The organism is Xanthomonas sp. F1 (assembly GCF_014199855.1).
In genome coordinates this window covers 57,672-113,656 of sequence record NZ_JACHOK010000009.1, presented here as the reverse complement: position 1 = coordinate 113,656, position 55,985 = coordinate 57,672, and the positions used below count along the sequence as shown (strand labels likewise).

At 68.7% G+C, this 55,985-nt stretch carries 51 protein-coding genes (2 of these 51 cut by a window edge); 24 read left to right on the top strand and 27 right to left on the bottom strand.

The features are described 5' to 3' along the window. Both GGR71_RS17430 and GGR71_RS17425 read right to left on the bottom strand, forming a co-directional pair. Nucleotides 1–2: a 2-nt sliver of a type II 3-dehydroquinate dehydratase gene (locus GGR71_RS17430; protein WP_160959607.1), read on the bottom strand. 448 nt of this gene lie to the left of the window's left edge; only 2 of the gene's 450 nt are visible here; its start codon straddles the left edge of the window (only 2 of its three bases are visible, at nucleotides 1–2); the stop codon falls past the left edge of the window. Between the two features lie 10 nt (nucleotides 3–12). Next, nucleotides 13–435, bottom strand: coding sequence for a hypothetical protein (locus GGR71_RS17425; protein WP_160959604.1), 423 nt, complete (start codon nucleotides 433–435; stop codon nucleotides 13–15). A gap of 269 nt (nucleotides 436–704) precedes the next feature. On the opposite strand from GGR71_RS17425, the gene GGR71_RS17420 reads away from it, so the two are divergent. After that, entirely contained in the window at nucleotides 705–2,297 is a 1,593-nt protein-coding gene (locus GGR71_RS17420) for an APC family permease (protein WP_160959601.1), read from the top strand. A 13-nt stretch (nucleotides 2,298–2,310) separates the two neighbouring features. Here the strand turns inward: GGR71_RS17420 and GGR71_RS17415 are convergent, their stop codons facing one another. Together GGR71_RS17415 and GGR71_RS17410 are read right to left on the bottom strand one after the other, a co-directional pair. Then, nucleotides 2,311–2,763, bottom strand: a complete 453-nt coding sequence (locus GGR71_RS17415; protein ID WP_237474347.1) for a hypothetical protein — start codon at nucleotides 2,761–2,763, stop codon at nucleotides 2,311–2,313. 83 nt (nucleotides 2,764–2,846) lie between these two features. Continuing rightward, entirely contained in the window at nucleotides 2,847–4,520 is a 1,674-nt protein-coding gene (locus GGR71_RS17410) for a M28 family metallopeptidase (RefSeq protein ID WP_160959598.1), read from the bottom strand. A 309-nt stretch (nucleotides 4,521–4,829) separates the two neighbouring features. Here GGR71_RS17410 and GGR71_RS17405 point away from each other — a divergent pair, with 309 nt between their 5' ends. The 4 genes from GGR71_RS17405 (at nucleotide 4,830) to GGR71_RS17390 (ending at nucleotide 12,313) form a co-directional block, all read left to right on the top strand. After that, complete coding sequence (locus GGR71_RS17405; RefSeq protein WP_160959595.1) at nucleotides 4,830–6,287, top strand: cellulase family glycosylhydrolase; 1,458 nt, start codon at nucleotides 4,830–4,832, stop codon at nucleotides 6,285–6,287. 264 nt (nucleotides 6,288–6,551) lie between these two features. Further along, a complete protein-coding gene (locus GGR71_RS17400; protein ID WP_160959592.1) occupies nucleotides 6,552–8,003 on the top strand; it encodes a glycoside hydrolase family 5 protein in 1,452 nt (483 codons plus the stop codon). 131 nt (nucleotides 8,004–8,134) lie between these two features. Then, nucleotides 8,135–11,032: a M16 family metallopeptidase gene (locus GGR71_RS17395; protein ID WP_160959590.1), complete on the top strand. Its 2,898-nt coding sequence runs from the start codon at nucleotides 8,135–8,137 to the stop codon at nucleotides 11,030–11,032. A gap of 498 nt (nucleotides 11,033–11,530) precedes the next feature. Next, nucleotides 11,531–12,313 (top strand): DUF72 domain-containing protein, encoded by a 783-nt coding sequence (locus GGR71_RS17390; protein WP_160959587.1) that lies wholly within the window; start codon nucleotides 11,531–11,533, stop codon nucleotides 12,311–12,313. Nucleotides 12,314–12,754: 441 nt separating this feature from the next. On the opposite strand, the gene GGR71_RS17385 is transcribed toward GGR71_RS17390, so the two are convergent. After that, entirely contained in the window at nucleotides 12,755–13,111 is a 357-nt protein-coding gene (locus GGR71_RS17385; RefSeq protein WP_343160809.1) for a hypothetical protein, read from the bottom strand. A gap of 332 nt (nucleotides 13,112–13,443) precedes the next feature. Here GGR71_RS17385 and GGR71_RS17380 point away from each other — a divergent pair, with 332 nt between their 5' ends. Then, entirely contained in the window at nucleotides 13,444–14,370 is a 927-nt protein-coding gene (locus GGR71_RS17380) for a GAF domain-containing protein (protein ID WP_237474346.1), read from the top strand. A gap of 317 nt (nucleotides 14,371–14,687) precedes the next feature. Next, nucleotides 14,688–16,373: an alpha,alpha-trehalase TreA gene (gene treA, locus GGR71_RS17375; protein ID WP_160959583.1), complete on the top strand. Its 1,686-nt coding sequence runs from the start codon at nucleotides 14,688–14,690 to the stop codon at nucleotides 16,371–16,373. 73 nt (nucleotides 16,374–16,446) lie between these two features. Here treA and GGR71_RS17370 read toward each other — a convergent pair whose 3' ends face one another. After that, on the bottom strand, nucleotides 16,447–17,220 hold the full coding sequence (locus tag GGR71_RS17370) for a lytic transglycosylase domain-containing protein (protein ID WP_160959580.1): 774 nt from the start codon (nucleotides 17,218–17,220) through the stop codon (nucleotides 16,447–16,449). A gap of 442 nt (nucleotides 17,221–17,662) precedes the next feature. Beyond that, nucleotides 17,663–18,601 carry a hypothetical protein gene (locus GGR71_RS17365; protein ID WP_456362638.1) on the bottom strand — a complete coding sequence of 313 codons (939 nt, stop codon included), beginning with the start codon at nucleotides 18,599–18,601 and terminating at the stop codon, nucleotides 17,663–17,665. A gap of 330 nt (nucleotides 18,602–18,931) precedes the next feature. Between GGR71_RS17365 and GGR71_RS17360 the strand changes: the two genes are divergently transcribed. Both GGR71_RS17360 and GGR71_RS17355 read left to right on the top strand, forming a co-directional pair. After that, nucleotides 18,932–19,717 (top strand): transporter substrate-binding domain-containing protein, encoded by a 786-nt coding sequence (locus GGR71_RS17360; RefSeq protein ID WP_160959576.1) that lies wholly within the window; start codon nucleotides 18,932–18,934, stop codon nucleotides 19,715–19,717. 85 nt (nucleotides 19,718–19,802) lie between these two features. After that, nucleotides 19,803–20,276, top strand: a complete 474-nt coding sequence (locus GGR71_RS17355) for a DUF4410 domain-containing protein (protein ID WP_160959573.1) — start codon at nucleotides 19,803–19,805, stop codon at nucleotides 20,274–20,276. A gap of 278 nt (nucleotides 20,277–20,554) precedes the next feature. On the opposite strand, the gene GGR71_RS17350 is transcribed toward GGR71_RS17355, so the two are convergent. Next, nucleotides 20,555–21,454 (bottom strand): AraC family transcriptional regulator, encoded by a 900-nt coding sequence (locus GGR71_RS17350; RefSeq protein ID WP_160959571.1) that lies wholly within the window; start codon nucleotides 21,452–21,454, stop codon nucleotides 20,555–20,557. Between the two features lie 301 nt (nucleotides 21,455–21,755). Here GGR71_RS17350 and GGR71_RS17345 point away from each other — a divergent pair, with 301 nt between their 5' ends. Beyond that, nucleotides 21,756–22,112, top strand: coding sequence for a hypothetical protein (locus tag GGR71_RS17345; protein ID WP_160959568.1), 357 nt, complete (start codon nucleotides 21,756–21,758; stop codon nucleotides 22,110–22,112). Nucleotides 22,113–22,318: 206 nt separating this feature from the next. Here the strand turns inward: GGR71_RS17345 and GGR71_RS17340 are convergent, their stop codons facing one another. Both GGR71_RS17340 and GGR71_RS17335 read right to left on the bottom strand, forming a co-directional pair. Further along, entirely contained in the window at nucleotides 22,319–24,244 is a 1,926-nt protein-coding gene (locus tag GGR71_RS17340) for an asparagine synthase-related protein (protein ID WP_160959565.1), read from the bottom strand. Between the two features lie 24 nt (nucleotides 24,245–24,268). Further along, nucleotides 24,269–24,424 carry a hypothetical protein gene (locus GGR71_RS17335; RefSeq protein WP_184452164.1) on the bottom strand — a complete coding sequence of 52 codons (156 nt, stop codon included), beginning with the start codon at nucleotides 24,422–24,424 and terminating at the stop codon, nucleotides 24,269–24,271. Nucleotides 24,425–24,718: 294 nt separating this feature from the next. Here GGR71_RS17335 and GGR71_RS17330 point away from each other — a divergent pair, with 294 nt between their 5' ends. The 4 genes from GGR71_RS17330 (at nucleotide 24,719) to GGR71_RS17315 (ending at nucleotide 27,619) form a co-directional block, all read left to right on the top strand. Continuing rightward, nucleotides 24,719–25,462: a class I SAM-dependent methyltransferase gene (locus GGR71_RS17330; protein ID WP_160959562.1), complete on the top strand. Its 744-nt coding sequence runs from the start codon at nucleotides 24,719–24,721 to the stop codon at nucleotides 25,460–25,462. Between the two features lie 74 nt (nucleotides 25,463–25,536). Next, nucleotides 25,537–25,818 carry a PqqD family protein gene (locus GGR71_RS17325; protein ID WP_160959559.1) on the top strand — a complete coding sequence of 94 codons (282 nt, stop codon included), beginning with the start codon at nucleotides 25,537–25,539 and terminating at the stop codon, nucleotides 25,816–25,818. 71 nt (nucleotides 25,819–25,889) lie between these two features. Continuing rightward, on the top strand, nucleotides 25,890–26,765 hold the full coding sequence (locus tag GGR71_RS17320) for an HPr kinase/phosphorylase (RefSeq protein ID WP_343160808.1): 876 nt from the start codon (nucleotides 25,890–25,892) through the stop codon (nucleotides 26,763–26,765). Continuing rightward, nucleotides 26,762–27,619, top strand: coding sequence for a sulfotransferase domain-containing protein (locus GGR71_RS17315; RefSeq protein WP_160959554.1), 858 nt, complete (start codon nucleotides 26,762–26,764; stop codon nucleotides 27,617–27,619). The genes GGR71_RS17320 and GGR71_RS17315 overlap by 4 nt, the downstream gene beginning before the upstream one ends. Here the strand turns inward: GGR71_RS17315 and GGR71_RS17310 are convergent. Genes GGR71_RS17310 through GGR71_RS17295 form a run of 4 tightly spaced genes read right to left on the bottom strand, consistent with a single transcriptional unit; the run spans nucleotide 27,602 to nucleotide 29,846 of the window. Beyond that, nucleotides 27,602–28,132, bottom strand: a complete 531-nt coding sequence (locus GGR71_RS17310) for a GNAT family N-acetyltransferase (RefSeq protein WP_237474344.1) — start codon at nucleotides 28,130–28,132, stop codon at nucleotides 27,602–27,604. The two genes, GGR71_RS17315 and GGR71_RS17310, sit on opposite strands and share 18 nt — an antisense overlap. Next, a complete protein-coding gene (locus GGR71_RS17305) occupies nucleotides 28,129–28,713 on the bottom strand; it encodes a phage tail protein (protein WP_160959552.1) in 585 nt (194 codons plus the stop codon). The genes GGR71_RS17310 and GGR71_RS17305 overlap by 4 nt, the downstream gene beginning before the upstream one ends. Before the next feature lie 24 nt (nucleotides 28,714–28,737). Then, on the bottom strand, nucleotides 28,738–29,289 hold the full coding sequence (locus GGR71_RS17300) for a phage tail protein (protein ID WP_160959549.1): 552 nt from the start codon (nucleotides 29,287–29,289) through the stop codon (nucleotides 28,738–28,740). Nucleotides 29,290–29,315: 26 nt separating this feature from the next. Further along, on the bottom strand, nucleotides 29,316–29,846 hold the full coding sequence (locus GGR71_RS17295) for a phage tail protein (protein WP_160959547.1): 531 nt from the start codon (nucleotides 29,844–29,846) through the stop codon (nucleotides 29,316–29,318). A gap of 339 nt (nucleotides 29,847–30,185) precedes the next feature. Here GGR71_RS17295 and GGR71_RS17290 point away from each other — a divergent pair, with 339 nt between their 5' ends. Further along, the gene (locus GGR71_RS17290) at nucleotides 30,186–31,364 is read left to right on the top strand and encodes a nucleotidyltransferase domain-containing protein (protein ID WP_160959545.1); all 1,179 of its coding nucleotides are present in this window, start codon (nucleotides 30,186–30,188) and stop codon (nucleotides 31,362–31,364) included. A 125-nt stretch (nucleotides 31,365–31,489) separates the two neighbouring features. Here the strand turns inward: GGR71_RS17290 and GGR71_RS17285 are convergent, their stop codons facing one another. From GGR71_RS17285 to GGR71_RS17270, 4 genes are all read right to left on the bottom strand, one after another. Then, on the bottom strand, nucleotides 31,490–32,410 hold the full coding sequence (locus GGR71_RS17285) for a CorA family divalent cation transporter (RefSeq protein WP_160959542.1): 921 nt from the start codon (nucleotides 32,408–32,410) through the stop codon (nucleotides 31,490–31,492). 199 nt (nucleotides 32,411–32,609) lie between these two features. Further along, on the bottom strand, nucleotides 32,610–33,980 hold the full coding sequence (gene cycA / locus GGR71_RS17280; RefSeq protein ID WP_010340292.1) for a D-serine/D-alanine/glycine transporter: 1,371 nt from the start codon (nucleotides 33,978–33,980) through the stop codon (nucleotides 32,610–32,612). Between the two features lie 129 nt (nucleotides 33,981–34,109). Beyond that, on the bottom strand, nucleotides 34,110–34,475 hold the full coding sequence (locus GGR71_RS17275) for a hypothetical protein (RefSeq protein WP_160959536.1): 366 nt from the start codon (nucleotides 34,473–34,475) through the stop codon (nucleotides 34,110–34,112). A 181-nt stretch (nucleotides 34,476–34,656) separates the two neighbouring features. Continuing rightward, a complete protein-coding gene (locus tag GGR71_RS17270) occupies nucleotides 34,657–35,532 on the bottom strand; it encodes a DMT family transporter (protein WP_048490599.1) in 876 nt (291 codons plus the stop codon). Nucleotides 35,533–35,825: 293 nt separating this feature from the next. Here GGR71_RS17270 and GGR71_RS17265 point away from each other — a divergent pair, with 293 nt between their 5' ends. From GGR71_RS17265 to GGR71_RS17255, 3 genes are all read left to right on the top strand, one after another. Continuing rightward, nucleotides 35,826–36,524, top strand: coding sequence for a hypothetical protein (locus GGR71_RS17265; protein ID WP_237474343.1), 699 nt, complete (start codon nucleotides 35,826–35,828; stop codon nucleotides 36,522–36,524). After that, nucleotides 36,449–37,744, top strand: coding sequence for a peptidoglycan-binding protein (locus tag GGR71_RS17260; RefSeq protein ID WP_160959533.1), 1,296 nt, complete (start codon nucleotides 36,449–36,451; stop codon nucleotides 37,742–37,744). Before GGR71_RS17265 ends, GGR71_RS17260 begins: the two co-directional genes overlap by 76 nt. Nucleotides 37,745–37,992: 248 nt before the next feature. After that, nucleotides 37,993–38,829: an SAM-dependent methyltransferase gene (locus GGR71_RS17255; protein WP_160959530.1), complete on the top strand. Its 837-nt coding sequence runs from the start codon at nucleotides 37,993–37,995 to the stop codon at nucleotides 38,827–38,829. Between the two features lie 21 nt (nucleotides 38,830–38,850). Here the strand turns inward: GGR71_RS17255 and GGR71_RS17250 are convergent, their stop codons facing one another. Beyond that, on the bottom strand, nucleotides 38,851–39,744 hold the full coding sequence (locus tag GGR71_RS17250) for a LysR substrate-binding domain-containing protein (protein WP_160959528.1): 894 nt from the start codon (nucleotides 39,742–39,744) through the stop codon (nucleotides 38,851–38,853). An 84-nt stretch (nucleotides 39,745–39,828) separates the two neighbouring features. Between GGR71_RS17250 and GGR71_RS17245 the strand changes: the two genes are divergently transcribed. Together GGR71_RS17245 and GGR71_RS17240 are read left to right on the top strand one after the other, a co-directional pair. Continuing rightward, nucleotides 39,829–40,662, top strand: a complete 834-nt coding sequence (locus GGR71_RS17245; RefSeq protein ID WP_160959525.1) for an NAD(P)H-dependent oxidoreductase — start codon at nucleotides 39,829–39,831, stop codon at nucleotides 40,660–40,662. 65 nt (nucleotides 40,663–40,727) lie between these two features. Next, nucleotides 40,728–41,819, top strand: coding sequence for a DUF1615 domain-containing protein (locus GGR71_RS17240; RefSeq protein ID WP_160959523.1), 1,092 nt, complete (start codon nucleotides 40,728–40,730; stop codon nucleotides 41,817–41,819). 27 nt (nucleotides 41,820–41,846) lie between these two features. On the opposite strand, the gene GGR71_RS17235 is transcribed toward GGR71_RS17240, so the two are convergent. The 3 genes from GGR71_RS17235 to GGR71_RS17225 form a co-directional block, all read right to left on the bottom strand. Continuing rightward, on the bottom strand, nucleotides 41,847–42,179 hold the full coding sequence (locus GGR71_RS17235; protein WP_237474342.1) for a hypothetical protein: 333 nt from the start codon (nucleotides 42,177–42,179) through the stop codon (nucleotides 41,847–41,849). Nucleotides 42,180–42,290: 111 nt separating this feature from the next. Next, the gene (locus tag GGR71_RS17230) at nucleotides 42,291–42,629 is read right to left on the bottom strand and encodes a DUF3817 domain-containing protein (protein WP_456362637.1); all 339 of its coding nucleotides are present in this window, start codon (nucleotides 42,627–42,629) and stop codon (nucleotides 42,291–42,293) included. Nucleotides 42,630–42,831: 202 nt separating this feature from the next. Continuing rightward, entirely contained in the window at nucleotides 42,832–44,919 is a 2,088-nt protein-coding gene (locus tag GGR71_RS17225) for a beta-galactosidase (RefSeq protein WP_160959520.1), read from the bottom strand. A gap of 332 nt (nucleotides 44,920–45,251) precedes the next feature. On the opposite strand from GGR71_RS17225, the gene GGR71_RS17220 reads away from it, so the two are divergent. Further along, on the top strand, nucleotides 45,252–46,469 hold the full coding sequence (locus GGR71_RS17220) for a glycoside hydrolase family 30 protein (RefSeq protein ID WP_184452162.1): 1,218 nt from the start codon (nucleotides 45,252–45,254) through the stop codon (nucleotides 46,467–46,469). Between the two features lie 149 nt (nucleotides 46,470–46,618). Here the strand turns inward: GGR71_RS17220 and GGR71_RS17215 are convergent, their stop codons facing one another. The 3 genes from GGR71_RS17215 to GGR71_RS17205 form a co-directional block, all read right to left on the bottom strand. Then, nucleotides 46,619–47,443, bottom strand: a complete 825-nt coding sequence (locus GGR71_RS17215; protein ID WP_160959517.1) for an alpha/beta fold hydrolase — start codon at nucleotides 47,441–47,443, stop codon at nucleotides 46,619–46,621. Between the two features lie 101 nt (nucleotides 47,444–47,544). Beyond that, nucleotides 47,545–48,921, bottom strand: coding sequence for a type II toxin-antitoxin system HipA family toxin YjjJ (gene yjjJ, locus GGR71_RS17210; RefSeq protein WP_160959514.1), 1,377 nt, complete (start codon nucleotides 48,919–48,921; stop codon nucleotides 47,545–47,547). Between the two features lie 292 nt (nucleotides 48,922–49,213). Continuing rightward, a complete protein-coding gene (locus GGR71_RS17205) occupies nucleotides 49,214–49,852 on the bottom strand; it encodes a DUF2076 family protein (RefSeq protein ID WP_160959511.1) in 639 nt (212 codons plus the stop codon). Between the two features lie 218 nt (nucleotides 49,853–50,070). On the opposite strand from GGR71_RS17205, the gene GGR71_RS17200 reads away from it, so the two are divergent. Then, nucleotides 50,071–51,414 carry an acetamidase/formamidase family protein gene (locus GGR71_RS17200; protein WP_160959508.1) on the top strand — a complete coding sequence of 448 codons (1,344 nt, stop codon included), beginning with the start codon at nucleotides 50,071–50,073 and terminating at the stop codon, nucleotides 51,412–51,414. 25 nt (nucleotides 51,415–51,439) lie between these two features. On the opposite strand, the gene GGR71_RS17195 is transcribed toward GGR71_RS17200, so the two are convergent. Together GGR71_RS17195 and GGR71_RS17190 are read right to left on the bottom strand one after the other, a co-directional pair. Continuing rightward, a complete protein-coding gene (locus GGR71_RS17195; RefSeq protein WP_160959506.1) occupies nucleotides 51,440–51,640 on the bottom strand; it encodes a hypothetical protein in 201 nt (66 codons plus the stop codon). 97 nt (nucleotides 51,641–51,737) lie between these two features. Beyond that, a complete protein-coding gene (locus GGR71_RS17190; RefSeq protein ID WP_160959504.1) occupies nucleotides 51,738–52,706 on the bottom strand; it encodes a polysaccharide deacetylase family protein in 969 nt (322 codons plus the stop codon). 112 nt (nucleotides 52,707–52,818) lie between these two features. Here GGR71_RS17190 and GGR71_RS17185 point away from each other — a divergent pair, with 112 nt between their 5' ends. Both GGR71_RS17185 and GGR71_RS17180 read left to right on the top strand, forming a co-directional pair. Further along, on the top strand, nucleotides 52,819–53,787 hold the full coding sequence (locus GGR71_RS17185; protein WP_160959502.1) for an alpha/beta hydrolase-fold protein: 969 nt from the start codon (nucleotides 52,819–52,821) through the stop codon (nucleotides 53,785–53,787). 450 nt (nucleotides 53,788–54,237) lie between these two features. After that, nucleotides 54,238–55,985, top strand: the 5' portion of a protein-coding gene (locus GGR71_RS17180; protein ID WP_160959750.1) for a chloride channel protein. Its footprint extends 19 nt past the window's final position; the window shows 1,748 of its 1,767 coding nt (coding positions 1–1,748); the start codon lies at nucleotides 54,238–54,240; the stop codon falls past the right edge of the window.

Here is a 55,985-nt window from a genome sequence, read left to right as displayed (position 1 = left end):
ATGGCGGCGCCCTCAGTTGGCCAGCGCCGCGCGCGCGCCGAGCCGGCGCTGCGCCACGCCCAGGGCGATCGCATAGCTGTCGGCGAGCGCACCATTGGCGATCACCGTCAGCAACGGCGCGTGCCGCGGGTGCAGCAGCGGCTCCAGCGCCTGCGCGCTGGCATCGTGCACCTCGATGTAGGGGTGGCCCAGCGCCTCCAGCGCCGCACACAGCTGCGCGCCGTGGTCGGCCAGCTCCGACGCCGGCAACTCGCCGGAATCCAGCAGCACCAGCTCAGTGTCGTCGCACGCGCCTTGCCGCAGCCGCGCCACGATCTGCGCGGCATCGGCGCAGGCCACCGGCACCACCTGCGCGGCATGGAACGCGGCCAGACACTGCGCCGCGGCGATGGCCGACGCATCGCGATGCGGGCCCTGGATCAGCAGAATCGACATGGAACACATCCAACAGGAAGGACGTGGCGCAGTCTGCGCGCGCGCCGCGTAAGCGTTCCATGGCGGAAGGGGGCCTGGGGCGTAAAGTCTGTGTAAGGCCGGAATTGGGGATTCGGGATTGGGGATTCGCAAAAGCGGAAGGCGGCGCTGCGCTTCCACCAATCCCAAATCCCGAATCCCGGCTTTTCAGCCAATCCCCATTCCCCAATCCCGATTCCCGGCTTTATGCGATCATCCGCCGTTTCCCGCCGCAGCCGCCCGGACCCGCCATGACCCAAACCGCCCTGCGCCGCGATGTCGGCCCGTTCGCCCTGATGCTGACCGGCCTCGGCTCGATCATCGGCTCCGGTTGGCTGTTCGGCGCCTGGCGCGCCGCCGGGTTGGCCGGCCCCGGCGCGATCTGGGCGTGGGTGCTGGGCGCGGCGATCGTCACCACCATCGCCCTGGCCTATGCCGAGCTGGGCGCGATGTTCCCCGAGTCCGGCGGCATGGTCCGCTACAGCCACTATTCGCATGGCTCGCTGGTCGGCTTCATCGCCGGCTGGGCCAACTGGATCGCGATCGTCTCGGTGATCCCGGTGGAGGCAGAGGCCTCGGTGCAGTACATGGCGTCCTGGCCGTGGCAGTGGGCGCAGGACCTGTACGTGCAGCAGCCCGGCGGCGCCGGCGAGCTGTCGGTGCCCGGCCTGTGCATCGCCGCGGTGCTGGTGCTGGTGTACTTCCTGCTGAACTTCTGGAGCGTGAAGCTGTTCGCGCGTTCCAACAGCCTGATCACCGTGTTCAAGCTGGTGGTGCCGGCGCTGACCGGCGTGGCGCTGATCGCCAGCGGTTTCCACAGCGAGAACTTCAGCGTCGGCCTGCACGGCGGCAGCCACACCATCGACTTCGCCGCGGTGCTCACCGCGGTGGCCACCGCCGGCATCGTGTTCAGCTTCAACGGCTTCCAGAGCCCGGTGAACCTGGCCGGCGAGGCGCGCAATCCCGGGCGCAGCATCCCGTTCGCGGTACTCGGCTCGATCGCGCTGGCCACGGTGGTCTACGTGCTGCTGCAGGTCGCCTACCTGGGCGCGGTGCCGCCGGACCTGCTGGCCAAGGCCGGCTGGCACGGCATCGACTTCCGCTCGCCGTTCGCGCAGCTGGCGATCATCGTCAACCTGCACTGGCTGGCGATGCTGCTGTACGTGGACGCCTTCGTCAGCCCCAGCGGCACCGGCATCACCTACACCGCCACCACCGCGCGGATGATCTACGGCATGGAGCGCAACGGCACCATGCCGAAGGTGCTGGGCCGGGTGCATCCGACCTGGGGCGTGCCGCGCCCGGCGATGTTCTTCAACCTGCTGGTGTCCTACCTGTTCCTGTTCTTCTTCCGCGGCTGGGGCACGCTGGCGGCGGTGATCTCGGTGGCCACCATCATTTCCTACCTCACCGGCCCGATCAGCGCCATGGCGCTGCGCAAGCATGCGCCGGAAATGCACCGCCCGCTGCGCATCGCCGCTCTGCCGGTGCTGGCCGCGGCGGCGTTCGTATTGGCCACCGAACTGCTGTACTGGGCGCGCTGGCCGCTGACCGGCGAGATCATCCTGCTGATGCTGGTGGCCCTGCCGGTGTACGCGTATTACCAGCAGCGCGACGGCTGGAAGGATTTCCGCCGGCACCTGCGCGGCGCCAGCTGGCTGATCGCCTATCTGCCGACCATCGCCCTGCTGTCGTGGGCCGGCAGCACCACCTTCGGCGGCCACGGCTATCTGTCCTACGGACCGGACCTGGTGGTGGTCGGCGTGGTCGCGCTGGGCTTCTACTTCTGGGGCGTGCGCGCCGGCTGGCGCACCCCGTCGCTGCAGCAGGCCAGCGCCGGCTGAGCCGCGGCGGCGCTCAGCCGCCGCGCAGGAATTGCAGCGCGCGCGACGGCAATAGGGCGCCGACGAAACCGGCCAACGCACACAGGCCCACCGCGATGGCGCTCTCGTGGAACGGGGCGTAACGTCTGTCGAACACGGCCAGCACCGCGGCGATGCAGACCGCCGAAGTGCCCGCCCCGATCAGGCCGAGACGCAGATGCGCGCGCCAGCCGCGCAGGCGGGGCCAGGCGCGTGCGGCGAACAGACCGGTCAGCAGTGCCGGCAAGGCGCCGAAGACGTAGGAAAACATCGCCATCAGCAGGAGCACCGGCAGCGTATCGGTGACCAGGCTCTGCCCCCAGGTCAGCGCGATCGCCACCGGCAGCCCGACCACCAGGGAGCCCAGCGGCGGGCCGACGAACAGGAAGGTCATCACCACGCCGACACCGACCAGCCAGCGCGGCAGCGGGTCGTTGCCCGCGTCCATGTCGGCCTGATCGGTCCCTTCCGCGAGCGTACCCGGCGGCGGCTCCGGAGCCGCCTGCGACGCAGGCGGCAATGCGGCATGGCTCACTTGGCGGGCGCGGCTTGGCGCTGCGCGGCGCTGGCGTCGCGGGTGGCGCGGAACTCGGAGTCGCGGCTCCAGTTCGGCCACTGCGGCGAATTGGCCAGCTCCTCGCCCAGCGTGTACAGCACCTGCATGTCGCGTGCGGCACCGGCGAAGGTCCAGTTCGGCTGCCACTCGTCGCCAGGCTGGTGGTAGCGCTTGGCGGTGTAGTCGTCCGAAGCGGCCTTGCCGGCCGCCACGCCACCATCCACCCAGTCCTGGCCGGCGGCGAAGGACAGCGCCGGCACGCCGCGCTTGGCGAAGGAGAAGTGGTCGGAGCGGAAGAAGTAGCCGGCCTCCGGCTTCGGATCGGGCGTGTAGCGCAGATCCCAACCCTTGGCCACGCGCTTGAGGTCGTCGAGCAGTTCCAGCTTGGCGGTGCCGTAGATGCCGAAATCGCGCGACGGCCCGAACGGGCTCATGCCGTCCATGTTGATCACCGCCACCGTGCGCGCCAGCGGATACAGCGGCTTGGAGGCGTAGTACTCCGAGCCGAGCAGGCCCTTCTCCTCGGCGGTGACCGCCATGAACACCACCGAGCGCTGCGGCGCCGGACCCTTGGCGAAGGCGCGGGCCAGTTCCAGCAGCGCGGCGACGCCGCTGGCGTTGTCCAGCGCGCCGTTGAAGATGCGGTCGCCCTTGGCGTCGGGCGCACCCACGCCCAGGTGATCCCAGTGCGCGGTGTAGATGAGGGTGTCGTCCGGGCGGGTCGTGCCGGGCAGCCGCGCGACCACGTTGCGCGAGGTGATCACCTCCGACTTCACCGCATAGTCGGCGTACAGGCGCTCGCCCTTCAGCTCCACCGGCTTGAAGTCGCGCGATTGCGCCTGCTTCTTCAGCGCGTCGAAATCCAGCCCGGCGCGCTTGAACAGGTTCACCGCCAGATCGCGCTGGATCCAGCCCTCCAGTTCCGGGTGCACCGTCTTGGGATCGTCGCGGACCACGTCGAACATGCTGTTGGTGTTGGAGTTGGCGACGGTGGCCCAGCCGTAGGACGCCGGTGCGGTCTCGTGCACGATCAGCACGCCGGCCGCGCCCTGCCGCGCGCCTTCCTCGAACTTGTAGGTCCAGCGGCCGTAGTAGGTCATGCCCTTGCCGTCGAACGCGCCCTTGCCGGTCTCGAAATCGGGGTCGTTGATCAGCACCACCGCGATCTTGCCCTTCAGGTCCACGCCCTTGAAGTCGTCCCAGCCACGCTCGGGCGCCTTGACGCCGTAGCCGACGAACACCAGCGGCGCACCGTCCAGGGTCACCTGGCTGCTGCCGTCGAGGGCGGCGCGCACGGCGATCTGCTGGCCCTGGGTCAGGGTCTGGCGCTGGTCGCCGCTGGCGATGGCCAGGCGCGGGGTGCCGACGATGTCGGCGCGGCGCAACGGCACCGCCTGGGTCCACAGGCGCTTGCCGTCGCGCAGGTCACCGCCCGGCTGCAGGCCGGCCGCCTGGAACTGCGCGCTGAGGTAGGCCACGGTCTTCTCCTCGCCCGCCGACCCCGGGGCGCGGCCTTCGTAGGCGTCGGAGGCCAGGGTCTTGACGTCGTTCGACAGGCGCTTGGTGTCGAAGGTCGGTGCGGACGGCGGCGCCGCCACGCAGGCGCCGGACAGCGCCATGGCCAGCAGGCTCACGATCGGTCGTTTCATGGAGTTCCCCTCGGCGGACACAAAGAACGTCGAGTGTAGCGGTGCGCAACCCGGGCCAGGGTGGGCCGAATGACCGCCATACGTGCGCTGTCGCAAAAATTTATTGTGATAAACCACTCAAATATGAAGCTGAACATGCTCTAATGCCGCGCTCGCGCATCGCGGGGCCGCGGGGATCGGTGGCCACGCCGATCCGCGCGCCCGCCCCCGCTTCCACCCGAGCCGGGCGCGGAGTGCTTCATCCCCACCATCACCTGGGCCGCTCCGACTGCGGGGCCGGCCCACTTCCGGAGACCTGCAGAGATGTCGATGTCCCCCCTCACCCGCATCACCCGTTGCGTGCTGGCCGCCGCGCTGCTGGCCGCCAGCGGCTCGGCCTGGAGTTATGCGATCAGCAAAGGCACGGTGGTGGACGACCGCGGCAACGCGGTGCAGCTGCGCGGCGTCAACTGGTTCGGCTTCGAAGGCAGCGCGCACACCGTGCACGGCCTGTGGGCGCGCAACTGGAAGGACATGATCACGCAGATGCAGGGCCTGGGCTTCAACGCCGTGCGCCTGCCGTTCTGCCCGCAGACCCTGCGCGGCGTCGCCCCGACCAGCATCGACTACGGCCGCAATCCGGACCTGCAGGGTCTGAACTCGCTGCAGGTGCTGGACAAGGTCATCAACGAGTTCAGCAGCCGCGGCATGTACGTGCTGCTGGACCACCACTCGCCCGATTGCCAGGGCATCTCCGAGCTCTGGTACACCGACTCCTACAGCGAGCAGCAGTGGCTCAGCGACCTGACGTTCGTGGCCAAGCGCTACGCGTCGGTGCCGGGCGTGATCGGCATCGATCTGAAGAACGAGCCGAACGGCCGCAACACCTGGGGCACCGGCAACCTCCAGACCGACTGGAACAAGGCGGTCGAGCGCGCCTCGGCGGCGGTGCTGAAGGTGGCGCCGAAGTGGCTGATCGTGGTCGAGGGCATCACCGACAACCCGACCTGCTCCAGCAGCTACGGCTACTGGTGGGGCGGCAACCTGGAACCGCTGACCTGCACCAAGCTCAACGTGCCGGCCAACCGCCTGCTGCTGTCCCCGCACGTGTACGGCCCCGACGTGAACTGGCAGCCCTACTTCGGCGACAGCAGCTTCCCGGCCAACATGCCGGCGATCTGGGAGCGCCAGTTCGGCCAGCTGACCCAGCGCGGCTACGCCATGATGATCGGCGAATTCGGCGGCAACGAAGGCCGCAACCAGGCGCAGGACCCGGTCCTGCAGAAGGCGCTGATCGACTACCTGATCAAGAAGAACATCCGCAGCGGCTTCTACTGGGCGTGGAACCCCAACAGCCGCGACACCGGCGGCGTGCTGGACGACGACTGGACGACCGTGCGCACCGAGAAGATGGCCGGGCTGAAGCGGCTGTGGGGCGACACCAGCGGCACCACGCCGACCCCCACTCCGACGCCGACACCGACGCCCACCCCGGAACCGACCCCGACGCCCACGCCGACCCCGGCACCGGGCAACGCCAGCTTCAGCACCAAGATCATCGTCGACAGCGACTGGAACGCCGGCTACTGCGAACGCGTGCAGGTGACCAACAGCGGCAGCGCCACCGGCAACTGGGCGGTCACCCTGTCCATCAGCGGCACCGTCAACAACCTGTGGAACGCCACCTGGACGCAGTCGGGCACCACGCTCAGCGCCAGTGGCGTGGACTGGAACAAGACCCTGGCCCCCGGCGCCACCGCCGAGTTCGGGTTCTGCGCCGCCCGCTGAAGACTGCGCCATCGCCCCGCGCACCGCGCGGGGTAACACGCCAACGGCAGCGTCCTTTGACGCTGCCGTTGGCGTTTCTGCGCTCTGCGCCACGCTCCTGCCCGTCCGCCGGCACATCGCAGCGCCTGCGCGCAATCCGTGGACAAGCCTGTCTTCTGCAACGGCAGTCACGGCCGCCACGGCGGACACTGCCGATCATCGCCGCCAAGCATCCGCCCCCCTTTGGCCGGCGCGCTCCGCGCCGGCCGCCATCGGAGCACCGCGATGAATCGATCCCTGCATTCCCACCTCACCCGCTGCCTGCTGGCCGCGGCGCTCGTGGTCGCCAGCGGCTCGGCCTGGAGCTACGCCATCCAGCAAGGCAAGGTGGTGGACGACGCCGGCAACGCCGTGCAGCTGCGTGGCGTCAACTGGTTCGGTTTCGAGACCTCGCAGCACACCGTGCACGGCCTGTGGGCGCGCAACTGGAAGGACATGATCACGCAGATGCAGGGGCTGGGCTTCAACGCCGTGCGCCTGCCGTTCTGCCCGCAGACGCTGCAGGCGGTCTCGCCCGGCAGCATCGACTACAGCCGCAACCCGGACCTGCAGGGTCTGAACTCGCTGCAGTTGCTCGACAAGGTGATCAACGAACTCAGCAGCCGCGGCATGTACGTGCTGCTCGACCACCACACCCCGGACTGCAACGCGATCTCCGAACTCTGGTACACCGGCAGCTACAGCGAGCAGCAATGGCTGAATGATCTGAGCTTCGTCGCCAAACGCTACGCGTCGGTGCCGGGCGTGATCGGCCTGGACCTGAAGAACGAGCCGCACGGCGCCGCCACCTGGGGCAGCGGCAATGCCGCCACCGACTGGAACAAAGCGGCCGAACACGCGTCGGCGGTGGTGCTGAACGCGGCGCCGAACTGGCTGATCGTGGTCGAGGGCATTTCCAACACGTCCACCTGCTCCAGCAACACCGCCCACTTCTGGGGCGAGAACCTGGAGCCGCTGGCCTGCACGCCGCTGGCCATTCCGGCCAACCGCCTGCTGCTCGCCCCGCACGTGTACGGGCCGGACGTCTACATGCAGCCCTACTTCAGCGCGTCCAACTTCCCGGCCAACATGCCGGCGATCTGGGAGCAGCACTTCGGCCAGTTCGCCCAGGCCGGCCACGCGCTGCTGCTGGGCGAGTTCGGCGGCAAGTACGGCCAGGGCAACCCGCTGGACGTGCAGTGGCAGAACGCGCTGGTCGACTACCTGATCGGCAAGGGCATCCACAGCGGCTTCTACTGGTCGTGGAACCCGAACAGCGGCGACACCGGCGGCATCCTCAACGACGACTGGAGCACGGTGCGCAACGACAAGGTGACCCTGCTGAAGAAGCTCTGGGACGGCGGCAGCAGTGGCGGTGGCAGTGGTGGGGGCGGCAACGGTGGTGGCAATGGCGGCGGCACAACGCCCACGCCGCCGCCGTCCGGCAGCAGCTTCAGCACCAAGGTGCTGGTCGACAGCGACTGGAACGCCGGGTACTGCAACCGTGTGCAGGTGACCAACACCGGCGCCAGCAGCGGCGACTGGACCGCCACCCTGTCGATCAATGGCACGGTCAACAACCTGTGGAACGCCACCTGGACCCAGTCCGGCACCACCCTCAACGCCAGCGGCGTGGACTGGAACAAGACCCTGGCCCCCGGCGCCACTGCCGAGTTCGGCTTCTGCGCCGCGCGCTGAGCGCTGCGCTGCATTCCTGATGCGCGGTACCGGCCCCCACCCGGTGCACCCCGCGGTGTGCCATCAGTCACGTTCCCGCGGCCGCCGCCGCCCCTCTATGCTGGCGCACTGTCCACACTCAGGCCCGGCCCATGCTCCGTCCCTTGTCGCTGTTGATCTCCAGCATCCTCACCCTCGGTACCGGCGCCGCCCTGGTGGCCGCGCCGTCGGCCCTGGCCGCGGCCACGCCGGGCCAGGCGACCGCGCCGGAGATCGCCTACACCCGCTTCACCCTGCCCAACGGCCTGACCGTGGTGGTGCACGAGGACCACAAGGCGCCGGTGGTGGCGGTGAGCATCTGGTACCACATCGGCTCGGGCGACGAGCCGGCCGGCAAGACCGGCTTCGCGCACCTGTTCGAGCACCTGATGTTCTCCGGCTCGGAGAACCACAAGGGCACCTACTTCCAACCGTTCGAGAAGGTCGGCGCCACCGACATGAACGGCACCACCTGGTTCGACCGCACCAACTACTTCGAGACCGTGCCGACCACCGCGCTGGACACGGCGCTGTGGATGGAATCGGACCGCATGGGCCACCTGCTCGGCGCGATCGGCCAGAAGGAACTGGACACCCAGCGCGGCGTGGTCCAGAACGAGAAGCGCCAGGGCCAGAACCGCCCCTACGGCCGCGTCGACGAGAACATCCTGGCCAACATCTTCCCGGCCAACCATCCGTACCAGCACGACACCATCGGCTCGATGGCCGACCTCGACGCGGCCTCGCTGGACGACGTCAAGCAGTGGTTCCACGACAACTACGGCGCCGCCAACACCACCCTGGTGCTGGCCGGCGACATCACCGTGGCGCAGGCCCGCGCCAAGGCCGAGCAGTACTTCGGCGACATCCCCGCCGGCCGGCCGGTACCGCGCCAGCAGCCGTGGATCACCCCGCTGGCCAAGCAGACCCGCGGCGTGCAGCACGACCACGTCGCGCAGCCGCGCATCTACCGCACCTGGGTGGCGCCGCAGCTGGGCACCGACGACGCGGTGCTGCTGGACCTGGCCACCACCGTGCTCGGCGGCGGCAAGACCAGCCGCCTGTACCAGCGCCTGGTCTACCGCGACAAGCTGGCCGACGACGTCTCCGCCGGCCTGCAGTCGTTCGCGCTGGCCAGCCAGCTGCAGATCACCGCCGACGTGAAGGAAGGCGTGGACCCGGCCAAGGTCGAGGCCGCCATCGCCGACGAACTGCAGAAGTTCCTCGCCGAAGGCCCCACCGCCGACGAACTGCAACGCGCCCAGGTCGGCTACCGCGCCGGCTTCGTGCGCGGCCTGGAGAAGGTCGGCGGCTTCGGCGGCAAGGCCACCGTGCTGGCCGAGGGCCAGGTCTACCGCAACGATCCGGGCGCCTACAAGAAGGACCTGCAGCGCGCGCAGGACGCCACCGTCGCCAGCGTGCGCAAGGCCGCCGACACCTGGTTCGGCAAGGGCGATTACCTGCTGACCGTGCTGCCGGCGCCGGAGGGCTTCGATCCGGCGGCCGAGGACAAGGCGGTCAAGCCGCTGGCGGCGGCCCCGGGCAAGCCCGCACCCAAGGTGCCGGCCAAGGCCAACTACAGCGTCGGCAAGTCGCAGGTGGACCGCACCGCCGGCGTGCCGGAGACCAGCCAGTTCCCGAGCCTGAGCTTCCCGCAGCTGCAGCGCGGCAAGCTCAAGAACGGCATCGAGGTGGTGCTGGCCGAGCGCCACACCATCCCGGTCACGCAGATCCAGCTGCTGTTCGATGCCGGTTACGCGACCGACCGCGGCAGCAAGCTCGGCACCGCCAACTTCACTGCGGCGCTGATGAACGAGAGCACCCGCAACCTGGATTCGGTGGACGTGGCGCAGCGCCGCCAGCGCCTGGGTGCGATGACCAGCGTGTCCTGCGAACTGGACAGCTGCGATGCCTCGCTCAACGCGCTCAACGACCAGTTGGCGCCGTCGCTGGACCTGTTCGCCGACATCGTGCGCAACCCGGCGTTCAAGGCCGACGACATCGAGCGCATCCGCGGCCAGTGGCTGGCCTCGATCGCGCAGGAGAAGACCCAGCCGCAGGGCCTGGCGCTGCGCACCCTGCCGCCGCTGCTGTACGGCCCGACCCATCCGTACGGCGTGCCGCTCACCGGCACCGGCACCGAGGCGGCGATCAAGAGCCTCACCGCGGGCGACCTGAGCGCGTTCCAGAACAACTGGCTGCGTCCGGACAACGTGCGCATCCTGGTGGCTGGCGATACCACCCTGGCCAAGATCATCCCGCAACTGGATGCCGCGTTCGGCGACTGGCAGGCCCCGTCCGGCAAGCGCCCGACCAAGACCCTGCCGCAGGTGGCCGCGCAGCCCAAGCCGCGCGTGTTCCTGATCAACCGCGACGACGCCCCGCAATCGCTGATCCTGGCCGGCCTGCTGGCGCCCTCGACCAAGGCGCCGAACAACCTGGCCATCGGCGTGGCCAACGGCGCCTTCGGCGGCACCTTCACCTCGCGGCTGAACATGAACCTGCGCGAGGACAAGCGCTGGGCCTACGGCGCCAACAGCTTCATGATCGACGCGATCGGCCAGCGCCCGTTCCTGTTCTTCGCCCCGGTGCAGACCGACAAGACCGCCGAATCGGCCGCCGAGATCCTCAAGGAAGCCAAGGCCGTGGTCGGCGACAAGCCGCTGACCGCCGCCGAGATCGCCAAGATCAAGGAACAGCGCGTGCGCGCCCTGCCAGGCAGCTTCGAGACCACCGGCGCGGTGCTCAGCGCGATGGAAGGCATCGTCCAGTACGGCCGCCCGGACGACTACGTGCAGACGCTGAAGTCGCGCCTGGAAGCGATCGACCAGCCGGCGGCGGAAGCGGCGATCAAGGAGATCGTGGCGCCGCAGGCGATGACCTGGGTCATCGTCGGCGACCTCAAGCAGATCGAGGCACCGGTGCGCGCGCTGAAGCTGGGCGAGGTGCAGGTGCTGGACAGCGACGGCCAGCCGGTCAAGGCAAAGGCCACGGCGGCCGCCAAGCAGTAACGCCGCACACGCCTGGCGGGACGGCCCCGCCAGGCGCGATGCGCCGGCACCAGCGTGGTCGCCGGCGCCATCACAATGCGTCGCCATCGCCATCGCCATCGCCATCGCCATCGCGCGATGCGACATGCGACATGCGACATGCAACATGCAACATGCGACGGCAGTGACCTCGCACGCTGCGCTCCGGCGCAACCGGCATGCACACGCGCGCGGGCATAGCGCGCAGCCATCGCGGCGCGCTGCATCCATCGGCCGCGCGGGCATGCGAGCGCTGCACGGACGGATGACAAGGCTGCGCGCCGCGCCTTGCGATGTCCGTAACACGGTCCGGCCCGGCATCCTCCAAGAAATCGACTCGCCTCCTGGACGCTGTTGCCGATCGGAGATCGCGATGCACGAGAACCACCCGGCAAGGCCGTTACAGGGCCGGCCATGTCCTTCACGGCACTTGGTCGCAGCGCTTGATATCCCGAAAGCCTGTCCCCGCCCGCCATCGCCATGCCGACCGCTTCGCCCCGCCGCGCCGACGCCGTGCCCCGCATCCGCGTCGGCTGCGCCGGCTGGTCGATCGCCAGCACGCAGCGCGCCCTGGTCGGCGACGGCGCCAGCCAGCTGGCGCGCTATGCCACCCGCTTCGACGTGGTCGAGATCAACTCCACGTTCTATCGCGCCCACCGCGCGAGCACCTACCAGCGCTGGGCCGACAGCGTGCCGACGGGGTTCCGCTTCTCGGCCAAGTTGCCACGCGCGATCACCCACGACGCGCGCCTGTACCGCGTCGGGCCGCTTCTGCAGGCCTTCCTCGGCGAAGTCGGCCATCTCGGCGACAAGCTCGGCTGCCTGCTGGTGCAGTTGCCGCCGAGCCTGGCCTTCGATGCACGCACCGCCGCCACCTTCTTCGCCATGCTGCGGCGCCGCTGGCACCGCGGCATCGCCTGCGAACCGCGCCACGCCAGCTGGTTCAGCGCGCGCGCCGAGGCGCTGTGGCAGCGCCACGGCATCGCGCGCGTGGCCGCCGACCCGGCCCTGGACGCCACCGCCGCACAGCCGGCAGGCACGGCGACGCCGGCCTACTGGCGCTGGCACGGCGCACCGCGCATCTACTACAGCGACTACGCCGACGACACATTGCGCAGCCTGGCCGAGCGCGTCGTCGCCGCCACGCCGCACCCGGACGAAGCCTGGGTGATCTTCGACAACACCGCGCTCGGCCACGCCCTCGACAACGCCGCCACGCTGCAGACGCAGCTGCGCGCGTTCGGCGCTCGCGCAGCCGGCTGACCCGCCACGTCCCGCTGATTCCCACGATGTGCGGGAAAAGCCCGCGCTACGATTGGAACCCGCCTCGCGTTCGCCGCCCCTGCAGGAGTGGCTTCAGCCGCGCCCTCAAGCAGATCGAAGCGTCGGTACGCGCGCTGAAGCTGGGCGAAGTGCAGGTATAGGTGCAGGTGCTGGACAGCGACGGCCAGCCGGTCAGGCACGGATCGGCCAACGTATGCTGCGCTGCGAGGGGATCACAGCGCGACGTGGGCGTCGCGGCACGTGTCGGCAGGTCTTCAGCGCCTGCGTGTCGATGGCACGCTTCGCTGCCGTCGCTGGGCAGCGTGCGATCGCACGCACAAAGGCATACCACGTCTAGGCGCAGTCCCATCGCGGTCGTCGCAGGACCGCATCCACGCGCACGTACTGGCGGCAACCGTCTTGGCGTGCGACCCGTGTCGCTCAGTGGAAGCTCACCGTGCGGATGTCTTCGCCATCGCCCCATCGGGTGCAGGTGTCGCCGCCTTCGATCCAGACCGGTTTTCCCGCCATGTAGGCGGACAGCAACATCGCCAGCTGCGCTTTCCCGGTATCGGACTTCTCGTCCTTGATCATGTAGTACGTGGTGCTGGCCGCGCAGGTCGGACGCTGCGTGGGCGTCGCGTTGATCACGACGTAGTGGACGCCATCGGTCGCGCGGACCGACAGGTCCTTGACGGTCCCGGTCACGCTGCTGGCCGACGCCAGGCCTGGCAACAGGGCGAGGGCGAGCAGGGACGTGGCGAGCGTACGCACATGGCGAGGGTCGAACAGTGTCACGGCCAGGATCCTTGTTGAGTGGCGGCGCACGTTCCCTGCAGCACAGAGACGTCCGGACAGGCCATGCGACAGGCGTTGCAGGCGCATCGATCGCAGATCCCCGCGATCGATGCCATGCACCCGACATGGCGATGGGGCCGAAGTGAAAGCGTGCATCCTATCACTGCAAATCACGCCCTTGCGGCGGTGCAGCGCCGAGGTCGATGCTACGGTCCGGCAGTGCGTCGAAGCCCTTCAATGTGCGCCGTATCACGCATGCGATGTCGTCTACGGTCCGGCTTCGCACACTGGGGTATCGTGACGCGCTTTGCGATCCATGCACGAAGCCCAGCATGCCCATGACCGATGAAGCCCAGCGCCAGCGTGTCCTCGACAGCTACCGCATCGTCGACAGCCTGCCCGAGGACACTTACCAGGACATCGTGCAGATTGCCGCCGCGCTGTGCGATACGCCGATCGCACTGCTGTCGCTGGTGGACCGCGACCGGCAGTGGTTCAAGGCCCGCATGGGCCTGGAGGTGCCGCAGACCGAGCGCAGCCAGGCAGTGTGCGACCACGCGATCCGGGAACCCGAGCAATTGCTGGAAGTGCCCGATCTCGCCGACGACCCGCGTTTCGCCGACATTTCGGTGGTCCGCGGCGACACCGGCGCGCGTTTCTACGCGGGGATGCCGCTGGTGACCGATGAGGGCATCGCCTTGGGCACGGTATGCGTGCTGGACACCACGCCGCGCGAGCTCAAGGACACCCAACGCGACGGCCTGCGCGCGCTGGCGCGCACCGCCATGCGCCTGCTCGACGAACGCCGGGACACGCTGCAGCGCGAACGCGAGGCGCTCCTGCAGGCGCACCCGGTGGCAGACAGCGCAGATGCGGGCGCCAACGGCCGCTACTGGTTGGTGATCCTGGAAGTACAGGAACTGGCCGCGCTGGCAGAACGGCAGAGCGAGCGCATGCTCGGCAGCCGCCTGCAGCAGTTGGACCAGACCCTGGCCAGCTACGTGCAGGACGGCGGTGCCGACAGCGTGGACCGCGCCACCGATAGCGCGGAATTCATCGTGATGCTGCATGGCGCCGATGCCGAACAGAAGCTGCGTGGCCTGCGCGAGATCGCATCCCGGCAGCAGGCGCTCGGACTGACCGTGCTGGTCGGCGACGCCCAGGCCACGCGGGCGGACGAGTCGATCGGGCTGGTGTTCCTGCGCGCCGAAGCCGCGCTCAGCGCCGAGAAGGACCGCCTGCATTCGCAGACGCCCTGAGCGGCGCCGCGGACGCCGACCTGCTGCGTGCATCGGCGCCGGCGGAAGGCTGAACGACCCGCCGTCCGACCTGGGAGCAGCGCCAACCACCCGGCAGACGACATGTCCTCCAAGGCTGGTCCTGGCGACGGACAGCTCGCCGCAGCGGCGGCCCCGTTCTTGCATATCCCAAGATGTTGCGGTCCCTCACCGGTGCGAACCGGACGACGCGCGGCCGCCAAGGAGGATCGGCGGGCCGCGCATCGGATCCGGCCGCGCCCGCCCCGTCTCCGCTTCGGTCGTTTACCATGCCGCACGCATCCTGCTCTGGACCCGACATGAGCCATGCCGCTCCTCCCTGCTGCACCCCACTGCTGAGCCTGTCGCTCGGCCTGTTGCTCGGCAACGTCGACACCGCCATGGCCGAGGCCGGTCCAGCGACGACGCTGACCGCACCGGCACCGCCGCCGCAGACGCCCGACCTGGCCTACCCGGAACTGTTCCAGGCAGTACAGCAGCAGGAGCTGTTCGACGACCAGAAGCACTTCGTCGATGCGCTGCCGCTGCGCGACCCGGCGCTGATCAATGCCGACTATCTGGCGCAGCGCCAGCAACCCGGCTTCGACCTGCGCCGCTTCGTCGCGGCCAACTTCGAGGAATCCGGCCCGGTGCAGACCGAGGCGATCCGCCAGGACACCGGCCTGCGCGAGCACATCGACGCGCTGTGGCCGCTGCTGGTGCGACGCCAGGTCGACGTGCCGGCCTACAGCAGCCTGCTGTCGCTGCCGCATCCCTACGTGGTGCCCGGCGGGCGCTTCCGCGAGGTCTACTACTGGGATTCCTATTTCACCATGCTCGGCCTGGTGGAGAGCGGCGAGCGCGAACGCAGCCGGCAGATGCTGGACAACTTCGCCTACCTGATCGACACCTACGGGCACATCCCCAACGGCAACCGCACCTACTACCTGAGCCGCTCGCAGCCGCCGTTCTTCTCGCACATGGTGCAGTTGCAGGCCAAGGTGGAAGGCGATGCCGCCTACGCGCGCTACCTGCCGCAGTTGCAGAAGGAATACGCCTACTGGATGGAGGGCGCGCAGACCCTGGCCCCGGGCAACGCGCATGCGCACGTGGTGCGGCTGGCCGACGGCAGCCTGCTCAACCGCTACTGGGACGCCCGCGACACGCCGCGGCCGGAAGCCTGGCTGCACGACGTGCGCACCGCCGCCGAGGCCAAGGACCGCCCCGCCGCCGAGGTCTACCGCGACCTGCGCGCTGGCGCCGAGAGCGGCTGGGACTACTCCAGCCGCTGGCTCGGCGACCGCAAGACCCTGGCCAGCATCCGCACCACCGCCATCGTCCCGGTCGACCTGAACAGCCTGCTCTACCACCTGGAGAGCACCCTGGCCCTGGCCTGCGCCAAGAACCCCGGCGCGGCCGGCTGCGATACCGACTACGCGGCCCTGGCCAGCGCGCGCAAGGTGGCGATCGACAAGCACCTGTGGAGCGACGCCGGCTATTACGCCGACTACGACTGGCAGCAGCGCCGGCTGCGCGAGCAGGTCACCGCGGCGGCGTTGTACCCGCTGTTCGTCGGGGTCGCCTCGCCGGCCCGGGCCAAACGCAGCGCCGACACCGTGCAGGCGCAGTTGCTGCGCCCCGGCGGCGTAGCGACCACGCGCCTGCACACTGGCCAGCAATGGGACGAACCCAACGGCTGGGCGCCGCTGCAGTGGATCGCCGTGGACGGCCTGCGCCGCTACGGCCAGGACGCGCTGGCGCAACGCATCGGCAGCCGCTTCCTGGCACGGGTGCAGGCGTTGTTCGCGCAGCAGCACAAGCTGGTGGAGAAGTACGCGGTGGACGCGCAGGCCAAGGGCGGCGGCGGCGGCGAGTACGCCCTGCAGGACGGCTTCGGCTGGACCAACGGCGTGACCCTGTTGCTGCTGGACCTGTACGCGGCGCCGGCCGCAGCGGCGCACGCGCAAGCGCAGGCCGACGCCGAGGCGGAAGCAGTCGCGCTCTGAACCGACGCGGGCGGCAGCGCGGCCACGTCGCGCTCGCCTGCGCACGCGTCAGGACGGGCGGTTAGGGCCGCCGCTATTGCGCCGGCGTTTCCACGGGGGCGCCCATCGCCGTGCGATAACGCTGGTACAGCGCCATCACCTTGTCGATGTACTCGCGGGTCTCCGCATACGGCGGCACGCCGCCGTAGCGCGTCACCGTGCCGATGCCGGCGTTGTAGGCCGCCGCGGCCAGCACCCGGTCGCCAGCGTAGCGGCGCAGCAGCGCGCGCATGTAGCGTGCGCCGCCGGCGATGGACTGGTCGGCCGCGAACGGATCGCGCACGCCGTATTCCTTCGCCACCTCCGGCAACAGTTGCATCACCCCCTGCGCGCCCTTGGGCGAGACCGCGGCAGCGTCGAAGCCGCTCTCGGCATGTGCGATGGCGCGCAGCCACGGCTCGTCCACCCCGGTGGCGCGCGCCGCGGCGCGGAACTGCCTGGCATGCGGTTGCAATTGCGGCGCCCCGACCTTGCCCAGCCCGGGATGCGCCGCCTCGCCCGGCGGGGTCACGGCGGTGAAGCGCAGGTAGGGCCGCGAGCCCGGCAGGTTGCGTGTGGAATAGACCAGTTGGCCGTCCTGCTCGCGCTCGTACAGGGTGCCACTGAACACGCCCAGGTTGCCCCACGGATTGGGCGTGGCGATCGCCGCATCGTCCAGCTCCTTCGGCGTGCAGCGCGAGCCCGGTTCCGGTGCGGTGGCCAGGCTGACCGTGCCGTCGCGCACGCAGCGGTACACGGTGCGCGCGGACGCGCCGGCGACGACGCCACAGCACAGCAGCAGGCACAGCGCGGCACGGGCAAGCGGCATCGGCGACACGATCGGATCGGGCGGGCACGCATCATCGCGCAGCGCGCGTCGAGGCGAGTGATGGCGGGGCTCTGTACGCTGCCCGACAGTTCCCTCCCTCGTAAGAGCGGCTTCAGCCGCGACCACGGTTTCCCTGTAACGCCATCGCGGCTGAAGCCGCTCCTACAGAAATCCGCAACCAGATAACTGGGTGCACTGTGGGAGGGACTTTCAGTCCCGACGCTTCCAAGGTCGGATACATCGCATCCTCCGCTTGCGCGGCCGAAGCGTACCTCTGACAACCCGAGGGGAGCACACACGTAGGAGCGGCTTCAGCCGCGACGAGGAATTCCCTGGAAAGCCATCGCGGCTGAAGCCGCTCCTACAGCAATCCGCAACAAGCTGGCTGGGTGCACTGTGGGAGGGACTTCAGTCCCGACGGCTGCCAAGGTCGAATCGCCGCCTACGGCGCGCAGGCCGCCAGTTTCTGATCGGCGTACCACAACGCGCGCCGTGCCAGGTCGTAGGCGCTGTCGGCCTCGCGCGGCAGCAGTTGCTGCGCGCGGATCGGGTCGGCGCCCTTGGCCATCGCGGTTTCCACCTGCAGCAGCGCGTCCAGGTGCTGCTGCACCGGCGCCAGCAGGCGCGTGCGCTGCGCGGCCGGGCAGGCGCCGCGGCGTTGCTGCAACTCGGCCAGCGCCTGGCGAATCCGCCGACTGGCTTCGCCATCCAACCCCGGCGCCTTTTCGAAGGCGATCGGCGCGGCCTTGTAGGCATCGCCGGTGGCCTCGCTGCCGAGGTCGCTGGGGCGTTCGTGCAGCGCCGGGTTGAAGCGCACGTCCGGCGGCGGCCGCGCCACCGCCGACTGATGGGTGTTCTTGGGCAACAGTTGCCTGATCGCCCGGTCGATGCCCTGCACCGCGACGTCGCCGAGGGTGCCGTCGCTGGCCCAGTCCTTGTCGAAGCGGGTGGACCGGTAGTCGATCGGGTTGGGCCGTTCGAGCAGGCGCTTGGACTTGGCGACGTCGCGCGGATTGAGCGTTCCCGGTGGCGTGCCCTGCGCCTGCGCGAACGGATCCACCGCCACCCCGTCAGGCAGGCGCGGATGGCCATCGCCGGTATAGAGCGTCGCCGCCATGCGCGCGTCGGCCGCGGTCGCCGCAGGCGCTGTCCGCGGCGGCGTCGAAGAAGACGGCGGCGCGGCGGTGGCACGCGCCTGCCGTGCCACCGCCGGCGTGCGCGCGGCCGCCGACGGCGCCCGCACGGAAGGCGGTGGCGGGACCGGGGCGCGCTGCAAGGAGTGCCGTGGCAGAAACACCAGCCGCAGCGCATCCTCGGCCACCGCGCGCGGCGGCGCCGACGGCGCGCCCCACAGCAGGCGCCCCAGCAAGGCCAGGATCATCGCGGTCGCTAGTGCCGCCCACAGCTGCAGCCAACGGTCTTGCGCAGGGAGGGCTGTCACGAGGGTCGAGGATCCATGGGCAGGCGGCTGGGGCGAATGTGGGGAACGGACCGGTACAGCGTGCCGGGAGTTCCGTTGCCGACGCGTGCCGCCATGCGCAGCGAGCGGCAACACGGCGTCACCGGCGACCGCCCGGCGCACGCAAGGCCTTGTCGCGTCAGGGATTGCGTCGGCGCATGCGCAAAACGGCTAAGGTGGCGCGCACCGCCGGCGCGACAGCCGGCGTACAGCCAGCGGGCACCGACGCCCGCCCTGCCGCAGGAGAACCGCATGATCCGACGCCTGGCCGCCGCGCTGCTCGGCGCCGCACTGGCGCTGCCGACGCACGCTGCCCCCTCGCACCTGGACAGCGTCCTGCAACGCGGCACGCTGCGCGTGTGCACCACCGGCGACTACGCGCCCTACAGCCGCCTGCGTGCCGACGGCAGCTACGAAGGCATCGACATCGCCCTGGCGCAATCGCTGGCCGAGAGCCTGGAGGTCAAGCTGCAATGGGTGCCGACGCGCTGGCCGACGTTGCTGCCGGACCTGATCGCCGACCGCTGCGATATCGCCGTGGGCGGCATTTCGGTGTCGCTGCCGCGGCAGCGCCAGGCCTGGTTCAGCGCGGTGCTGGAGGTAGACGGCAAGATCCCGCTGGTGCGTTGCGCCGACCGCGCGCGCTATCGCGACATCGCCCGGATCGATCGCCCCGAGGTGCGGGTGATCGAACCGCGCGGCGGCACCAACGAAGCCTTCGCCCGGCGCGAACTGCCGCGTGCGCAGCTGATCCTGTCCGACGACAACCCCGCCATCTTCCGCGACCTACGCGAGGGCCGCGCCGACGTCATGATCACCGACGCCTCCGAGGCGCGGTTCCAGCAGCGCCAGGTGCCCGGCCTGTGCGCGGTGGCACCGCAGCAACCGCTGCAGTACAGCGAGAAAGCGTTCCTGCTGCCGCGCGACGACATGGCGTGGAAGGCCTACGTCGACCAATGGCTGCACCTGAGCAAGGCCAGCGGCGCCTATGCGCGGATCGTGGCCGCGTGGCTGGGCGATGCGGAGACGACGCCCTAGCCTCCCGCCTGACCGCGCGCAGCCGCTATGCTGCCGCAGCCGGCGGCGTTCGCCCCGGCTTGGGGAACCTCGACAAGGAAAGAGCATGAAACTGCAATGGAGAACGCTCGCACTGCTGGGCGTGATGTTGCTGGCCACCGGCTGCGCGACCAACAGCGTGGTGCACCAGAGCTACAAGGCGACCACCGCCGAAACCTACTGGTACCAACTCACCGGCAACGACGACACCGACGCCGAGAGCCTGGCCATGTTCCACCGCCAGCTCGACGCACAACTGGACGCGGCACACCTGCACGGCGCGCAAGGCCAGGCCAATGCGCGCAAGATGACCATCGTCATCGACCACTACTACATGCGCAGCAACGGCGCGCGGTTCTGGGCCGGCATCATGGCCGGGCGCGACAAGATCAAGAGCCGCGTCACCATCGCCGATGCCAGCGGCAAGACCGCGGCGCAGTTCGACGTGGAATCGACCAACAGCACCGCCTGGGGCACCTCGGAGGGGCTGATCGAGCGCCACGCCCAGGAGATCGTCGCGCGGCTCAAGGAACTGCAGTAAGCCATGGTGCCCATGCAGGACCGCACCGGTCCTGCACGGGCACCGATGCGCGCCACCGCGCTGCCCGCAGGGCACTTCGAATCATCTGCTTCCACGACGATCAAGCCGGATGCAACTGGCCCCGTAGGAGCGGCTTCAGCCGCGACGGAGCGTTCCCGGTGAAGCCCGTCGCGGCTGAAGCCGCTCCTACGGGACACGCCTCGGACTGAGAGAGATGCCCTGTCGTCGATCAAGCATCACTTCGGAGATGCAAGGCGGCCAGCGCATGCCAGCCCCGCTCAACCGGCCAGGCCCAACTGTTCGGCCAGATCGCTGCGCGGCGAACGCCCGTACAGCCGGCTGTATTCGCGACTGAACTGCGATGGACTCTGATAGCCGACGCGGTAGCCAGCCGCGCCCACGTCCATGCGCTCCACCACCATCAGCCGCCGCGCCTCGCGCAGGCGCAACTGCTTCTGGTACTGCAGCGGCGTCATCGCCGCGACTGCACTGAAATGGTGATGCAGCGAGGACACGCTCATGTTGACCTGGCGCGCCAGGTCCTCGATCCGCAGCGGTTCGGCGTAGTGCTGGCGCAGCCAGGCGATGGCCTTGGCGATGCGGTTGCTCGGGCTGTCCTCCTGGGCGATGCGCAGCAGGTTCGGCCCGCACGGCCCGACCAGCAGGCGGTACAGGATTTCCTGTTCGATCAGCGGCGCCATCGCCGCGATGTCGGCCGGCCGCTCGAGCAGCCGCAGCATGCGCAGCGTCGCATCCAGCAGGTCCGGGCAGGCGGTATTGACCGACACCCCGCGCGGACGCTCGGCACCGACCTGCGGCGGCAACGGAATGCGCTCGAGCAACTCGCGCAGCCGATCCGGCCGGATCGACATGCCCACGCCCAGCAGTGGCTGCTCCGGGCTGGCCTGGGTGATGCGCGAGACCACCGGCAGATCCAGCGTCACCAGCAGAAAGGTGCCGACCCCGTAGCGGTATTCCTCGCTGCCCAGGGTCAGGCACTTCTCGCCCTGCAGCACCAGCGCAAAGACCGGCCATTGCGCGGTATGCGTCTTCGGCGACGGCGCGGAGCGGTAGGAGCAGAAGAAGCCGTCGATGGCGGTGTCGTGATCGCCATCGGGCGTGGCCAATCGGGCAACCAGGGTGGCCATTTCCTGGTAGCGGTGGGCGAGCGCGGTCATCGGCAAGGCGCCGTAGCGTGCAGAGGAGGAAGGCAAGCTTGCACGATGCTGCGCCGGCATGGACCACGGCGCGACGCGGCTTGCAGGATCGTACAAGAATTCCGTTGGATCGCGCTAACGCGCGCGCCGCGCGCAGCAGCATCCTGTGTCGGCCGGTTCCCGCGCCGGCGCCGTCCCGGAACGCCCGCCTCCGCCTGCCTGTTCCGGCCATACGGCTCTGTCCCTTCCCCATGCCCCGCCGTCGCGCTGCCGCGTCGCCGCCAGCGCGCCATGTGGGCGACGCAGACCGCAGGAGAGACCGATGCACCCCCATACCGAAGCCCTGGAAATCGCCACCTTCCGCCTGCTGGACTGCACCTGGCGCACCTTCCTGCGCGCCAATGCCGAAGTCGATGCCTGGCTGCAGCGCCAGCCCGGCTTCCGCTCGCGACGCATCGCCCGCCGCCGCGACGGCAGCGTGGTGGACATGGTGCTGTGGGACAGCGTGGCGCACGGCACCGCGTCGGCGCGGCGGCTGATGCGCGAACTGCAGGGCGCCGCGATCCACGCCCTGATCGATCCGGACACGGTGTCGTGGGACATCGCCGCGGTGCAGCACGTGAGCGGCGAGGAACACGATGCGGTGGAGACCGCAGAGGCAGACAGCCTCGCGGCGTGACCGGCGGCGCATGCGCGTAGTCGATCAGATCCAGCCGCGGCGGCGGAACCAGATCGGTAACCGCCTGCGCTCGCATGTGCACCGAAATTCGGCATGGCGCATGCGTTCGCTCAGTGGCGGATGCAACGCGCATGGCCTGCCCCGCGTCATACCATGTCGCGCTCACGGCTGCAGCGCTGTTGAAGGGGGCCTGCAGTGTCTGCGCGTCAGGCGCCGCCGCGCTCGTGCCAGGCCAGAAAGCCGGCCATCTGCAGACCGGACGCCAACACCTGCAGATACTCGCCACGCCGCGACTCGGCGGCCGCGGCATCCTGCGGCCAGCGCTCAAGCGATGCCTGTAACCGCGGCAGATCCACGACGCGATTGGCCAGCGGCGAGCGGCGGGCATCGGCCAGTTGCGCCTGCAGCGCGCCGCGCTGCGCACTCAAGCGCGCGAACCAGTCGCCCTGTTGCACACCGACCATGCGGTTGGCATGGATCTCCGGCGGTGCGCCGCGTGCGGCCAGCAGGCGGCGCGGCAACGCGCGAGTGACCCCGTCGCGCAAGAACTGGTCCAGCGGCAGGCTCCCGAAGAATTCGATCACGCGCCGGTCGCCGAGCGGAAAGCGCATGTCGACCCCGGAGACCGCGCGCAGCGTGTTCATGACGTCCATTGGGCCTGCATCGCCCAGCATCCACTCGCGCAGGGTCCGCAGGGAATGATGCCCGCCTCCCAGACGCAACCGGTATCGGTCCCGATCCAGCGACTGGCGCATTCCTACCGTATGCGCCAGCGCTGGCTGCAGCGCCGCCTCCGCTTCCCAGAACGCAGCCGGCAGGCCATGCCAGAGACGCAGCAGCGCAATCGGCGCAAAGGGACGCAACAGGTAGCGCTGCACGGTCTTGCGCCGACTCAGGCCCTCGCTGACAGCAAGTGCGCGCAGCTGTGCCGCCAGCACCCGCCACTGCCGCTGACGCAGCAGTTGTTGCAGGCGCAACCGGCCGTCGTAGCTGAAGAACGCGTTGCCCAGTTCGCCGCCCAGCATCACCCGTCCGCCACGCGCATGCAGAAACCGGTACAGCGGAAAGAACCAGGCCATGTTGGAGGGCGTGCGGACCGGCTGCGCGCCTTCCCGCCACCAACACGCGGGATCGTGCTCACCCCAGTCGTCGCCATCGTCGCCGACCAGATGCCAGTCGATCCCTGGGTGGCTGGCGGCAAGGCAACGCGCACGCGGTACCTCGTCGTAATAGTGGGTGGCATTGGCGGCTGCGGTCGTCGCCAGCGGGGCGCGCGTGAGCGCAAGCAGCGGCGCCGGCGCCCGTTGCCGCGCTGCCGACAGCGTCACCGAGCCGCTGTCCAGTCCGCCGGTCAGGCAGGTCGCCACCGGACCGTGCGCGCGCAACGCGTCGCTCACCGCACGATCCAGCACCTCGGCCGCAGCAGCCTCAATTTCGGCGTCGTCGCGCAAGCGCAGCGAACCTGCCTCGGGTGGCGACCACCAGCGCTGGCAGTACATCGCTTCGGGGGTCAGCACCGCCGCATGCGCCATCGGTACCCGGTCGACAGCGCGATAGATGGTGCGCTCGGGACGCGCACGGTCCATGATTAGCCTGTCGGCCAGGGCGCGATCGTCCAGATCCTTCGGTACCTCCGGCAGCACCAGCAACGCTCGCAGGCGCGTGGCGAAGGCGATCAGGCGTGGCCCGCGATGCACGAACAACGAGCGCATCCCTACCGGGTCGCGGGCCAGCACCAGGCGCCGCAGGTCCGGCCGATACAAGGCCAAGGCAAAAGACCCGTGGAGGCGCGGCAGTGCCGCGACATCCCAGCGCTGCAAGGCCTGCAGCAGCAGCGCGCCATCGGGCATGGCGGCATCGGCGCAATCCCCCAGCGCCGCTGCCAGTTCCTGCCGCGCGGCCAATGTCACGTCGGCCGCGAGCACGGCGCCCGATGCCCCCACCCATGGCATCGCCTCATCGGCATCCTGCGGGGTGAAGACATGCTGGCGATGCACGAGCGCGACGGCACCGTCCTGCCAGACCCGGACCGGGCCGATCTCGCGCGCATCCAACGCCTGGCCTAGACGCTGGATGTCACCTGGCGCGACCGGCGCGCCATCCAGCCGCCAGACGCCGGCAAAATCACTCATGCCGTCCCGTGCTGGCGTTCAGGCTCAAGAACCGGTACTCGTCCCACCGCCATCATCGCCCGCTACAGTGCCGTTCGCCGTTTCATCGATCGACAGGAAGGACACCACGGGTGCCGACCACGCTTTGCGTCCGCCCTCGACGGAAGCAACAGACGAAACAGTTGGTTGGTTCTCGTACATCGCGGAATCTCCTTATTTGCTTTTTGCTATGGGACCTGACGCAGCCTGCTTCCCCAGCGCATCAGTACAGGCGCAGCGGGTACGATGCGCGCCCCTGCCATCCATCGTCCGCTCTGATTCCCCCGGACGCGCCAGCCGATTAAGCTTGCGCAGGGTGTTTTCAGGTTACCACCACATGCCGCCCGCGGCGCTCACATGTCTACGCCAGAGGCGACGCACGTCGTCATCTGCGCTGCCGGTTTCCGGCTTGCGCTTCCGCCGCGTGCGCTTTTCCTGCCGGTCGCGGCAGCCGGCATGAGTCTGCACCGATTCCACTGGCGCAGGCTCTTGCCGATCCGGCGCGGCGTGCGCCTGTTGTATCGCGCCATGCGCAGCCGCCAGGGCCGCACCTATGCCTGGCTGCAACTCACCTCGCCGGTGCCGCTGTTCCAGGACTACGCGACCACCTCGATGGATCGTTACCCCAACCTGTTCAGTTTCGTCCGACAGATGCTCGGCGCCGATCGCCACGTGCGGCTGCTGTCCTTCGGCTGCGCCAGCGGCGAGGAGGTATTCAGCCTGCGCGCGTACTTCCCCAATGCCACGATCACAGGCGTTGATATCCATCCCGATTCGGTTCGCGCCTGCCTGCGCCAACTGCGCGACCGGCCCGATCCCGGGCTGCAGTTCCGCCTGGCCGGCGATACGACCGGCGAGGCCGATGGCGCTTACGACGCCATTTTCTGCCTGGCGGTGCTGCGTCGCGGCGACCTGGGGACGTATCGCGGCGAGCGCTGCGATCATCTCATCAGGTTCGAGGACGTGGAAGCGCAGTTGCTCGACTTCGCACGTTGCCTGCGCCCTGGCGGACTGCTGGTGCTGCGCCACGCCAATTTCCGCCTGCGCGACACGCAGGCGGCACGCTGGTTCGACACAGCGCTGTGCGTGCCGACGCCGGCACGTGCGGATACGCCGCTGTTCGGTCCGGACAATCGGCGCCTGGCCGAGCAGGCCGACGAACAGGCCGTGTTCCGGCGCCGCATCGCCCCCTGCGATTAGCAAGCAGAACCGGTGCTTTGCAGCGCACGGTGTCCTCGGTAAGCTCCTGCATTCCACACCAACCTGGCACCAGGATGCACATCGCACCAAGCACGATCATCGCGCGGACGCCCGGTTGCCTTGCCGCCGAGATGGGCGATGAACTGGTTCTCATGAGCACCGAACGCGGGCTCTACCTGTCGCTGGACCCCGTCGGCAAGGACGTGTGGTCGCATCTGGATCCGCCCTGCGCCTTCGCCACGCTGTGCGATCGCCTGAGTGCCGAATACGCAGCGCCCCGGACCACCATCGAAACCGACGTGACGACGCTGCTGGAAGCGCTGCGCGACGCCGGGGCGGTGGAGATCCGCGCCTGACACACGTCTCTGCCAATCGGTCATCGCCCGCTATGCCCTTGCACTATCGGTACGTGTTATGCGATTTGCAGGTGAGCAGTACGCTGGCATTGCCGGAACTTGCCCCCTGGCCGGGGAGCGCCGAGTGCGCCGCTGCGGACGTGACGATCGAAGAAGCCGCGGTTCCGGAACGGTTGGACACCGACGAACCTGCCGACTCTTGGTTGAGCGTCGACCGCGATGGCGCGATGCTGCTGCAGGTGCCGCAGGTGGTGCGTATCCTCGTCCGGAGCGGCCGCTCGATGCGCGTGCAACGGCTGGACTCGCACGACGAGAGTTGGCGGCTGTTTCTGCTCGGCTCGGCGCTGGGCTATCTGTGCCTGCAGCGCGGCCTGTTCCCGCTGCATGCCGCCTGTCTGCGCATCGGCTCACGGACCGTGGCCTTCGCCGGCCATAGCGGCGCAGGGAAATCCACGTTGGCGGCAGCCCTGCTGCAACGCGGCCATGGCCTGCTCAGCGACGACCTCACCGTCATCCGCAGCGATGGTGCCCACGGCATCACGACGCTGCCGGCATTTCCGCGGCTGAAACTGTGGCGCGACACGCTGGAGTCGCTGCAGTTGCCGATGACCGGCACGCCACGGGTGCGGCCAGGCATGGACAAATTCGATCTGCGTCCAAGCATAGGCTTCGATGCCGCACCGGCGACGTTGGATGCGGTCGTGGTCCTGCACGATGCACCTTCGGAGCCGCACCTGCAGCGTCTGTCGCCGCATGCCGGATTGGCGACGCTGCACGGCTACCTGGCACGCCCGCAGGCGGCCGAACGCCTTGGCCTGCGCGCAGCCATGTTTGCGCAGGCCGCCGCCATCGCCCGCCAGGTACCGGTCTGGCGGCTGCAGCGCCCGCGCCGCTTCGACGCACTCGCCGCCACAGCCGACCTGCTCGAGGCGCACTTCGGCACATGAGCCGGCGCGGCATCTTCTGGCTCGTCTCGTATCCCAAGTCCGGCAATACCTGGGTTCGCTACCTGATCGCCAGTCTGCAGAGAGGTGCTGCCACAGTAGACCTGGACGAACTCACCACGGCGCTGCCGAACGCCGCATGGCGCGCATGGCTGGCACGCTACCTCGACGTGGATATCGGCGACCTGACGCCGGCCGAACTGCATCTGCTACGCGCCGCCGCCTACCGGCGATGCGCAGCGCAGACCCTGAGCGTGCTCAAGGTTCACGACCGCTACGACGCCACGCTGTTTCCCGCCACGGCGACAGTCGGGACTGTTTACATCGTGCGTGATCCGCGCGACATCGCTCCGTCCTGGGCAGACCACGCCCGCGTGGATCTGGACACCGCCATCGCGCAACTTGGCGAAAGCGGAGCCACCGTCTGCGGCACGCTGTCCGCATACCGTTCACAGGCTAGGCAACGTTTCGGCTCATGGTCCGAGCACGTGGCGTCCTGGCAGCAGGCGCCCGGCCCACGTCTGCTGCTGCGCTATGAAGACCTGTTGACCGATCCACTGCGGGAAACCATGCGCTTGGCCGACTTTCTCGGCCTGCCCACGGATCCCGCACTGGTGGAGCGTGCGGTGGCGTCGTGCCGTTTCGAGACGCTGCGCGATACAGAGCAACGCCGTGGATTCGCAGAACGCCAGGACGGACAGACACACTTCTTCCGCCAGGGCCGCGCGGGCGCGTGGCGCACGGTGCTCAGCGCGGCACAGGCGGCGCGTGTGCTCACCGACCATGGCCCGATCATGGCCTGGCTGGGCTACCTGGACGATGCACCGCTTCCGGAACGCTCATGCGGGAAAGCATGACCCGCTGCGGGACCAGACCATCTGCCAGGCGATGTCGGTGTCGGCATATGCGTGAAAGCCAAGCCGGCGATACAGGCCGGCCGCAGGATTGTCCTTTTCCACCTGCAGCAACACGTCGCGGCCATCGGCCGCCGCTTGCTCCAGCAGCGCAGCGATCAACGCCGTCCCCAAGCCCTGCCCACGGCGATCCGGCCGCAGCAGGATATCCATCAAGCGCACAGCGCCTGCAGCATCGTCCCCCAGATACATCCGCCCGATGACGCACTCATCTTCGAGCAGCACCAGGAACAGCACCTGCTCCTGGCTAAGGGTGTAGTGACGCTGCTGCACCGCGAACTGCTGGTCGATGAACGCGGCGCGCGCCACATCGTCCCACTGCAACATCGCGAACTCGGCCCAGCGCTGCTCCCGATACAACGCGCGCAGCGCCGGCAGGTCCGCCACGCATTCCGGTCGTATCTGCATGCCCCGCACCAGCAATGGCGCGGGACAGTCGAAGCGCAGCGTGCTCAATCCCGTTCCGGATAGATGCCGTCGGTGGCGCAGATGCAGTAGCGCATGGTGGTGAAGGGCTGCCGATTCTCGTGCGCCTGAGCTGGCACGGGGCTCCCGGGAAAGGGCGTCAGACTGTTCGGAGACATGGCTGCGGGAGTGACACTGGCCGCCGCCGTGTATTGCCTGTACGTGGTAGTGCTGCCGGTCGGATTGATCAGACGCGATATGTAGGCGGTGGCGCCAGGCGTCGCGCTGAATGCGGTCTGTGCCGATGCGAATGGCGTGAACTTGCTGGTGATGGTGTGGGTATGGGCCGGCAACTGCGTCGCCGACACCAGCGCAACGGAGTCGGCGCCATCCAGTTGCGCCAGCGCATAGTTGCTTAGGCCCGGACCCTGACCGCGACCGACCGCTGCACGGCCGCGCAGGTCCGGCAAGCCGAACGTCGTGCGGCCATCGCCCCCATAGAAATTGGAGAGCAACGAATACAGCATCTGATACTGCTGCACGCTCACCAACTGGCCCATGCAATCGAGCCAGCCCTCCGGTGCGAAGGTATAGGGAAACGCACGCACCTCGCCGATGAAGCTGTTGGACATGTCAGGCTCCTATGCGATGGCCGATCAAGGCCGATCCGGAAACAAACCATTCAGGCAGATCAGGTAGTTCAACGCCTGCGTGGCCATACGGTTGTCGTGCGCCTGGTTCGCGCCGGCAGATCCGACCGTGCTGGCAGCCAAGGTGGGCACCACCGGTGCAGAGCCGCTGGGTGGCGTGAAATACTCCACGTTCGGGGTCGGCGGCACCGCGAACAGATTGCCGGTCGGCACCACGGTCGTGGCAGCCGCGGTGGTCGCCTGCAGGGTATGCCGATGCGCCGGCATTTCCGCCAATTGCAAGGTCATGGTTTCCACACCCAGTTGCTGCCCGAGCACGCGTGCGGTCAGTTGCGGTGCCGGCGCACGGGGCACGCCCTGCCCCTGCCCGATCGGCACCCGGCTGCGCAGGTCCGGCAGATTGAACGTGGTCCTGCCGTCGCCACCGTAGACGGTGCCGATAAGCGAGTACAACGCAACGTAATCCTTGATCAACAACTGGCGGCCATCGCAGAACGCCCAGTTTTTCGGCTCGAAATAGCTGGCGAACAGGATGATTTGACCAATGTAGGCGTCCATAGATGTCGTTTCCTTCGTGGCGGGCGTCAGGGGCGGGACGGAAACAGACCGACCGTGCAGATGCAGAAGTTCAGCACCAGCGACGGTTGCATGTTGTTGTGCGCGGCGCCCGCGCCCTCCTGGCTGACCGCATCGGGAGCCAACGCGACCAGCGTCCCCGTTGGCGCATACAGGTACTGCGGATCGGCGGGTTCGGCGATATAGGCGTTACCTGCCCCTGCGGTCGTTCCCACCGCGGCAACCGCATTGACGGTATGAGTATGCGGTGGAATCTGCGCGGCGGAGAGCGCCACGCCTTCGAGACCACCGTAGTTGCCCACGGAGTACATCACCGGCGGCGAGGTGAGTGGGTTGGCGCCCTGCCCCACCGGCACCCGACCGCGCAGATCGGGCAGATTGAACGTGGTCTTGCCGTCGCCGCCGAACTGATTGCCGAGCAGCGCCGCGAGTGCTTGATTGCCTTGAATAGGCAGCGAGCGGCCATCGCATGGCAGCCATCCCCTGGGCACCCAGTCCATCGTAAACAGGCGAATTTCGCCTATGAACGCGTCGGTCATACGTCGTCTCCTTGAGAGCGGATCAGCGAGAGGCCATGGCTGCGATCGCGCACGAAATTGCACCGCCCTGGGCGCCGCGTCATGCGTCGAGGGCTATGCTACACAGCGTACGAGTGCGCGATACATCAGTCCGATGCCGATCCGCATCGCACGGGAATAACAGGGACGGACAAGAATCATGTGCGCACTGAATCACTTAGCACTTTTTCGATGCAATGCAGTGCGCGCTGGTCAAGAAATTTTGTCTACGCTCGAATACAAGTCATCCGATTCGATGAAATCGTCCTCAGTTTGGGAGGCGCCTGCCGATGACGCGCGCGATGAATCCGGGTTCCATCCTTGATTGCGACGACACCCGGATGGTCGCCCGCCTTCGCCTATGCGTTGTGTTTGTGGCGGGCGCAGCCCGATCCGTCGCGCGCAGACGACGTCGATCCACACGCCTTCGCGCGCGTGCTGACGCAACACCGTCTGGCGCTGGCACTGCCGCCCGCCGAGACGCTGGCGGCGACCATGCCGGCACCGCTGTGCGATGTGCTTCGCCAACGGCAACGCCGCATGCTCGTGCATACGCTCCGACAGACCGCGGCGCTGCAGCAAATCGTCCGTTGTCTGGACGACGCCGGTCTGCGCCACTGCCTGCTCAAGGGACAGGGCTACGCGGCACTGTTCGGCAGCCCGCAGCATCGCGAGGCCTGCGATATCGACCTGTTGATCGATGCCACCGACCGCGATCGCGTGCTGCCTCTGCTTGAACGCCTGGGCTATCTGCTGGACCCGGACGCGGCGGACGCGTTGGACCGCTACGTACGCGACAATCACGCCCTGTCGCTGCGGCATGCCGACAGCGGGCTGGTGCTGGAACTGCATCTGCGCCTGGCCAACCAGGCCCGCGAGTTCCCCTTGCAACCCGCAGCGCTGTGGGACGACCACACCACCCGCGTGCGCGTGGCCGGGGTGCAGGTGACCACATTGGCGCCACCGCTGGCGGTGGTGTATGCCGCTTTCCACGGCACCAAGCACAACTGGCACCGCGCCTTCTGGCTGGTGGATCTCGCGCAGGCGCTGCGCAGCCCATCGCTGGACTGGCATGCCACCCTTACGCTGGCGCGTCGCCTCGGCGTGGAACGGCAACTGGCCCTGGGCGCCTTGTTGGCCGAGGCCACGCTCGGCATCGGCTTGCCTCCGGCCCTGCGCGAACAACCATCGCTGCTGCGCAGCGCGCGACTCGCGGCCGACACGCTGCTGCCGCACCTGGACGCACTCGGCTCCGATCGCGGCGCCGACCTGGCGGCCCGGCTCGGCGTGGTCCGCTATGCGCTGCGCCTGCTGTCGCTGCAATCGAGCTGGCGTGGTCGTCTGCAGTTGATTCCGTTCCTGCTTGCGCCGACCGAGGACGACCGCGCGGCCACGCGCCTGCCGCGCCCACTGCAGTGGGCCTACCCGGGATTGCGCGCGATGCGACTAGTCCGGCAGCACCTGGCCAAGCGCCGCGGCATGCGCGGCGATGCGCGCTGAGGCGTTTCCCCTGCCTCGCAGGCGGCGCTCGGCCGATCCGACGCGCGGACACGACTAGCCTCCACATCGCACGCGAACACGGGCGGCCATCGCGCGCTGGCCGCGTCGGCGCCCGCAGGGCGCACTCAGACCCAGCCGCGGCGGCGGAACCACGCCAGCGGCAACAGCATGCTCAGCGCGATCACGCCCAGCGCCCAGTAGTAGGCGTCGTGCCATTTCAGCTCGGGCATGTGCGCGAAGTTCATGCCCCAGATGCCCACCAGCACCGTCGGCGGGATGCCCACCACCGAGGCCACCGCCATCACCTTCATCACGTTGTTCTGGTCGACGTTGATCATGCCCAGCACGCTGTCGAGCAGGAACTCGATGCGGTCGTCCAGGTGCTGCTCGAATTCGATGAGGGTGGCCAGATCCTTGTGCAACAGGCCGATGCGCTTGGCCGCGTCCTCGCCGAACCAGTCCGGCGCGGCATCGTCCAGATAGGTGGCCAGGCGCAGCAGGCCGTGGCCGGCGTTGTGCATGCCGCCCAGGCGCCGGCCCATGTCGCCGACGTCGCGCAGCATCCGCTCCAGGTGCCGCGACTTGTGCCGCGCATGCGGCTTGGCGAACGCGGCACGCGTGGCCTCGGTAATCTGTGCCTCCAGCGCTTCCAGGCGGTCGGCCAGGCGCCCGACCAGTTCGTCGAGCAGCCGCAGCAGCAGATCGTCGCTGCTGCGGCAGGGGCTGTGCTGCAACTGCGTGACCACCGCATCCAGCGAGGCCATCGGCTGCTCGCGCTGGGTCACCAGCACCCGCGGCGACACCGCAAAGCCCAGCGGCGCGGTGGGACCGTCCTCGTCCTGGAAGCGCGGCACGTTGAGGAACAGCACATCGCCCTCCACCCGCACCCGGCTGCTGAACTCGATCTCGCCGATGGCCGCACGCGTCGGCACGGCGAAGCCGACCTTGCTATCAACCTCGGCCAGGTCCGCCTCGCTCGGCCGGCACAGGTCCACCCAGCACACCGGCGTGTCGGAGGTACCGCCGAAGCGATGGATGGTGATCATCGGGACTGGCTCGCGCAGGAAAGGCCGCGAGCATCCGTCAGCGCGTGCAGAGCGTCAACGACCGCCGCGCACGCCGGTTCAGGCTAGGGCGTGTCATCAATCCCCGAGCGATGACGCGGCCACGGGCGCGCGCAACCGCGGCCCTTCGGGTTGGGCCTGCCAGACCCAACGCGGCATACTCGGGAATGGGTGACACGCCCTAGGCGCTGCGGCGCTTCAACGCGTAGCCCACGCCCAGCAGCAGGAACCACACCGGGCTGGCGAACAGGGCCTGGCGGGTATCGGCCTGCAGGGTCAGCAGCGCCAGCACGAAGGCGAAGAACGCCAGGCACACGTAGCACATGACCACGCCGCCGGGCATCTTGAACGCGGAGGCCGCATGCAGCTGCGGGCGCTTGCGCCGGTAGGCGATGTAGGCGCACAGGATCAGCGACCAGACGAACATGAACAGCACCGCGGCCAGCGTGGTGACCAGGGTGAAGGCGGTGACCAGGTTCGGGATCAGGTACATCAGCACGGTGCCGCCAAGCAGGCAGGCGCAGGAGAACAGCAGTCCGCGCGCGGGCACCGCCGCGCGCGAGAGCCGCGCGAACCCGCGCGGCGCGTGGCGCTCCTCGGCCAGGCCGTAGAGCATGCGGCTGGTGGAGAAGATGCCGCTGTTGGCCGAGGACGTGGCCGAGGTAAGCACCACGAAGTTGATCAGGCTGGCGGCGGCCGGCACGCCGGCCAGCACGAACAGCTCCACGAACGGGCTCTTGCCCGGCACCACCTCGCGCCACGGCGTCACCGCCATGATCGCGACCAGCGCCAGCACGTAGAACACCAGAATGCGCACCGGGATCGAGTTGATCGCCTTGGGCAGGTTGCGGCGCGGGTCGGCGGTCTCGGCCGCGGTGGTGCCGACCAGCTCGATGCCGACGAAGGCGAACACCGCGATCTGGAAGCCGGCGAAGAACCCGCCCAGCCCCATCGGGAACATGCCGCCGTCGTTCCATAGGTTGGCCAGCGAGGCCACGTGCCCGGACGGCGACTGGAAGCCCCAGGCGACCAGGCCGGCGCCGGTGAGGATCAGCGCGCAGATCGCCACGATCTTGATCAGCGCGAACCAGAATTCCATTTCGCCGAACAGCTTCACCGTCACCAGGTTCAACCCCAGCAACAACAGCACGCACAGCATCGCCGGGATCCACGGCGCCAGCGTCGGGAACCAGAACTGCGCGTAGGCGGCGATCGCGATCACGTCGGCGATGGCGGTGATGATCCAGCAGAACCAGTAGGTCCAGCCGCAGAAGAACCCGGCCCAGGGCCCCAGCAGGTCGGTGGAGAAGTCGATGAACGACTTGTATTCCAGGTTCGACAGCAGCAGTTCGCCCATCGCGCGCATCACGAAGAACAGCATCACGCCGATAATCAGGTACACGAACAGGATCGACGGCCCGGCCAGGCTGATGGTCTTGCCCGAGCCCATGAACAGGCCGGTGCCGATCGCCCCGCCGATCGCGATCAACTGCAGGTGGCGGTTGGAGAGGCTGCGCTGCAGGTGGTCGGGCTGGGCGGACGGATCGGTCATGGGCGCAGGCCATCGCGAGGGGTTAGCCTGCAAACATAGAAGATGGCGGCAGCGCGCGCCAGCCGCGCATCGCGTCGGCGGCGCCCCGGACGGCGTCGCATGCCGCCCGGGACGCACGGGCGCGGCCGCTCAGGCCAGCGCGCCGCCCTGGCCGATCGCGACGAAGGTGAAGTCGCGGTCTGACTGGTTGCCGCCGCCGTCGCCGGTCTTGAGCAGCACCTGGCCCGCGTCCAGGCGGATGATCACCGCGTTGTCGCAGGTGCTGCCGTCGCCCGGATAGATCTGGGTCACCGAGACCCCATCCAGCGCCTGGAACGGCGGCTGGAAGCTCACCAGGTAGTGCCCGGTGCTGACGTGCGCCACCGTGTACCCCGCGCCGTTGCGGACCGCGCCGTCCGCCCCGACCACGCCCGCCACCACCCGCACGCCCGCCGCACCCGTCGCGCCCGCATGGGCGGCGGCGTCGAGCAACTGCCCCATCGCATTGTTCGTCATGCCATTCTCCGATCTTGATGAAGGAAAGTCCGATGGCGCGGCGACCGTAGCGATCCCTCGTGGCCGCGCGCCGGCCCTGCCTCGTCCATGAACCGGCAGCATCGCTGCGCTGCACGCGCGGCCGTATCGGCGATTTCCTGATCGGTGCCAGGGCGGCGACCGAGATCGGCTCAGGCGTCACTCACACCAATTTGGTGCGCCGCCACCACTGCGTGACCTTCTCCTCGCGTACCAGGGTGAACAGGCCGGCGCCGAGGATCAGCGCGATGCCCACCGCCATCGGCCAGTCCAGGTGGTCGTGGAACAGCCAGTAGCCGAAGCCGATGGCCCACAGCATCTGGCTGTACTGGGTCGGCGCCACCGCGCTGATCGGCGCCGCGCGCGAGGCGTACATCATGAAGATCGCGGCCAGGCCGGCGAGCAGGCCGTAGCCGGCCAGCAGGATCCACTGCTGCCAGGTCGGCCAGACGAAGGTCGGCAGCATCAGCAGCCCGCCCATCAGCAGCGGGCCGAGCACGCCGGCGCCGTACAGGGTCAGGCGCTTCTCGCCGGGTCCGGCCATGCGCAGGCTGATCACCGACACCGCTCCCACCAGGCCGCAGACGATCGCCGCGACATGGCCCTGGCCCAGGTGCCGGAACCCCGGCCGCAGCACCACCAGCACCCCGATGAAGCCGACGATCACCGCCAGCCAGCGCCGCCAGCGCACCTCCTCCTTGAGCAGCAGCACCGACAGCACGGTGACGAAGATCGGCATCAGGAAGATCAGCGCGAACGCCTCGGCCATCGGCAACAGGGTGAACGCGGTGACCGCGGACAGGTTGCCGGCCGCACCGGTGAACGCGCGCAGCAGCCAGATGCTGGGCCGCTGCGCCACCACCACCTCGCGCCAGCGATCGCCCGGCTTCTTCAGGAACGGCAGCGCGGCAAGCATCAGCAGCGCGCCGAAGAACACCACCTCGTAGGCCGGCAGCGACCCCTCCAAACCTTTCACGAAGGCATCGCTGATCGAATAGGCAGCATAACAGGCGAAACCGAGCAGCACACCCTTGAGCATCATGAGCCTCTTGCGATCGAACGACGGCCCATACCGGGCACACGGGAACTCTCCCCCATTATGCGGGGGAACGGCAGCACCGGCCGAGCGAATCGTCCAAGACACAACAAATTCTTAAGCAATGCATTGCTATAAGCCTCAGCGCAACCAAGGGTGCGCCTACGGTTGCATCCAGGGAGCGGGAGTTGCCTCCGTGTCAGGACGACGCGAACCCAATACCGCCTCGCCGGCCTCCCTGCTGCCTTGAACCCAATCGCAACGCGTCTATTGCGCGTGCAGCCAGAGACCGACCGATGCCATCACTGCCACGTTGTCTGCCTTTCCTCCTAGCGGTAAGCCTGATCGGTTGCCAGCCGTCCGCGCAAACCACACCGACCGACCACGCCGCCAACGGCGGCACGGACCAGGCACCATCTGCTTCAGTGGCCACCCAGGCATCCGCCTCCCCGTCGGCGCCCCTCTCCGCGGAGGCGTCCCTGCAGCCCTTGCTCAAGCAGGGGGACCAGATCCTCGCCTTCAAACAGCACGATCTGACAGGCGATGGCGGGACCGATGCCGTCGCCATCGTCCGCCACGCCGATGCCGATGCCTCAGGCAATACCTGCGAACTGTTGGTCCTGCGACAGGCAAATGCGGCATGGAGCGTGGCTGACCGTAGCCCCCAAGCGGTCGACTGCCTGTACAACGATGTGGCGCGCAACGCGAAGCGCCTGGACGACAACCTGAGCCTGAAGACGCAGGAAATCGTCTACGTCAACCAGCAGGCACGCAGCAATGTCACCTACACGCTGAAGTACGACTCTGCCAAGAAAGCGTGGTATCTGGCCGAAGCGAGCAGCACGACACCTGCTGAAAATCCACAGAGCGGCGCGATGGACGTCTTTCGCGGAACCGCCAGGTATCCGGCGGACTTCGCGTGGACCCCGATCTCGCAGATCGATCCAGAACAACTGCAGAAGGCCATGGACAAGCATCGAGCCGTCGTTCAGTAATCGATTCTAAGGAGAGAACCATGCCCCGTTTCAACGAAAGCTCGGCACTGCTGCTCAAGACCGCGGTCGATTCCGGCATCACCTCGCCGACGGAACTGGCAAACCTGATGGGAAACGCCGCCGTCGAGACCGGCCATTTTCGACGCATGCACGAGAACCTGGGCTATACCTCGGCCGACAGCGTGATCGCGGCGGTCTCCTCGGCCGATGACCGCTTCACGCGCAAGCAGGTGGAGGACGCCGTCGCCAGCCGCGACCCGCAGCGTATTGCCACCGTGATGTACGAAAACCGCGCCGATCTCGGCAACACCGAACCCGGCGACGGCTGGCGGTTTCACGGCCGCGGCTATCTGCAGTACACCGGACGCGACAACTACGAGCGCTACGGCCAGCGCTTCAATGTCGATCTGGCCAACAACCCGGACCTGGCGGCCGCGCCGCAGACGGCGGCCAATCTCGCGGTGGCCTATTGGCGGGATCGCGTGCCGGAGAACCTGCGCGACAACGCCCGTGCAGCGGGCCGCATCATCAATGGTGGCGACAACGGCGCCAACGAACGCGTAGAAGCGGCGAACCAGTGGGCCCAGACCATCACGCCCGAGTTGGTCGCCGACATACGGAGCGGCAAGGTCTCGCTGCAGCAGTTGGCCAGCATGGGCGGAAACGAGCGCGACCAGCAGACCCGCGCGCTGCAGGAGCAGTTGGCTGAGCTCGGCTACCGTGGCGCCGACGGCAAGCCACTGAAGCCCGATGGCGATTTCGGGCGCAATACGCGCCACGCCCTGAAAGAGTTCCAGCGCGCGCATGGACTGGACGACGATGCCGTCGTCGGACGCGACACGCGAGCGGCCCTGGCCGAGGCCAAGCGCTCGCCGCTGGTCTCCGAAGCCACGCATGCCGACCATCCATTCTTCAACGCGCTGCGTGAACGCATGCCCGGCGCCACCGACGCGCAGGTCGCGCATACCCTGCAAGCGGTCAAGGCCGAGGGCATCCAGGGTCCGCAGCAACTGCAGACGGTGACGGTACAGGACAAGGTGGCCTTCGTCGCAGGCACTACGCCAGGATTTCGCGCACGTGTCGATCTGGAACAGGCACCGCCCGTGCAGGAAAGCACCCGCCAGGTCGATGCGCAGAATCAACAGCGCGCTCAAGCCGTGCAGCAGCAGCCGAACCCGCAACAGGAACCTGCGCAGGCGCGCGGCGGCATGGCACATTGAACGACAGGTGCCGTGCTGCTCGCCCGCAACGTGCGGAGCCTCGGTACCGATAGGATGTGCACCGAGGTCAAAGCACCTCTGCCGAAGAGGCACTTTGTCCCGGTGCTGCGGCCTGGTCGGCGCGCCCCCCTCGGCATGACGAATGCGAAGCGCACCCGTCGTAGCTATCCACCGTCGGCACCGCGTCGGTTACGATGCGCTCCCGCATCCGAGCCCCGTGCCGCGCTCCTGGCGCCGGCAGATCCGACGTGACCCGCTATTCCGGCCCCCTGCTCACCCGTCCGCTCGCCGCCGCGCTGCTCGCCGCGCGCGATGCCGGCGCCACCACCTGGTCCGGCTCGCTCGACCTGGAGCGCAGCCAGGGTCAGGCACTGCTCGGTGCCGACCGCTGGCAGTGGCAGGGACGCGAGTATCCCTATCCGGGCAAGCTCAAGGACCGCACGCTGTACTACTGGGACGGCGAGGACTTCGCCGCGGTGTCGCGTTTCGGCGGCGCGCTGATCAAGCTGGTGCCGACCGAGTGGGGCGCGCCGACCTTCGAGATCGACGGCATCAAGATGTTGCCCAGCGCGCAGCTGTCGCCGTTCGAGGACGCGCGGCGCAAGGTGGCGCTGGTAGAACCGCGCGGCAAGCAGGTGCTGGATACCTGCGGCGGCCTCGGCTATTTCGCTGCCTGCGCGCTGGACGCCGGCGTGGCCCGGCTGCACTCGTTCGAGAAGAACGCCGACGTGCTGTGGCTGCGCACGCTCAATCCGTGGTCGCCGGATCCTGCCGCCAGCGACGGTCGCCTGCAGCTGACGCATGGCGATGTCGGCGCCGCCATCGGGGGCATCGCCGATGCGTCGATGGACGCGATCCTGCACGACCCGCCGCGCTTCGGCATCGCCGGCGAACTCTACGCGCAAACCTTCTACGACCAACTCGCGCGGGTGCTGCGCCGTGGCGGTCGGCTGTTCCACTACACCGGCAGTCCGAACAAGCTCACCAGCGGCCGCGACGTGCCGCGCGAGGTGGCCAGGCGTCTGGAGAAGGCCGGCTTCGCCGCGCAGCTGGCACTGGACGGGGTGCTGGCCACGCGCCGCTGAGGCAGCGTCGCGACCGACGCGTCAGATCGAGGCGAGCAGGTGCTCGCGCAACCAGCGCTGCGCCGGATCGCGATGCACGCGCTCGTGCCAGAGCATGGCCATCTCGTAGCCAGGCAGTTCCAGCGGCGGCGCGCACACCCGCAGGCCGGGCTGGTCGCGCACCAGGCGCTCGGGCAGCATCGCCACCAGGTCGCTGCGCTGGAGCGCGGCGACGACGAACTGGAAGTGCGGCACCGACAGCACCACGCGGCGCTGCAGGCCGTGCGCGCGCAAGGCCGCATCGGTGACGCCGCTGAAACCGCCGCCATCGGGCGAGACGATGACGTGTTCGAGCGCGCAGAACTGCGCCAGGCTCGGCCGCCGCCGCAAGCGCGGATGGCCGGCACGCCCGACCAGCACGTAGCGCTCGGCGAACAGCGTGCGCCGGCGCAAGCCGGGCGGCGCATCGGCGACAGTGTGCAGGGCCAGGTCGATCTGGCCCTGTTCGGCCTGCTGCGCGATCGACGGCGGCGCCAGTTGCAGCACCGCTAACTGGGTGCCCGGCGCCACCCGACGCAGGGCGGCGATCGCCGGCAGCAGCACGGTGGAGGCGCCGTAGTCGCTGGCCGCCACGCGCCACAAGGTCTGCGCGCGCGACGGATCGAACGGCGCGTCCGGCGCCACCGCCTGCTGCAGTGCCTGCAAGGCCTCGCGCAACGGCGCGCGCAGCGCTTCGGCGCGGGCGGTGGGGCGCATGCCGCGCGGTCCGGGCAGCAGCAGCGGATCGTCCAGCGCCTCGCGCAGCTTGGCCAGGTGCACACTGACCGAGGGCTGCGACAGATGCAGGCGCGCCGCCGCGCGGGTCACGTTGTGCGTGTCGAGCAACGTGTCCAGGGTCAGCAGCAGATTGAGGTCCAGCCGGCGCAGATCAACCACGGCAATAGCGACTATCAAGGCAATTCATTTCCACTATAGCCAATGGCGGCCTAGCGTGACGGCATCCCCTCACCGAGCACCCGGATGAACGTCTTGCTGGTCCACGCCCACCCCGAACCCACCTCGCTCAATGCCGCACTCAAGCAGGTGGCGATGCAACGCCTGCGTGACGCCGGCCACCATGTGCAGGTGTCGGATCTGTATGCGATGGGCTGGAAGACCACCGTCGACGCGCAGGACAGCCTGGAGGGCGCGGCAGACGCGCGCTTCGATCCCTCGCGTGATTCGCAGCGCGCCTTCGCCAACGGCCGCCAGCGCGCGGACATCGCCGCCGAGCAGGACAAGCTGCGCTGGGCCGATGCGCTGCTGTTGCAGTTCCCGCTGTGGTGGTTCTCGATGCCGGCCATCCTCAAGGGCTGGGTGGACCGGGTGTATGCCTGCGGCTTCGCCTACGGCGTCGGCGACCACTCCGACACGCACTGGGGCGACCGCTACGGCGAAGGCACGCTGGCCGGCAAGCGCGCGATGCTGATCGTCACCGCCGGCGGCTGGGACTCGCACTACGCGCCGCGCGGCATCAACGGGCCCATCGACGACCTGCTGTTCCCGATCCAGCACGGCATCCTGCACTACCCGGGGTTCGACGTACTGCCACCGTTCGTGGTCTACCACAGCGGCCGCATGGATGCGGCGCGTTTTGCACAGACCAGCGCGGCGCTGGGCGAACGCCTGGAGATGCTATTCAGTACCGCGCCGATCGCGTTCCGCAAGCAGAATCACGGTGACTACACGATTCCGGCGCTGACGCTGCGCGAGGATCTCGCGCCCGGCCGCAGCGGCTTCGGCATCCATGTGGTCGACGTGGACGATCGTGCGGCACCGACCTCCAACCGCATCGCGTCGCCCGCGGCGCCGTAGCCGCGGTGCCGACATCGCACCTGTAGGATGCAGGCGACCGCCACTCCGTTGGAGCCGCCGCGCCGATGCCCACCGCCGTCTTCGTTCGCCTGCTCGCCGTGTGCAGCGCCGCCTTGCTCGGCGCCTGCGCCACGCAGGCGCCACGCCTGCCCGAGCGCACGCCCAGCGAGGTCAAGGCCGACATCGCCCGGCGCATCCCGGCGACGGTGTCCGATCGTCGCGGCTGGGCCGACGACGTCTACGTGGCCCTGGCCTCGCAGAACCTGCCCACCAGCGCCGACAGCATCTGCGCGGTGCTGGCGGTGATCGAGCAGGAATCGACCTACCAGACCAACCCGCCGGTGCCGGGCCTGGGCAAGATCGCGCGGGCGGAACTGCAGCGGCGCGCGGCGGCGGTGCATGTGCCGGCGTTCGCGCTGGATGCGGCGCTGCAATTGCGCGGGCCGGATGGGCGCAGCTATGCCGAGCGTCTCGCCGCCGCACGCACCGAGCAGGATCTCAGCACGATTTTCGAGGACATCGCCGGCAGCGTGCCGCTGGGCCAGCGCCTGTTCGGCGACCTCAACCCGGTGCACACGGCCGGGCCGATGCAGGTGAGCATCGCCTTCGCGCAGACGCATACCGACGGCTATCCGTATCCGCTGACCGACGGCGTGCGCCACGCGGTGTTCAGCCGCCGCGGCGGCATCTGGTTCGGCACCCGCCACCTGCTCGGCTACCCGAATGCGGCGGCGATGCTGTACCGGTTCGCCGACTTCAATGCCGGCTGGTACGCCAGCCGCAATGCCGCGTTCCAGGCCGCGCTGGCGCGCGCAAGCGGCATCTCGCTCGCCCTCGATGGCGATCTGCTGACGCCCGGCGCCGACCTCGACACCCCCGGCGCCACCGAGCGCGCCGCACGCAGCCTGGGTGCGCAACTGGGCATGGACGCGCGCACGATCCGTCGCGCGTTGCAGCGCGGCAGCGAGGCTGATTTCGCCGACAGCGCACTGTATCGCCAGGTGTTCGCGCTGGCCGACCGCGATGCCGGCAATCCGCTGCCGCGCGCGTTGCTGCCGGGCATTGCCCTGGAAAGCCCGAAGATCACCCGCAAGCTGACCACCGCCTGGTTCGCGCAGCGCGTGGCCGAGCGTTGGCAGCGCTGCCTGGCCAAGTGATGGTCGCGACGCGCCGGTGGCAGCCCACTACTTCGGCTTGCGCAGCGCCATCACCGACCAGCCAAGGGCAACGGCAAGCGCCAACAACACCAGGCTGAGCACGCTGTCCCACGCGATCGAGAACCAATAGTGGCCTGGGTCGGTCTGCAGCGGATAGATCCGTGTCGGACCCACTCTCGATACGCCGATATACACGCCGCTCTGCAGCGCTTTCGCCAGCAGGTACAGCTTCAACATGGCACTCGCGCCGATGGCCGCGGCCACCAGCACGAACACCGGCCATTGCAGACGCGCGACCAGCCTCTGCAGGCGCGTGGGTGTCGGCATCGGTGGAGGTGGTCGTCGTTGGCGTTTGCCCATGGCGTCCTCGCCTGCACTAGGCGCCGCATTCTAGGGCGATGCTGGAGAACGCTGGCACAACGCTCCGCATCGCAGGCCCCGACGTGCCTCGCCTGCGCCGCGGCGCGTGCACTACCCCACTGCACGCTGCCCTGGCGCGCCGAGCAGGCCGATCCGGCGGAACCACAGTTCCAGCGGCACCGTGACCAGCGGCGGCAGCGCTGCCAGCAGACTCAGTGCCCACGCCCACCACGGCCAGCGCAGGCGTAGCGCCGCGATCAGGCTGGCGACGACGTACAGCAGGAACGCCACGCCATGCAGGCGGCCGAACAGCCACACGCCCAGTTCGGTGGTCTGGGTGCCGTACTTGAACAGCATGCCGAGCAACAGGCCGGCCCAGGTCAGGCCTTCGAACACGGCAGCAACGGCGAACAGCCGGCCCACCGGCGACAAGGGACGAGAAGAAGACAAGGACACGCGCAACTCCAGTGACGGGAACGAGGCCGCGACGCGATGGCGGCGGCGACGCCCGCTGGCACCTGCATTGTAGAGCGTGTCCCAGCGCGTGGCGCACAGGCGCGATGTGGCCACGGCAGGTACGGACCAGACGCACTGACCGTGCCGATCCATCATCGCCCGGCCGACAATGCGCCAAAGCGCACCGCCGCAGTCCTCAGCGGCGCTGTTCCAGCACCGCCACGTCGTCGGGTGCCAGTTGCACCGTGTCGTTGCTGGGCGTCGGGCCGAGCAGCGCGCGCATGGACGCCGGCAGCCGCACGGCGTGCGCGGCGGTGCCGTGGTTGATCAACACCACGATGCGGCGCGCGCCGTCGCTGCGCACGCCCACTTCCACGTCGTCCGGCACATCGGCCAGCGGCGCCTGCACCCCGGCATCGCGCAGCCAGTCGCCGGTGAGGCGATCCAGCGTGGCGTCGTCGAACCAGCCGCCGACATAGCTGATGCGGCCCTTGCCGACGCGCCGGGTCAGCAGCGCCGGCGCACCGTCGAGCCAGCCATTGGCCGTGCCGTACTGCAGTGGCGCGGTGGTGTCGGCGTCGGTGGCCTGCAACTGTTCGGCCCAGATTTTGGCGCTGCCGTCGGCGCCTGCACCGACCAGCGGGATCGGCTTGTCCAGCGCATAGAACTGCTCCACGCGTCCGCCGAGCAATGCCGCCAGCGGGCCGGGCTGGCGCTGCGGGTGCAGGCCGTTATCGATGTTCTTCATGCCGCTGCGCGGCCCCAGCACCAGGTGACCGCCGTGCTCGACATAGGCCTTCAGCCGCTGCGCCTGCGCCTCGGTCAGCACGTTCAGCGCCGGCGCCACCACCAGCTTGTAGCGGTCCAGCGGCGCCATCGCCGAGACCACGTCGACCACCTGCGCCTGCTGCCGCAGCGGCCGGTAGAAGCTCTTCATCTGCACGACCGGATCGAAGTCGGCCGCGTGCTTCTGGAAGCCGATCGCCCAGCGGCTGTCGAAGTCGTTGATCAGCGCCACCTGCGCCTGCGGCGTGGTGCCGGCCAGCGCCGGCCCGGCCTTGGCGAACTCGGCGCCGACCTGCTGGATCTCCGCATACACCGGCACCGGCGCGCCATCGGCGCCGACCAGGGTGCCGTGGTACTCCTCCTGGCCGTTGGGCGCGGCGCGCCACTGCCAGTACGACACCGCATCGGCCCCATGCGCCACCGCCTGCCAGGCCATCGCCCGCACCTGGCCCTTGCGCAGCGCCACGTTGGTCGCGCGCCAGTTGACGAAGCCCGGCTGGGTCTCCATCACCCAGTAGTTGCGCTGCTTGTAGCCGCGGGTGAGATCGTGGCGCGCCGCATTGTCCACCCAGTCGTAGCGCTCGCCGGCGACGTAGTCGTCCCAGGCGGCGATGTCGAGCACGCCGTGCACGGTGTAGGCATCGAAGCCGGCGAACCAGCCCATGGTGTTGGTGGTGATGAACTGGCGCGGATCGGCATGCGGACGGATCGCCTCGATCTGGTTGCGCGAGTAGTCGGTCCACGTGTCGCTGACGAAGCGCTTCCACTCCAGCAGCAGGGCCGGGTTCTCTTCGTCCTCGCGCACCGGGATCTGCGCGAAATCGTTATAGGTCTGGCTCCAGTACGCGGTGGCCCAGCGCTGGTTCAGCGCATCGATGCTGCCGTACTTGCGCTGCAGCCAGGCGTGGAACTGCGCCTTGGCCTCGGGATCGAACGAGGCTTGCGCGTACTCGTTGTCCAGTTGCCAGCCGACCACGTGCGGGTTGTGCCCGTAGCGCTGCGCCATCTGCTCGGCGATGGCATGCGCGAAGCGCCGGTAGCGGGTGCTGGCGAAGGAGAACTGCTGGCGGTTGCCGTGCTCGTCGCGCACGCCGTCCTGGCTGACCCGCAAGGTATCCGGGTAGGCCTGGGTCAACCAGGCCGGCGGCGCCGCGGTCGGCGTGCCCAGCACCACCACCATGCCATGGCGCGCGGCGGCGGCGATGGCGCGGTCCATCCATTCGAAATCGTACTGCCCTTCGCGTGGCTCCATCCGGCTCCAGGCGAACTCGCCGATCCGCACCACGCGCACGTGTGCCGCCTGCATCAGCGCCAGGTCGTGTTCCCACTGCGCCTCCGGCCACTGCTCCGGATACCAGGCCACGCCGAGCAGCAGCGGCGCGGCGTCGCGATAGCGGGTGGCCTGCGCCTGCGCCAGCGGCGGCAGGAAAAGCGTCATCAGCAGCATCGCAGCGAACAGCGCAACGCCGCGGCATTGCGGAATACGGAACAGTGGCATGCGCAACATCCTTCGCAAGAGGAAACGCCGGCATGCCCCTTCGTCCTGCCGGCACCTGCATTGTGCGCAGCTTTGCCGCATGCGCACTTGTGCATCTTGCGGCGTTTGCGCGCGCAACTGCGCACAATTGGACAGCCACTCCTCACGCTGCACGGAGAATGCACCCGCGCTGCCATGCATCAACCAGCGCGGCACGCGCGCCGACGTGGACTGAGGACACGGTTGCGCTCGGGCTGCGTCGCCGGTCTCACTTGCCGGGTTTGGACGATCGCGACATTGAAATGGTCATCTGCGCTGGCTAGGGTCACGCCTCCCCCACCCCTGGAAGCTCCATGAAGACCCCTCGCTTGCTCGGCACCCTGCTCGCCGTGGCCGCTACGCTGTTCCCGCCCGGTGCCGCCCTGGCGCAGACCGTCACCGTCAATCCGAACGAGGTCCACCAGACCATCCAGGGCTTCGGCGGCATGAACGGCGCCGGCTGGATCGCCGATCTCACCCCGGCCCAGGTCGATCTGGCATTCGGCAGCGATGCGGGGCAGATCGGTCTCTCGATCATGCGCATGCGCATCGACCCATCCAGTTCCGGCTGGAGCCAGCAGGTGCCGTCGGCAGTGCGGGCACGCGCGCACGGCGCGGTGTTGCTGGCCACGCCGTGGTCGGCGCCGGCCTACATGAAATCGAACAACACCCTCAACAATGGCGGCAAGCTGCTGCCGCAGTACTACGACGCCTACGCCAAGCACCTGCTGGACTTCACCGCCTACATGGACAGCAAGGGCGCGCCGATCTACGCCCTGTCGCTGCAGAACGAGCCGGACTGGCATCCGGATTACGAGTCTGGCGACTGGAACGGCACCGACTTCCTCAACTTCATCAGCGCGCAGGGCGCGAAGTTCGGCAAGTTCAAGCTGCTCGCCGCCGAGTCGCTGGGCTTCAACACCGCACTGACCGACCCGGTGCTCAACAGCAGCGCCGCCCAGTACCTGTCCATCGTCGGCGGGCACCTGTATGGCGTGCAGCCCAAGGACTACCCGCTGGCGCGCAGCAAGGGCAAGCAGCTGTGGATGACCGAGCACTACACCGACAACACCGACGGCAACGCCTGGCCGTCGGCGCTCGGCGTGGCCAGCGAGTTGCACAACAGCATGCTCGCCAACTACAGCGGCTACATCTGGTGGTACATCCGCCGCAGCTACGGGCTGATCGCCGAGAACGGCACGGTGAGCAAGCGCGGGTATGTGATGTCGCAGTTCGCGCGCTTCGTGCGTCCCGGTTCGGTGCGCATCGGCGCCACCGCCGCGCCGTACAGCGATGTCGCGGTCAGCGCCTACAGGACCCCGAACGGCAAGCTGGCCCTGGTCGTGGTCAATACCGGCAGCCAGCATCGGCAGATCACCGTGCGCGTTCCCACCGGCAGCGCTACCGCGTTCACCAAGTACAGCACCTCATCCAGCCTCAACGTCGGCTACGGCGGCAAGTACAGCGTCGCCTCGGGGCAGACCGTGCTCTACGTCGACCCGCAGAGTGTGGCCACGCTGGTCGGCGAGTGACCGGCAAGATGGCCTGAATCGTTCGGATCGACTCGCGGCAGCCGAGCGCTGCCGCGGGTCGGTTTTCTACGCGCTTGCTTCTTGCATCGACGCGGTGCCACGCCTAGCGCGGTGGCACCGCGACACGCCGCTGAGGCGAGGTCTCGCGCTCAGCCCAGCTTGGCCAGGAACGCCAACAAGGCCTGATTGAACTCCTCGGCATGGCTGGTGTTGCAGCCGTGCGGCGCATCCTTCAGCAACACCACGTCGCTGCCGGCGATGGCGCGATGGGTACGCTGGCCGGAGCCCTCGTACGGCACCGTGGCATCGGCATCGCCGTGCAGCACCAGGGTCGGCACGTCGACCTTGGTGAGATCCTCGCGGAAATCGGTGGTGCCGAACGCCTGCATGCAGCCGAGCGCGGCGGCCTGGTCGCTCTGCAGACACAGCGCGATCGCCTCCTGGCGCTGCGCCTCGCTCACCTTCAGCGTGCCGTGGGCGCTGAAGAAACCACGGGTGAAGTCGTCGAAGAAAGTCTCGCGCGAGGCCTTCAGCCCCTGCTCCATCTCCTGCGCCTGTTCCTTGCTCAATGGCCCTTCCGGATTGTCGTCGGTCTTGAGCATGTACGGCGGCACCGCGGAGGCGAACACCACCCCTGCCAGCTTCTCGGTGCCATGCCGCGCGACATAGCGCGCCACCTCGCCGCCGCCCATCGAGAACCCGACCAGCACCGCATCACGCAGCTGCTTCTCGTCGATGATGCCGGCCAGATCGTCCGCCAGGGTGTCGTACTCGTAGCCGTCGGCCGGCTTCTCGGAACGGCCGAAGCCGCGGCGGTCGTAGGCGATGACCCGGTAGCCGGCCTGCTGCAGCGGCCCGACCTGGTCCTTCCACGCCTCCGCCGACAGCGGCCAGCCGTGGATCAGGACCACCGGACGACCGGCACCGCCGGTATCTTCGACATGCAGGCGGACACGCGCGTTGGGTGCAGTCATGGGCAAGGCCTCGTGGTGGGAAGTCGCGGCAGCTTCCTCTGCGGCGTGTCCGGCCTGCGTGAGGGCGATGTGTCGGGGGATTTAACGCGACGCGAGGCTGCTCAACCGATCCGCGGCAAGGCGCGCGTCAACTGCGCCAGTGCATCGCGCGCAATGCTCTGGAATCCCGCGGACATGTGCGCGTCCTCGATGACCTGCTCCCAGAACTGCACCGCCATGCCGGCCGCCGCGCGCCAGTCGTCGCGCTGATCCGGCGTCGGCAACGGCAACATGTAGGCGCGCTCCACTACCTCGCCGCTGGCCGCGGGGCGAAACGCCATCGGCAGCATGTCGTAGACGGGTGCCAAGGCCAGCGGCAAGGCATCGTCCAGCATCAGGCCCGCGTTGCCCAGATGCATGTCGTTGTTGCCGATCAGTGCGCCGAACCAACCGCACACACGCAGGCACTGCGCATCTGCGTCGCTCAGCCAGCCTTCGCGCTGCAGTTGCGGGGCGAACGACCACCAGTCGATACGCCCATGGCCGAAGTAGGCCGCATCCACCGCGGCCAGCGAGACGAAGCCGCGCCGTCCCAGCACAGGCGTGCGGTCGAACCGCGTCGACTGCAGGAACACACGACCATCGCTCTCGAGCAGTTCGCTCTCCGCGGCGGCGATGCCATGCGCACGCAGGATGTCGCTGGCCAGGTGCTCACAACGCAACAGGTCGCTCCAACGCTGCGCGGCCGGCGTGCCGGCGCGCTCGCTGAACTTGACGATGACCGGCGTGTAGCCGCCTTCCGTGTGCAGGATTGCGGTGAACTTCGGTTGTTCGCCTCCCGCCGACGAGCCCACCGCTTCGCCCAGCAACGCCTGCTCGGCATGCTGCGGATACAGACGACTCCGCGCCGCCCTCGGTACCACATCGACTGGCTGCAGCGCCGCCTGCTGCGCGCGCTGCAACGCAAACTCGCCCAACACCAGATCGCCGGGTTGATCCTCGCCGTGCCGCAGCAGAGCCAGCACCACATCGTCGGGCTGCCAACGCTGCAAATCCTGTGGCGCACCGATATCTTCGGCTACGCGCCTCGCGAAGGCCCGACCAAGGAAGCCCTGCGGGCGCTGGTCGTCCAGAAACCACGGAAGCCCTGGAAACAGTCCACTGGCGAAGTCGCCATGGATCAGCGCGGGGCACGTGGCCTGGGGAACGAACAGGTAACCATCGCCGTGCATGGCGTGCAGATGGCCGAGCGTTTCGGCACGACCGCGCGGATCAATGCGGAACAACGGCCAACGATGGCCCGCACGGCCCAGTGACCGGGTGAGCGCATAGCGTGTCGCCCGAGCTTTGCCGATCCGCAGCACCTGCTCGCCAGCACTGGCCAACAGGCGCGATACCGTCGGCTGACTGATCTCCAGCACCTCGCCGATGCGGGCCGCCGTCACGGCCTTTTCGCTGCGCAAGAGGGCAACAAGATCGCGCAGCCGGTCATCGCTCATACCGGGATTGAATAGATTTAGGAATAAATAGTCAAGCCAGTCAACGACTGAAAGCGGTTGCTTCCGCGGCCAAAGCCGGCCTGCAGGCTCGAATCAAACGCAATTCTTGAATAGATAAAGAATTGATTTTCACGCTACCGATGGCGAGCGCCAGACTGCGACCTGCTTCGCAGATCGCAGTCTGGCGCTCGCCATCGGTGCTGTCAACTCTTTGAAACGCAAGTAAAAAGCGCCTGCCAGCTAGATGTTATATGCAACCAAATGACGACGCGCCCTGCAGGCTGATTGCGTCTTAGACCCAGTTGTCGTTGCCGAAGTCGCCGTCGTCCTGGAAGTCCTGGCCCATGTCCTGCTGCGGCGTGTCGTCGTAATAGTTGTTGTTGGTGATGTTCTCGACCACCGTCTCCTGCGGCGCGCCGCCGCCGAACAGGCCGCCACCATGGTGGCCACCGAGCAGGCTTTCCACGCCCTCGAACAGAAACATGCCGCCAGCCACGCCGGCCGCGGTGGTGGCCGCGGTGCTGAGGAAGCTGGGGCCACGCGCAGCGGCCGGTGCCGGCGTCGGCTCCGCGGCCGCAGCGCCGCCACCGAACCAGCGCTCGCGCCAGCCGGGCGCGCCGGCACCCGCGACACCTGCGGCGGCGGGCGCCGGCGGCAACGGCGGTGGCGCCGCATTGAAGCCCTGTCCCAGGAAGCTGGCAGGCGGCGGCGGTGGCGTAGCGGCCTGCTGCAGCTGCGCGATCTGCGCCTTGGCGGCCTCCAGCGCGTGCTCCAGCAGCAAGGTGCGCTGCACCAGCAGATACGTCGCATCGGGTTGATCGGCCAGGCGCGCGTGGATCAACGCGTCGGCCTGCGGATCTTTGGCTACCCCGCCGGCGCTGCGCAGGCGCGCCAGGAAGTCTTCGAGAAGCTGCTGTTCTTGCGGAGTCATACCCGTACCTGGATGCGATGACCGGCCCAGTGCCGGCACGGCACGGTATGGGCATGGCCCGGGCGGCGCCAAGGGCAGGCCCTGTGCGCCAGTGCACCGGCATTCATCCAGTCGCGACGCCTGGGAGCCGCGGCCGTAGGCGTCGCCCATGACTTCCGACAGGTCCGGCCGCGCCACGACATGACTACGTTTGTAGTCAAACGAGGCGGAGAACCACGATGAACGGACATGATGGGCGATGGGGAGCAATCCTGGCCTTGGTCCTGCTGGCGGCGCCATCCTGGGCCAGCGAACAGTGGATCGTCGCGGCCGACCTGTGGGGCAACCGGCTGTACCAGACGCTGGAACTGGAGGCACATGGCAGCCAGTTGCAAGGGCGACTAGATGCCGACCCGGTCCAGGGCACCCGCAACGGCAACGCGATCACGTTCACCGCCACCGGCGCCGATGGCCGCCTGTATCGCTTCGACGGACGCGTGGATGGCGCGCGCATGCAAGGCCGCAGCACGCGTCCCGATCCCAATGACGCCGACGTTCGCGCCGCCCACATCTTCGACGCTTGGCGCGTGCCGGTACGCACGAGCACTGCCGCGCAGACGCACGTATTCGTGCCCCACGACTACGCCAATACCTTCAGCGCCGACCGCGCGCCGGCGCTGCTGCTGTGGCCGGGCGACAGCGTGCGCACCCAGACCCTGGACTCCGGTGGGGTGGATTCCGACGGCACCACCCGCGCCCTGTTCGGCAACCCGCAGGTCGGCCCGTTCTTCATCGTCGGCGCCGAGCCCGGCGACATGCTCGCAGTGCACCTGGTGGCACTGCGGCTCAATCGCGAAACCGCCGACAGCCTCGATGGCCTGGTCGGCCGCCTGCAGACGCCGTACATGGCCACGCAGGTGGCCGGCCTCGGCAAGCATGTGCGTTGGCGTCTGGACCGCGACACCGGGCTGGCCCGCCCACTCGATGCCGAAGGTCCGATGCGCACCTTCGCCGTGCCGGTCCGGCCGATGCTCGGCGGGTTGGCCGTGGCGCCGGGGTTCGGCAACGCCGCGCTGTCCACCGGCGACACCGGCGTCGGCGGCGGCAACATGGACTTCAACGCGGTGATGGCGGGCAGCACGGTGTACCTGCCGGTGCAGCAGCCCGGCGCGCTGCTGTACCTCGGCGATGGCCATGCCGTGCAGGGTGACGGCGAGACCACCCAGTGGGCACTGGAAACCTCACTGGACGTCGAGTTCCGCATCGAACTGGTGAAGCGCCATCCGATCGCGATGCCCCGCGTGGAATCCCCCGAGCAGATCGCGGTGCTGGGCCAGGCCGGTTCCAGCGATGACGCACTGCGGCTGGCCACCTCGGGCCTACTGCGCTGGCTGCAGCAGGACTACGGCCTGTCGCTCGCGCAAGCGACGCAGGTGTTGGGCGTCGCCGCCCGCTATCGCGTGGCCAATCTTGCAGGACGCAGCGTCGGCGTGGCCGCCAGCATCGACAAAGCCGTGCTGCACACCCTGCAGCCACCCGCGTCTCCAGCGTCAAACCAGACCGAACAACCGTCGGCGAAGTAGCGCTGCAAGCGCCCGTCGAACCGCGCTACTTCGACTTCTTCGCGTCGGTCGCCGCCGCATCGCGCGGCAGACGTGCGGCCCACATGTTGTCGACCAGATTCGGATACGGGCGGCCGTTCTCCTCGGCGCGCTGTTTCGCCGCTTCCTTTTGCGACGCCGACAACGGTTGGCTGCGCTGACCGCGCGGATTCGGCTTCTTCCACGGAGGCGACTTGGACGAGGACATGGGCGTCAGGGTGAGCGGAGAGGCGCCATCGTGATCTTGCCATGCGTGCGTGGATGGTGAAGGCCTGCCGGGACCGCGAGGAGCTGCACGCTCCGTCCTATTCCGACTCCACCCCGGCCAGCGCGAACACCCAGCGCGGCACCACCGGTTCGCCGGCATAGAAGGCCTTCGGCTTGCCCTCGGCCATCGCCCAGCGGTGCAGCCAGCTGATCCCGCCGGGGCCCGCGTAGCCCTCGGCGTGGGTGTAGGCGGGATCGCGCAGCGCCTCCTCCAGGCCGATGAAGGCGTAGCCGCGACGGCGCGTGGCCGCGACCAGGTCCGGGAAGGCGGCGGCGTTGAGCGCGTTGGCGTGCATCAGCCACACCTGCGGGATGCGGCGGCCGAACAGGGCCTGCGATTCGCGCTCGAAGTAATCCAGCTTGTTGAGCATGTACGGCACGTAGCCCTTGCGCAGCCGCAGCAGCATGGCGTCGCGCGCCGGGCCGGACGGCTCGTCCAGCACATGCGCGTAGGCGAACGCCCACACCCACTCGCCGCTATCCACGGTGACTGGCGCAACGCGGTAACCGTGTGCGGCCAGGAAGGCATTGACCGCCTCGCGGTCGGCGACGCTGCGGCCGGTGGCCAGATACGGATGACGGAACCACTGCAGCGGCTGGCCACTTTCCGCGAGCAACGGCCGCAAAGTGCGCTCGCCGCGTACGATCGCGTCCTCGTACGCCGGCACACCGACCTGATGCAGATTCACATGCCCGTAGGTGTGGTTGCCCAGCGCATAGCCGGCGTCCAGCCAATCGCGCAGCATCGCCACCCGTTGCGGCTGCACCTGGCCGTCCTGCTCGAGCTTGTCCTCGTTGACGAAGCCGACGATGGGCACCTGCGCCTGCCGCAGCGAGGCCATCAACTGCGTGTGCAGCGCCGGCAACTGCGCTGGCGGTGTCTGCTCAATGCGCTGCCACGGCAGGTCGTCGATGGTCACCGCGATGCGGCGGGTGTCGTCCTGCGCCTGGGCGAGCGCGGCAATGCACAGCAGGGCCGGCGCCAACAGGCAGCGAAGCAGTCTCATCGGAAGCTCCCGGAGTGGAAACGCCAGTCTATACGGATGGTCGCCAACGCCGACATGGCACCATGTGCCAGATCCGCGCTCACCCGGCGACACAACATCAGGAAACGACGGAATGAGGAAAGGGTTTTGGCTAGCCTGGACAGCCCTGCTGCTGGCCGGGTGCACGAACGCGGTGCAGTCACCCGCAACGGTAGCGGTAGCGAAGGAAGCCACCACGCAGCCGGCGGCATCTGCCGCACGCACAGTAGCGACGCGGCTCGGCGGTCAGCGTGGCAGCGGTGCGCCGTACGAGCTGGTCGGGACCGAGGTGTGGGATGTTCCCGATCCCGTGTCCGGCCACACCTATCAGGTATTCGTGGCGCTACCTGCCGGCTATGCGGACCATCCCGAGCGGCACTACCCGGTGCTGTATGCCACCGATGCCGACTATGCGTTTCCGGTGGCGCGACAGATTGCGCGGCGCCTGAATGGCGAAGGGCCGGCCATCGAGGACTTCATCCTGGTGGGGCTGTCGTATGCGCTCGGCGACGAGCCGATGCCGAGCCGGCGTCGCGACTACACGCCCACCACCGAGGACGGCGACGCCGCGTCCGCTGGTGCCACGCATGGGGGTGCCCACACCTACATCGCCTATCTGCGCGATCGGGTGCTACCGTTCGTCGCGCAGCGCTATCGCACCGACGAAGCGCGGCGCCTGTTCCTTGGCCACTCGTACGGCGGCCTGCTCGGCACACAGATCCTGCTGAACACGCCGGAGCTGTTCTCCGGCTACATCCTGGGCAGCCCGTCGTACTGGTTCGGCGCGCATGCCGCGCGCGCCGAGGAGGCACGCTACGCTTCCAGTCACCGCGACCTGCCGGCACAGGTCTACATGTATGTCGGCGAGTACGAACAGCGCCGCTACGGCAAGCGCTACGACATGGTGACCGAGGCGCAGCAGATGGCGCAGACCTTGCGCGGGCGGCACTATCCGTCGCTGCGCCTGCAACTGGACGTGCTCGCCGACGAGGATCACCTGAGCGTCGCACCGCGCGGCCTCACGCATGGATTGAAGTTCCTGCTGGGTGTTCCGCGGCAATAAGGCCCCGCGACGCCGCTTGCCGGATGTGTCGTATCGGTCCTCTGCACGCGCATTTGGCGCACCGGCGTCAAGCGCTGGCGACTGCAACGCACCTTCAACCCCCCTGATTCCAGCGGCTGCAGACGTTGCGCAATCGATCTGTTGCGCATGCTTCGCTTGGATTTGAGCGGGTCTCTGGAGGTGCCCTGAGGCGGCGGCGGGAACGCCCCGCTGGACGCTGCGCCACCTGTCGAGGCCGACAATGTCACGATCGCGAAAGGCGTCGACCTCTACCTCGGCGACGCCAGATAGCTGTTCATTTTCGAGCCAGCCACTGCGCCGGCATCCGCGTAACCTTGCCCGCCTCCCACGTTCGTTTCGTGCCAGGCGCCTTCGATGTCTCCTGCTTCGTCTTCGCATACGCCGCTGTCGCCGGCGCCCTCGCTCGCACCTGCGCTGGCCGCCGCGCACATGCCGCGCCGGTTCGCGCCACTGGACCGGCGCGTGTTGCGTATCTGCGGCTTGGCGCTGCTGGTCGGCGCACTGGTGGCACTGGCCGCGCATGTGCTGATCGCATTGATCGCGCTCGCCACCAACCTCGCCTACTACGGCCGCTGGAGCATCGAAGCGGTCAGCCCCGCCGGGCACCACCTCGGCGCGTGGGCGATCGGGCTGCCGGTGGTCGGTGGCCTGATCGTCGGTGCGATGGCGCGCTGGGGCTCGCGTGCGATTCGCGGCCATGGCATTCCCGAGGCGATGGAGCAGGTGTTGCGCAACGAAAGCCGCATCCCACCACGGATGATCTGGCTCAAGCCGGTGTCCTCCGCGGTGGCCATCGGCACCGGCGGGCCGTTCGGTGCAGAAGGGCCGATCATCGCCACCGGCGGCGCGCTGGGCTCGCTGTTCGGGCAATGGCTGCACGTCACCGCCGACGAACGCAAGATCCTGCTCGCCGCGGGCGCCGCTGCCGGCACCGCCGCGGTGTTCGCCGCGCCGATCTCCGCCGTGCTGCTGGCGATCGAACTACTGCTGTTCGAATGGCGCGCGCGCTCGCTGATCCCGGTGGCACTGGCTGCGGCGGTCGGCGCCGGTGCGCATCTGGCGCTGGAGGGCAGCGCACCGATGTTCGTGGTGCCCGCGCTGGCCGCACCGGATGCACTGGCGGTGATGGCCTACGTGGCGCTCGGCCTGCTCTGCGGTCTCGCCGGTGTCGGCATCACCAAGCTCACCTATGCCATCGAAGATGGTTTCGAACGCCTGCCGATCCACTGGATGTGGTGGCCGGCGCTCGGTGGCATTGCAGTCGGGCTGATCGGCTGGTGGATGCCGCTCACCCTCGGCGTGGGCTACGACAACATCGCCGGTGCCATCGCTGGCCAACTGGCGGTCTCGACCTTGTTGGCGCTGTGCGTGGCCAAGCTGTTGTCGTGGTCGATCGCGCTGGGCAGCGGCACCTCCGGCGGCACCCTGGCCCCGCTGTTCACCATCGGCAGCGCGCTGGGCGGCGTGCTCGGCGCAGTGCTGGCCGCGCAGGCACCCTGGCTGCACGTGGACCCGCACATGGCGGCGCTGGTGTGCATGGCCGCGGTGTTCGCCGGCGCCTCACGGGCTTTCTTGACCTCGGTACTGTTCGCCTTCGAGACCACCCAGCAGCCGCATGCGCTGCTGCCGCTGCTCGGCGCCTGCGCCGCGGCCTACCTGGTGTCGGGCCTGAGCATGCGCCACACCATCATGACCGAGAAGATCGCACGCCGCGGCGTGCGCGTCCCCAGCGACTACGCCGCCGATTTCCTCGACCAGATCGCCGCGGGCGACGCCTGCAGCCGTGAGGTAGTGACGCTGCGCAGTGACGAATCCCTGCGTGACGTGCGTGCACGTATCGCCTCGGGCGATGCCGCCTTCAGGCATCAGGGCTTCCCGGTGCTGGATGAAGACGGATACCCGGTCGGCATGCTCACCCGCCGCGACCTGCTCGATCCACAGCACCACGACGACCTGCGCCTGGCGGCCTTGCTCCGCCGCCCGCTGCTGGCCGTGCGCGAGGATCACTCGCTGCGCGAGGCCGCTGACCATATGGTGGAAGCTGAGGTCGGTCGCGTGGTTGTGCTCGGCCGCAACGTACCACATGGCATGGTCGGCATCCTCACCCGTGGCGATCTGCTGGCTGCGCATGCACAGCGACTGCGCCAGGCGCGGGATGCGCAACACCGTAGGCGCAG

Excerpts from the sequence above, each read along its gene's own strand:
- GGR71_RS17190 (WP_160959504.1), bottom strand. The coding sequence starts at position 52,706 with ATGAGACTGCTTCGCTGCCTGTTGGCGCCGGCCCTGCTGTGCATTGCC.
- GGR71_RS17395 (WP_160959590.1), top strand. The coding sequence starts at position 8,135 with ATGCTCCGTCCCTTGTCGCTGTTGATCTCCAGCATCCTCACCCTCGGT.
- GGR71_RS17265 (WP_237474343.1), top strand. The coding sequence starts at position 35,826 with ATGCCATCACTGCCACGTTGTCTGCCTTTCCTCCTAGCGGTAAGCCTG.
- GGR71_RS17200 (WP_160959508.1), top strand. The coding sequence starts at position 50,071 with ATGAACGGACATGATGGGCGATGGGGAGCAATCCTGGCCTTGGTCCTG.
- GGR71_RS17205 (WP_160959511.1), bottom strand. The coding sequence starts at position 49,852 with ATGACTCCGCAAGAACAGCAGCTTCTCGAAGACTTCCTGGCGCGCCTG.
- GGR71_RS17420 (WP_160959601.1), top strand. The coding sequence starts at position 705 with ATGACCCAAACCGCCCTGCGCCGCGATGTCGGCCCGTTCGCCCTGATG.
- GGR71_RS17225 (WP_160959520.1), bottom strand. The coding sequence starts at position 44,919 with ATGCCACTGTTCCGTATTCCGCAATGCCGCGGCGTTGCGCTGTTCGCT.
- GGR71_RS17235 (WP_237474342.1), bottom strand. The coding sequence starts at position 42,179 with ATGGGCAAACGCCAACGACGACCACCTCCACCGATGCCGACACCCACG.
- GGR71_RS17185 (WP_160959502.1), top strand. The coding sequence starts at position 52,819 with ATGAGGAAAGGGTTTTGGCTAGCCTGGACAGCCCTGCTGCTGGCCGGG.
- GGR71_RS17240 (WP_160959523.1), top strand. The coding sequence starts at position 40,728 with ATGCCCACCGCCGTCTTCGTTCGCCTGCTCGCCGTGTGCAGCGCCGCC.
- GGR71_RS17215 (WP_160959517.1), bottom strand. The coding sequence starts at position 47,443 with ATGACTGCACCCAACGCGCGTGTCCGCCTGCATGTCGAAGATACCGGC.
- GGR71_RS17410 (WP_160959598.1), bottom strand. The coding sequence starts at position 4,520 with ATGAAACGACCGATCGTGAGCCTGCTGGCCATGGCGCTGTCCGGCGCC.
- GGR71_RS17370 (WP_160959580.1), bottom strand. The coding sequence starts at position 17,220 with ATGCCGCTTGCCCGTGCCGCGCTGTGCCTGCTGCTGTGCTGTGGCGTC.
- GGR71_RS17295 (WP_160959547.1), bottom strand. The coding sequence starts at position 29,846 with ATGACCGACGCGTTCATAGGCGAAATTCGCCTGTTTACGATGGACTGG.
- treA (WP_160959583.1), top strand. The coding sequence starts at position 14,688 with ATGAGCCATGCCGCTCCTCCCTGCTGCACCCCACTGCTGAGCCTGTCG.
- GGR71_RS17400 (WP_160959592.1), top strand. The coding sequence starts at position 6,552 with ATGAATCGATCCCTGCATTCCCACCTCACCCGCTGCCTGCTGGCCGCG.
- GGR71_RS17355 (WP_160959573.1), top strand. The coding sequence starts at position 19,803 with ATGAAACTGCAATGGAGAACGCTCGCACTGCTGGGCGTGATGTTGCTG.
- GGR71_RS17345 (WP_160959568.1), top strand. The coding sequence starts at position 21,756 with ATGCACCCCCATACCGAAGCCCTGGAAATCGCCACCTTCCGCCTGCTG.
- GGR71_RS17285 (WP_160959542.1), bottom strand. The coding sequence starts at position 32,410 with ATGATCACCATCCATCGCTTCGGCGGTACCTCCGACACGCCGGTGTGC.
- cycA (WP_010340292.1), bottom strand. The coding sequence starts at position 33,980 with ATGACCGATCCGTCCGCCCAGCCCGACCACCTGCAGCGCAGCCTCTCC.
- GGR71_RS17275 (WP_160959536.1), bottom strand. The coding sequence starts at position 34,475 with ATGACGAACAATGCGATGGGGCAGTTGCTCGACGCCGCCGCCCATGCG.
- GGR71_RS17325 (WP_160959559.1), top strand. The coding sequence starts at position 25,537 with ATGCACATCGCACCAAGCACGATCATCGCGCGGACGCCCGGTTGCCTT.
- GGR71_RS17335 (WP_184452164.1), bottom strand. The coding sequence starts at position 24,424 with ATGTACGAGAACCAACCAACTGTTTCGTCTGTTGCTTCCGTCGAGGGC.
- GGR71_RS17360 (WP_160959576.1), top strand. The coding sequence starts at position 18,932 with ATGATCCGACGCCTGGCCGCCGCGCTGCTCGGCGCCGCACTGGCGCTG.
- GGR71_RS17380 (WP_237474346.1), top strand. The coding sequence starts at position 13,444 with ATGCCCATGACCGATGAAGCCCAGCGCCAGCGTGTCCTCGACAGCTAC.
- GGR71_RS17300 (WP_160959549.1), bottom strand. The coding sequence starts at position 29,289 with ATGGACGCCTACATTGGTCAAATCATCCTGTTCGCCAGCTATTTCGAG.
- GGR71_RS17405 (WP_160959595.1), top strand. The coding sequence starts at position 4,830 with ATGTCCCCCCTCACCCGCATCACCCGTTGCGTGCTGGCCGCCGCGCTG.
- GGR71_RS17390 (WP_160959587.1), top strand. The coding sequence starts at position 11,531 with ATGCCGACCGCTTCGCCCCGCCGCGCCGACGCCGTGCCCCGCATCCGC.
- GGR71_RS17340 (WP_160959565.1), bottom strand. The coding sequence starts at position 24,244 with ATGAGTGATTTTGCCGGCGTCTGGCGGCTGGATGGCGCGCCGGTCGCG.
- GGR71_RS17305 (WP_160959552.1), bottom strand. The coding sequence starts at position 28,713 with ATGTCCAACAGCTTCATCGGCGAGGTGCGTGCGTTTCCCTATACCTTC.
- yjjJ (WP_160959514.1), bottom strand. The coding sequence starts at position 48,921 with ATGAGCGATGACCGGCTGCGCGATCTTGTTGCCCTCTTGCGCAGCGAA.
- GGR71_RS17425 (WP_160959604.1), bottom strand. The coding sequence starts at position 435 with ATGTCGATTCTGCTGATCCAGGGCCCGCATCGCGATGCGTCGGCCATC.
- GGR71_RS17350 (WP_160959571.1), bottom strand. The coding sequence starts at position 21,454 with ATGACCGCGCTCGCCCACCGCTACCAGGAAATGGCCACCCTGGTTGCC.
- GGR71_RS17270 (WP_048490599.1), bottom strand. The coding sequence starts at position 35,532 with ATGCTCAAGGGTGTGCTGCTCGGTTTCGCCTGTTATGCTGCCTATTCG.
- GGR71_RS17315 (WP_160959554.1), top strand. The coding sequence starts at position 26,762 with ATGAGCCGGCGCGGCATCTTCTGGCTCGTCTCGTATCCCAAGTCCGGC.
- GGR71_RS17195 (WP_160959506.1), bottom strand. The coding sequence starts at position 51,640 with ATGTCCTCGTCCAAGTCGCCTCCGTGGAAGAAGCCGAATCCGCGCGGT.
- GGR71_RS17245 (WP_160959525.1), top strand. The coding sequence starts at position 39,829 with ATGAACGTCTTGCTGGTCCACGCCCACCCCGAACCCACCTCGCTCAAT.
- GGR71_RS17330 (WP_160959562.1), top strand. The coding sequence starts at position 24,719 with ATGAGTCTGCACCGATTCCACTGGCGCAGGCTCTTGCCGATCCGGCGC.
- GGR71_RS17220 (WP_184452162.1), top strand. The coding sequence starts at position 45,252 with ATGAAGACCCCTCGCTTGCTCGGCACCCTGCTCGCCGTGGCCGCTACG.
- GGR71_RS17365 (WP_456362638.1), bottom strand. The coding sequence starts at position 18,601 with ATGATCCTGGCCTTGCTGGGGCGCCTGCTGTGGGGCGCGCCGTCGGCG.
- GGR71_RS17415 (WP_237474347.1), bottom strand. The coding sequence starts at position 2,763 with ATGGACGCGGGCAACGACCCGCTGCCGCGCTGGCTGGTCGGTGTCGGC.